At 42.3% G+C, this 57,671-nt stretch carries 49 protein-coding genes and 3 pseudogenes (1 of these 52 running past the window's edge); 41 read left to right on the top strand and 11 right to left on the bottom strand.

The window, feature by feature from the left end:
• The 6 genes from AWH02_RS08255 to AWH02_RS08230 form a co-directional block, all read left to right on the top strand.
• Positions 1 to 18: the final stretch of an ATP-binding cassette domain-containing protein gene (locus tag AWH02_RS08255; RefSeq protein ID WP_060553745.1), read on the top strand. It extends 711 nt beyond the left edge of the window; 18 of the gene's 729 nt are visible here — the last part of the coding sequence; the start codon falls outside the window, past its left edge; it ends in the stop codon at positions 16 to 18.
• Positions 11 to 1,531: an ABC transporter permease/substrate-binding protein gene (locus AWH02_RS08250; RefSeq protein WP_046165740.1), complete on the top strand. Its 1,521-nt coding sequence runs from the start codon at positions 11 to 13 to the stop codon at positions 1,529 to 1,531. The genes AWH02_RS08255 and AWH02_RS08250 overlap by 8 nt, the downstream gene beginning before the upstream one ends.
• 338 nt (positions 1,532 to 1,869) lie before the next feature.
• Positions 1,870 to 2,472: a hypothetical protein gene (locus AWH02_RS08245; protein WP_060553744.1), complete on the top strand. Its 603-nt coding sequence runs from the start codon at positions 1,870 to 1,872 to the stop codon at positions 2,470 to 2,472.
• Entirely contained in the window at positions 2,472 to 3,263 is a 792-nt protein-coding gene (locus AWH02_RS08240) for an energy-coupling factor transporter transmembrane component T (protein ID WP_172455862.1), read from the top strand. Before AWH02_RS08245 ends, AWH02_RS08240 begins: the two co-directional genes overlap by 1 nt.
• Positions 3,239 to 4,075 (top strand): ABC transporter ATP-binding protein, encoded by an 837-nt coding sequence (locus tag AWH02_RS08235; RefSeq protein WP_060553742.1) that lies wholly within the window; start codon positions 3,239 to 3,241, stop codon positions 4,073 to 4,075. Before AWH02_RS08240 ends, AWH02_RS08235 begins: the two co-directional genes overlap by 25 nt.
• Positions 4,062 to 4,862: an energy-coupling factor ABC transporter ATP-binding protein gene (locus tag AWH02_RS08230; protein ID WP_000103848.1), complete on the top strand. Its 801-nt coding sequence runs from the start codon at positions 4,062 to 4,064 to the stop codon at positions 4,860 to 4,862. The genes AWH02_RS08235 and AWH02_RS08230 overlap by 14 nt, the downstream gene beginning before the upstream one ends.
• Positions 4,863 to 5,086: 224 nt before the next feature.
• Here AWH02_RS08230 and AWH02_RS11045 read toward each other — a convergent pair whose 3' ends face one another.
• The 5 genes and pseudogenes from AWH02_RS11045 to AWH02_RS11325 all read right to left on the bottom strand — a co-directional run.
• Positions 5,087 to 5,248: a hypothetical protein gene (locus tag AWH02_RS11045; RefSeq protein WP_001062367.1), complete on the bottom strand. Its 162-nt coding sequence runs from the start codon at positions 5,246 to 5,248 to the stop codon at positions 5,087 to 5,089.
• Positions 5,236 to 5,463 carry a hypothetical protein gene (locus AWH02_RS08225; RefSeq protein ID WP_060553741.1) on the bottom strand — a complete coding sequence of 76 codons (228 nt, stop codon included), beginning with the start codon at positions 5,461 to 5,463 and terminating at the stop codon, positions 5,236 to 5,238. Before AWH02_RS08225 ends, AWH02_RS11045 begins: the two co-directional genes overlap by 13 nt.
• A gap of 12 nt (positions 5,464 to 5,475) precedes the next feature.
• Positions 5,476 to 5,712 carry a hypothetical protein gene (locus tag AWH02_RS08220; RefSeq protein ID WP_060553740.1) on the bottom strand — a complete coding sequence of 79 codons (237 nt, stop codon included), beginning with the start codon at positions 5,710 to 5,712 and terminating at the stop codon, positions 5,476 to 5,478.
• Positions 5,705 to 6,025 (bottom strand): annotated as a pseudogene (locus AWH02_RS11330) (DNA replication protein); the annotation flags it as partial. The pseudogene AWH02_RS11330 and the gene AWH02_RS08220, both read right to left, overlap by 8 nt.
• A 27-nt stretch (positions 6,026 to 6,052) precedes the next feature.
• Positions 6,053 to 6,400, bottom strand: a pseudogene (locus tag AWH02_RS11325) (IS6 family transposase); the annotation flags it as partial.
• Between the two features lie 39 nt (positions 6,401 to 6,439).
• Between AWH02_RS11325 and pnuC the strand changes: the two are divergent.
• A pseudogene (pnuC, locus tag AWH02_RS08210) lies at positions 6,440 to 6,946 on the top strand (nicotinamide riboside transporter PnuC); the annotation flags it as partial.
• 35 nt (positions 6,947 to 6,981) lie between these two features.
• Here pnuC and AWH02_RS11200 read toward each other — a convergent pair.
• Both AWH02_RS11200 and AWH02_RS08200 read right to left on the bottom strand, forming a co-directional pair.
• Positions 6,982 to 7,314: a hypothetical protein gene (locus AWH02_RS11200; protein WP_045634974.1), complete on the bottom strand. Its 333-nt coding sequence runs from the start codon at positions 7,312 to 7,314 to the stop codon at positions 6,982 to 6,984.
• Positions 7,315 to 7,340: 26 nt separating this feature from the next.
• Positions 7,341 to 7,895, bottom strand: coding sequence for a TetR/AcrR family transcriptional regulator (locus AWH02_RS08200; RefSeq protein ID WP_060553738.1), 555 nt, complete (start codon positions 7,893 to 7,895; stop codon positions 7,341 to 7,343).
• 132 nt (positions 7,896 to 8,027) lie between these two features.
• Between AWH02_RS08200 and AWH02_RS08195 the strand changes: the two genes are divergently transcribed.
• Positions 8,028 to 8,918, top strand: coding sequence for a cation diffusion facilitator family transporter (locus tag AWH02_RS08195; RefSeq protein WP_060553737.1), 891 nt, complete (start codon positions 8,028 to 8,030; stop codon positions 8,916 to 8,918).
• Positions 8,919 to 8,951: 33 nt separating this feature from the next.
• Here AWH02_RS08195 and galR read toward each other — a convergent pair whose 3' ends face one another.
• Positions 8,952 to 9,956, bottom strand: coding sequence for a DNA-binding transcriptional regulator GalR (gene galR, locus AWH02_RS08190; protein ID WP_060553736.1), 1,005 nt, complete (start codon positions 9,954 to 9,956; stop codon positions 8,952 to 8,954).
• A gap of 163 nt (positions 9,957 to 10,119) precedes the next feature.
• On the opposite strand from galR, the gene AWH02_RS08185 reads away from it, so the two are divergent.
• The 18 genes from AWH02_RS08185 (at position 10,120) to AWH02_RS08100 (ending at position 38,274) form a co-directional block, all read left to right on the top strand.
• Positions 10,120 to 11,298, top strand: a complete 1,179-nt coding sequence (locus AWH02_RS08185; RefSeq protein WP_060553735.1) for a galactokinase — start codon at positions 10,120 to 10,122, stop codon at positions 11,296 to 11,298.
• A gap of 11 nt (positions 11,299 to 11,309) precedes the next feature.
• Positions 11,310 to 11,969, top strand: coding sequence for an HAD family hydrolase (locus AWH02_RS08180; RefSeq protein WP_060553734.1), 660 nt, complete (start codon positions 11,310 to 11,312; stop codon positions 11,967 to 11,969).
• Positions 11,966 to 13,447 carry a UDP-glucose--hexose-1-phosphate uridylyltransferase gene (gene galT / locus AWH02_RS08175; RefSeq protein ID WP_060553733.1) on the top strand — a complete coding sequence of 494 codons (1,482 nt, stop codon included), beginning with the start codon at positions 11,966 to 11,968 and terminating at the stop codon, positions 13,445 to 13,447. The genes AWH02_RS08180 and galT overlap by 4 nt, the downstream gene beginning before the upstream one ends.
• Positions 13,448 to 13,492: 45 nt before the next feature.
• The gene (galE, locus tag AWH02_RS08170) at positions 13,493 to 14,494 is read left to right on the top strand and encodes a UDP-glucose 4-epimerase GalE (RefSeq protein ID WP_060553732.1); all 1,002 of its coding nucleotides are present in this window, start codon (positions 13,493 to 13,495) and stop codon (positions 14,492 to 14,494) included.
• 186 nt (positions 14,495 to 14,680) lie between these two features.
• Complete coding sequence (locus AWH02_RS08165) at positions 14,681 to 15,271, top strand: CDP-archaeol synthase (protein WP_060553731.1); 591 nt, start codon at positions 14,681 to 14,683, stop codon at positions 15,269 to 15,271.
• A 14-nt stretch (positions 15,272 to 15,285) separates the two neighbouring features.
• A complete protein-coding gene (locus AWH02_RS08160; RefSeq protein WP_060553730.1) occupies positions 15,286 to 17,781 on the top strand; it encodes a PEP/pyruvate-binding domain-containing protein in 2,496 nt (831 codons plus the stop codon).
• Entirely contained in the window at positions 17,768 to 18,400 is a 633-nt protein-coding gene (locus tag AWH02_RS08155; protein ID WP_060553729.1) for a CDP-alcohol phosphatidyltransferase family protein, read from the top strand. The genes AWH02_RS08160 and AWH02_RS08155 overlap by 14 nt, the downstream gene beginning before the upstream one ends.
• Positions 18,393 to 19,265: a phosphatidylserine decarboxylase gene (locus AWH02_RS08150; protein ID WP_060553728.1), complete on the top strand. Its 873-nt coding sequence runs from the start codon at positions 18,393 to 18,395 to the stop codon at positions 19,263 to 19,265. Before AWH02_RS08155 ends, AWH02_RS08150 begins: the two co-directional genes overlap by 8 nt.
• Positions 19,250 to 20,149: a UbiA family prenyltransferase gene (locus AWH02_RS08145; protein ID WP_045502491.1), complete on the top strand. Its 900-nt coding sequence runs from the start codon at positions 19,250 to 19,252 to the stop codon at positions 20,147 to 20,149. Before AWH02_RS08150 ends, AWH02_RS08145 begins: the two co-directional genes overlap by 16 nt.
• Positions 20,149 to 22,626, top strand: coding sequence for a phosphoenolpyruvate synthase (locus tag AWH02_RS08140; protein WP_060553727.1), 2,478 nt, complete (start codon positions 20,149 to 20,151; stop codon positions 22,624 to 22,626). The genes AWH02_RS08145 and AWH02_RS08140 overlap by 1 nt, the downstream gene beginning before the upstream one ends.
• Positions 22,619 to 23,692: a hypothetical protein gene (locus AWH02_RS08135; protein WP_060553726.1), complete on the top strand. Its 1,074-nt coding sequence runs from the start codon at positions 22,619 to 22,621 to the stop codon at positions 23,690 to 23,692. The genes AWH02_RS08140 and AWH02_RS08135 overlap by 8 nt, the downstream gene beginning before the upstream one ends.
• A 202-nt stretch (positions 23,693 to 23,894) precedes the next feature.
• The gene (locus AWH02_RS08130; protein WP_060954921.1) at positions 23,895 to 32,102 is read left to right on the top strand and encodes a ZmpA/ZmpB/ZmpC family metallo-endopeptidase; all 8,208 of its coding nucleotides are present in this window, start codon (positions 23,895 to 23,897) and stop codon (positions 32,100 to 32,102) included.
• Between the two features lie 130 nt (positions 32,103 to 32,232).
• Positions 32,233 to 32,814: a TetR/AcrR family transcriptional regulator gene (locus AWH02_RS08125; protein ID WP_060553725.1), complete on the top strand. Its 582-nt coding sequence runs from the start codon at positions 32,233 to 32,235 to the stop codon at positions 32,812 to 32,814.
• Entirely contained in the window at positions 32,807 to 33,487 is a 681-nt protein-coding gene (locus AWH02_RS08120) for an ABC transporter ATP-binding protein (protein WP_060553724.1), read from the top strand. The genes AWH02_RS08125 and AWH02_RS08120 overlap by 8 nt, the downstream gene beginning before the upstream one ends.
• A gap of 3 nt (positions 33,488 to 33,490) precedes the next feature.
• Positions 33,491 to 34,636, top strand: a complete 1,146-nt coding sequence (locus tag AWH02_RS08115; protein ID WP_060553723.1) for an FtsX-like permease family protein — start codon at positions 33,491 to 33,493, stop codon at positions 34,634 to 34,636.
• Between the two features lie 87 nt (positions 34,637 to 34,723).
• Positions 34,724 to 35,761 carry a M42 family metallopeptidase gene (locus AWH02_RS08110; RefSeq protein WP_060553722.1) on the top strand — a complete coding sequence of 346 codons (1,038 nt, stop codon included), beginning with the start codon at positions 34,724 to 34,726 and terminating at the stop codon, positions 35,759 to 35,761.
• Positions 35,762 to 35,777: 16 nt separating this feature from the next.
• Positions 35,778 to 36,710, top strand: coding sequence for an alpha/beta fold hydrolase (locus AWH02_RS08105; protein WP_060553721.1), 933 nt, complete (start codon positions 35,778 to 35,780; stop codon positions 36,708 to 36,710).
• Positions 36,711 to 36,876: 166 nt separating this feature from the next.
• Positions 36,877 to 38,274: a polysaccharide deacetylase family protein gene (locus tag AWH02_RS08100; protein WP_060553720.1), complete on the top strand. Its 1,398-nt coding sequence runs from the start codon at positions 36,877 to 36,879 to the stop codon at positions 38,272 to 38,274.
• 130 nt (positions 38,275 to 38,404) lie between these two features.
• On the opposite strand, the gene AWH02_RS08095 is transcribed toward AWH02_RS08100, so the two are convergent.
• Entirely contained in the window at positions 38,405 to 39,496 is a 1,092-nt protein-coding gene (locus AWH02_RS08095) for a DEAD/DEAH box helicase (protein ID WP_197711258.1), read from the bottom strand.
• Positions 39,486 to 40,466 (bottom strand): Gfo/Idh/MocA family protein, encoded by a 981-nt coding sequence (locus tag AWH02_RS08090; RefSeq protein WP_060553718.1) that lies wholly within the window; start codon positions 40,464 to 40,466, stop codon positions 39,486 to 39,488. The genes AWH02_RS08095 and AWH02_RS08090 overlap by 11 nt, the downstream gene beginning before the upstream one ends.
• Positions 40,467 to 40,568: 102 nt before the next feature.
• On the opposite strand from AWH02_RS08090, the gene udk reads away from it, so the two are divergent.
• The 12 genes from udk to AWH02_RS08030 all read left to right on the top strand — a co-directional run bounded on the left by udk (position 40,569) and on the right by AWH02_RS08030 (position 51,992).
• A complete protein-coding gene (udk, locus tag AWH02_RS08085) occupies positions 40,569 to 41,201 on the top strand; it encodes a uridine kinase (RefSeq protein WP_060553717.1) in 633 nt (210 codons plus the stop codon).
• A 41-nt stretch (positions 41,202 to 41,242) separates the two neighbouring features.
• On the top strand, positions 41,243 to 41,914 hold the full coding sequence (locus AWH02_RS08080) for a YoaK family protein (protein ID WP_060553716.1): 672 nt from the start codon (positions 41,243 to 41,245) through the stop codon (positions 41,912 to 41,914).
• 222 nt (positions 41,915 to 42,136) lie between these two features.
• A complete protein-coding gene (locus AWH02_RS08075; protein ID WP_008808853.1) occupies positions 42,137 to 42,517 on the top strand; it encodes a RidA family protein in 381 nt (126 codons plus the stop codon).
• Positions 42,518 to 42,541: 24 nt separating this feature from the next.
• Entirely contained in the window at positions 42,542 to 43,432 is an 891-nt protein-coding gene (gene rapZ, locus AWH02_RS08070) for an RNase adapter RapZ (RefSeq protein WP_012000376.1), read from the top strand.
• On the top strand, positions 43,429 to 44,403 hold the full coding sequence (locus AWH02_RS08065; protein ID WP_060553715.1) for a YvcK family protein: 975 nt from the start codon (positions 43,429 to 43,431) through the stop codon (positions 44,401 to 44,403). The genes rapZ and AWH02_RS08065 overlap by 4 nt, the downstream gene beginning before the upstream one ends.
• Positions 44,400 to 45,311: a DNA-binding protein WhiA gene (whiA, locus tag AWH02_RS08060; RefSeq protein ID WP_060553714.1), complete on the top strand. Its 912-nt coding sequence runs from the start codon at positions 44,400 to 44,402 to the stop codon at positions 45,309 to 45,311. The genes AWH02_RS08065 and whiA overlap by 4 nt, the downstream gene beginning before the upstream one ends.
• Before the next feature lie 186 nt (positions 45,312 to 45,497).
• The gene (locus tag AWH02_RS08055; protein ID WP_060553713.1) at positions 45,498 to 46,112 is read left to right on the top strand and encodes a hypothetical protein; all 615 of its coding nucleotides are present in this window, start codon (positions 45,498 to 45,500) and stop codon (positions 46,110 to 46,112) included.
• An 11-nt stretch (positions 46,113 to 46,123) separates the two neighbouring features.
• On the top strand, positions 46,124 to 46,990 hold the full coding sequence (locus AWH02_RS08050; protein ID WP_060553712.1) for a hypothetical protein: 867 nt from the start codon (positions 46,124 to 46,126) through the stop codon (positions 46,988 to 46,990).
• A gap of 79 nt (positions 46,991 to 47,069) precedes the next feature.
• Positions 47,070 to 47,702, top strand: coding sequence for a copper homeostasis protein CutC (locus tag AWH02_RS08045; protein WP_060553711.1), 633 nt, complete (start codon positions 47,070 to 47,072; stop codon positions 47,700 to 47,702).
• A gap of 44 nt (positions 47,703 to 47,746) precedes the next feature.
• On the top strand, positions 47,747 to 48,418 hold the full coding sequence (locus tag AWH02_RS08040) for an MmcQ/YjbR family DNA-binding protein (RefSeq protein WP_060553710.1): 672 nt from the start codon (positions 47,747 to 47,749) through the stop codon (positions 48,416 to 48,418).
• A 90-nt stretch (positions 48,419 to 48,508) separates the two neighbouring features.
• On the top strand, positions 48,509 to 50,248 hold the full coding sequence (locus AWH02_RS08035) for an ABC transporter ATP-binding protein (RefSeq protein ID WP_060553709.1): 1,740 nt from the start codon (positions 48,509 to 48,511) through the stop codon (positions 50,246 to 50,248).
• 1 nt (position 50,249) lies between these two features.
• Positions 50,250 to 51,992: an ABC transporter ATP-binding protein gene (locus AWH02_RS08030; RefSeq protein ID WP_060553708.1), complete on the top strand. Its 1,743-nt coding sequence runs from the start codon at positions 50,250 to 50,252 to the stop codon at positions 51,990 to 51,992.
• Positions 51,993 to 52,004: 12 nt separating this feature from the next.
• Here the strand turns inward: AWH02_RS08030 and AWH02_RS08025 are convergent, their stop codons facing one another.
• Positions 52,005 to 53,330, bottom strand: a complete 1,326-nt coding sequence (locus AWH02_RS08025; protein WP_197711257.1) for an aminotransferase-like domain-containing protein — start codon at positions 53,328 to 53,330, stop codon at positions 52,005 to 52,007.
• A 49-nt stretch (positions 53,331 to 53,379) separates the two neighbouring features.
• Between AWH02_RS08025 and AWH02_RS08020 the strand changes: the two genes are divergently transcribed.
• The 3 genes from AWH02_RS08020 to AWH02_RS10745 form a co-directional block, all read left to right on the top strand.
• Positions 53,380 to 54,249 carry a pyridoxamine kinase gene (locus tag AWH02_RS08020; protein ID WP_060553706.1) on the top strand — a complete coding sequence of 290 codons (870 nt, stop codon included), beginning with the start codon at positions 53,380 to 53,382 and terminating at the stop codon, positions 54,247 to 54,249.
• On the top strand, positions 54,239 to 54,769 hold the full coding sequence (locus AWH02_RS08015; protein ID WP_060553705.1) for an ECF transporter S component: 531 nt from the start codon (positions 54,239 to 54,241) through the stop codon (positions 54,767 to 54,769). Before AWH02_RS08020 ends, AWH02_RS08015 begins: the two co-directional genes overlap by 11 nt.
• 241 nt (positions 54,770 to 55,010) lie before the next feature.
• The coding region (locus AWH02_RS10745; RefSeq protein ID WP_145762189.1) for an accessory Sec-dependent serine-rich glycoprotein adhesin at positions 55,011 to 57,671 on the top strand (2,661 nt) is incomplete at its 3' end.

Here is a 57,671-nt window from a genome sequence, read left to right as displayed (position 1 = left end):
GGTAGTGTTCATGACTAATTTGATATCAACTTTTCAGGATCGTTTTGGTGATTGGGTAACTGCTCTATCTCAACATTTGAAGTTGTCACTTTTGACCTTATTACTAGCTATTTTTATTGCTATTCCCTTGGCTGTTTATCTTCGCTATCATGAGAAGTTGGCGGACTGGGTCTTGCAGATTGCAGGGATTTTCCAGACCATTCCGTCTCTAGCCTTGTTGGGACTCTTTATCCCCTTGATGGGAATTGGAACCTTGCCTGCTTTGACGGCTCTAGTGATTTATGCGATTTTCCCGATTTTGCAAAATACCATCACTGGGCTAAAGGGAATTGATCCAAGTCTACAAGAGGCTGGGATTGCCTTTGGGATGACCAGGTGGGAGCGTCTCAAGAAGTTTGAAATTCCACTTGCCATGCCTGTCATAATGTCTGGGATTCGGACGGCAGCGGTTTTGATTATCGGCACGGCAACCTTGGCTGCCTTGATTGGGGCAGGGGGACTGGGTTCCTTTATCCTTTTGGGAATTGACCGCAATAATACCAGTCTGATTTTGATTGGGGCACTTTCTTCTGCAGTGCTTGCTATTGCCTTTAACTTCCTACTAAAAGTGATGGAAAAAGCAAAATTGCGGACGATTTTCTCTGGTTTTGCCTTGGTGACCATATTGCTCGGTCTGTCTTATAGTCCAGCACTCTTAGCTCAAAAAGAGAAAGAAAACTTGGTGATTGCTGGAAAATTGGGACCAGAACCCGAAATTTTGGCCAATATGTATAAGTTGCTGATTGAAGAAAATACCAGTATGACTGCGACTGTTAAACCGAATTTTGGGAAAACAAGCTTCCTCTATGAAGCTCTGAAAAAAGGGGACATTGATATCTATCCTGAATTTACCGGTACGGTGACTGAAAGTCTGCTTCAACCATCTCCTAAAGTAGGTCATGAGCCAGATCAGGTTTATCAAGTGGCGCGTGATGGCATTGGCAAACAAGATCATCTTGCCTATCTCAAACCTATGTCTTATCAAAATACCTACGCTGTAGCTGTTCCGAAAAAAATTGCTCAAGAATATGGCTTGAAGACCATTTCGGACTTGAAAAAAGTGGAAGGGAAGCTGAAGGCAGGCTTTACTCTCGAGTTTAATGACCGTGAAGATGGCAATAAGGGCTTGCAATCAATGTATGGTCTCAATCTCAACGTAGCGACCATGGAGCCAGCTCTTCGCTATCAGGCAATTCAGTCAGGCGATATTCAAATCACAGATGCCTATTCGACAGATGCAGAGTTGGCGCGTTATGATTTGCAGGTCTTGGAAGATGACAAGCAACTCTTCCCACCTTATCAAGGAGCGCCACTCATGAAAGAAGCTCTTCTCAAGAAACATCCTGAGTTGGAGACAGTTCTCAATAAACTAGCAGGTAAAATTACTGAAAGCCAGATGAGCCAGCTCAACTACCAAGTCGGTGTTGAAGGTAAGTCAGCAGAACAAGTAGCCAAGGAGTTTTTACAAGAACAAGGTTTGTTGAAGAAATAGATTGAGAATGTCAAACTCAACTTATTTAGACGACCATATAGAAAAATGCTCAGACAATCTTGTCTGGGCTTTTTTGGTGTCAGAATTAATGATTTTCATTTTTAAATGGAAAATAAGCGGAAATTTTCAGGATTTTCTAAATTTTTACTGTAAATACACTTGACTATTCAGAAATTAGGTGTATAATGTGTTGTGAACTACTTAACAAATAAGGATTTCCAGCTCATGTCGACTAAGGATGGAAATCTTGTGTATAGACAGTTCAGTAGATATATAATAGAGCGTTGCGTCCGAAAGTCTATCCAGACACGGCTCTTTAAAAACAAAAGGAGAAGATTATGAAAATAGAACCGATTCATCGTACCAGTATGTGGAAATTTAGGTTAAGTGCTGCCACCATGACTTTGATTCCCGCTGCCGTGGGGATTAACTATGTTGCCAAAGCCTTGGCGGAGGGGTTAAAGTTGCCCGTTTGGCTGGGGTCTTTGGGAACCTTTCTTACCAGCATGTTGGCTGGGCCGGTTGCCGGTGCCATTAGTGGTTTCATCAACAACGTGATCTATGGGCTGACCTTATCGCCAATTTCAACCGTGTATGCGATTACCAGCATCGGAATTGGGATTGCTGTCGGAGTTTTGCACGCCAATGGGTGGTTCTCGTCAGCGCGACGAGTATTTGTTTCTGCTATTATTATTGCCATCGTTTCAGCTGTCATTTCAACGCCACTCAACGTCATCTTTTGGGGTGGTCAGACCGGTATCGCTTGGGGTGACTCATTGTTTGCGGTAATGGTCGCCAATCATGCACCAGTGTGGCTGGCCTCATTTACCGATGAGTTTGTCTTGGATATTTTGGATAAAGTCTGCGTGGCCTACCTGGCATTCTTCATCTATCGTCAGCTGCCGAAGCGGATGGTGCACTTCTTTAGCGATGATAAATGATGACTGATAAAACAATGATTTCTGGAGCGCCACGGGTCAAGCTCAAGTGGTACCAGGTGATCGATCCGATTACTAAGCTCTTGTTCATCTTGGACATGACGTTGTTGAGCTTTGCCAGTATGAATTTATTGCTTCAGGCCGGATTAATTCTTGTCGCAACACTGCTATTGTTATTTTCCAAATTGAGTTCTACCACCTTTAAGGCGCTGGGATTCAGCCTGTTTCTGATTTGCACCATGCTGATCATCCAAGGGTTATTTTACAGTCGGAATCAAACTGTGCTGTTTTCTGTGCTTGGGGTGTCGTTCTACAAAGAAGGCCTGATTTACGCCACCACTCTGGGTTGTCGAGTATTGGTGATTATTTTGACCAGTGGCTTTTTTATGGTGACCACGAGTATTTCAGAAAACGCGGCCTATTTGGAACTGTCCGGATTGTCTTATAAAACCGTCTACGTTCTGATGTCGGTGTGTTATATTTTGCCGGAAATGATGCGCAATATGCGGAAAATCCAGCAGGCACAAAAAGTTCGCGGAACCAATCCGCAAAAAACGTTGATTCAGAAATTAAAGTCAGTCCTGCCGGTTCTAATTCCATTGGTGATTAAGACCTTGGATCAATCGATGACGCGGTCGATTTCTCTCCAACTGAGAGGTTTTGATAATCTCAACCGGACTGTCAGAACCTCCCAGCGCGTGTATCGCCTGTCGCGGACGCTGCACATTGGTCTGACTGGATTGGCAATTTTATTGATTGGGTGGAAGATATGGACGAAGATAAACGGATTGTAATTGAAAATTTGACCACCCGTTATCCGGGTACTGAGCAACCACAACTGCGTCAGATTAACGCGGAGGTTCATACCGGCCAGGTGGTTGGGATTATCGGGAATAGCCACTCCGGCAAATCGACTTTGTGCCGTGTGCTGGCAGGGGTCATTCCCAAAATTGTGTCTGCTGAGATTGAGGGCGATTGGCACATGTTTGGCCAGCGAGTGTCTGACAATTGGCCCGTTTATAATGCCATGAATGGAGTTGTACTGCAAAATCCAGCTGGCCAACTAAGCGGGTTGGCAGACACGGTTGCCGATGAAATCGCCTTTGACTTGATTAATCAGGGAATGGCTGAAGGACTGATTCAAAAACGGGTTGAAGAAGTTGCCACGCAAATGGGGCTGATTGAACAGCTGAATTTGCGTCCCGAGAGCCTTTCCGGTGGTCAGATCCAGCGGTTGGCAATTGCCACGGCGATTGTGGCTAATCCGGCTATTTTGATTATGGATGATCCGACCAGTGAGATGGATCCCCTTGGCCGCCGGCAATTTTTCCAATGGCTGGCCCAAGTCAAAGAGACGACTGTCTTCATTGTCACCAGTGAAATTGACGATTTGTGCGAAGTCGCCGACGTTGTGTGGGTGCTGCACGAGGGTCAAGTGGTAGCCCAGGGCAGGCCGGGTGAGGTGTTTAATCATTTGGTAGCTGACTGGCAGATTCCAGCCCCGACAATCCAGCAACTTGCTCAAAAAATGGATTGGCACTTGGCTGATGGCCGGTATCCGGTGAATTACGCTGATCTGAAGGAGGTTCGTTATGTCCACAATTGAACTGAGCCACCTGACGTTCACTTATCCGGAACGGTCCTTTAGCTTGGATGTTGAAGACAAACACTTCGCCGATCCGATGGTGGCGATTGTCGGCCAAAATGGTGCCGGCAAATCAACGCTCTTCAAATTGTTGACGGGTTTGCTGACACCACAAACCGGTGTGATTAAGATCGATGGAGAAAATTTTAATGATCTTAAACCAGTCGAAAAGTTACTGAAGGTTGGGATTACTTTTCAGAATCCTGACGATCAGCTTTTCAACCCGACCGTTCAACGAGAGGTGGAGTGGAATGTCGCGCAGGTCATGGATGACCACGACACGATTACGAGGCGGGCTTTAGCGGCTCTAAAAAGAGTTGGCTTGGATGATAAAACAGCTGAAAGTCCATATGACCTGTCATTGTCGGAACGCAAGCTGTTGAGCGTTGCCACAGTTTTGGCAGTGGATCCGGCGATTTATTTATTTGATGAGCCGATGATGTCGCTTGATTGGGAAAGCCGGCGCAAGTTGACCGCAATTTTCCATCAGTTGGCTGATTCGGGCCACCAAGTTGTGACCATCACCCATGACATGGATTGGGTCGCCGCCGAGTTTGAGTCGGTGTATGTTATGGAACACGGGAAGTTTGGCTTCGCCGGCAGTCCACGGGAATTGTTCAGCAATCACGAACTTGTCCAGCGAGTGGGATTACTACCACCGCGGATTATGGACATAGCGGAGTCGCTGGGTGATTCACAGACATATTTATCGGTTAATGATTATTGCCAGAAAAATCGAGATGTATAGAAAAAGTCACCTCTGCGGGTTTTCCAGGTTGAAGGATTAACTTCAGCTTCTGGCAAGAACTCACATGGGTGACTTTTGTGTTTAATAACGTTTCATGATCATCGGGTGCTTCCTCAGATCACTCGGTTTGATTTTACTTTGTTTCATGGTCATAATCATATACCATTTCTTTTGGATTTTTTGTTTGACTAATACAAAATAGGTCTTCATAGGTCTTCGCATTTTTAGCGCCCATTAGGATCATCAGTATAATTTTCTGAATTAGGAGACTGTCCCATCACTATTCGAACTTCGTCTCCCAACTTACGCTGTTCCCATTCATCCGTGAATCCTTTAAATCGCAATTCTGGAACTTTCTTTTTAACTGAATCATCTATTTTCGCCATAGTCCCCACCATTTTATTGGTTTTTCTTGTTCTTCTATCCTTTTTTGATCTTTGATTTTTTCTTGTAAATTTTCCAACTTCTCTTTAAGAGCGTTCACTTCATCTTTATATTGATTGTCTAAGTGTTTGAATTCTGTTTCCTGTGAGGGCATTTTGAGGGCTTTTAAGTTATCATTTTCCGCCTTGTATTCTTCTAGCAACTTTTTATCTTGCAAGGCTAATTGTTGTTACTGGTCTAACAAATTAGTTAGTTTTTCTATTTGTTGGTCTTTGGTATTTGATTTGCTACTACTTTCTAATTTACCTAAAATTATTTTTTCTGCTTTAGAATTTATTAGATTAGACCCATTGGAACTTTTAAGCTGTAATTCTTTTGGTAACCTTTGGTAGTGATATTGAATATTTTGTTTTGTAACACTCAACTCATCCGCCAGCTCTTTGATCGTTTTTAAGTCTTCACTCATGGTTTAAGTCTTGCCTTTTAACCGTTGGTAGATATTGTTCAATGGCTTTTTTGAGGTAGCGTGCGATATTATGCTTAGAATATTCTTCACGTCTGCTGGCAACATAAGACAAGTGGTCTTTAACACTATTTAGCCCTCTTAATTCTTTCAGTTCGTCATAGAGGGGGTAAACATGGACTTGCAATCCTGCCATGATTTTTGTATCATGCATTTCAAACGGACTTAGCAACATATTTTCTAGCAATAGCATGGTGTACTTGCTTTTCATTGCTTCAATAGCTAGCTTATCTTCGGTTTCTGCTTTGCGTGCTTTATCTTCTTGATAGGCGGTATCTTCTAACTTATAGATGTTATCGTCTGCTCGACGTTTCTTTCGTAACCAGATATCCAATGTTAAACCGTCCGCATCAATCGCTCGATAGAGATAATGCCAACGCCCCTTAATTTTGATATAGGTTTCATCCATTTTCCACGAATAGAAGGACTGTTTATTTTTCTTTTTCCAGAGATGATAGAGGATTTTACTGTATTCTTGAACCCACCGATAAATCGTAGTGTGACAAACATTTATTCCACGGTCATAAAGCAATTCCTGAACTTCACGATAGCTCAGATTGTAACGTAGGTAATAACCAACAGCGACAATGATGACGTCTTGTTGGAATTGTTTGCCTTTAAAATGATTCATCTCTCAAGCCTTACTAACCTTTTTTCTGCTCTTTGAGAAGCTGAAGGTCGTGCTAGTAACTACCTATTTGGTTTGATTAATTCCATCATTTATCTGGTGCTTGCCCTTCAAAAAGGCTTCTATGGTGAGGTGCTGACGACACTCTACTTTACGGCCATGCAGCCAATTGGCCTTCTAGTGTGGATCTACCAAGCACAGTTCAAGAAAGAAAAGCAGGAGTTTGTCGCGCGTAAACTGGACGGCAAGGGTTGGACCGAGTATCTTTCCATTAGTGTTCTTTGGTGGTTGGTATTTGGGTTCATTTATCAGTCTATCGGAGCCAATCGTCCTTATCGCGATTCCATCACCGATGCGACCAATAGGGTTGGGCAAATCCTCATGACAGCTGTTTACCGTGAACAATGGATATTCTGGGCAGCTACCAATGTCTTTTCTATCTATCTCTGGTGGGGAGAAAGCCTGCAAATTCAAGGAAAATACCTGATTTACTTGATCAATAGTCTAGTTGGGTGGTATCAGTGGAGCAAGGCAGCAAAGAGTGCTTAAAAAAGTAAAAAAGGATCAGATGATCCTTTTTTGTGTTAGAGCAAAATGAATAATACCGTAATGATAATAGCGCTCGTTATACGAACGATGTGGTGCGAGATATGTTGACTTTCTTTCTGTTGGCCGTTCCAGTAGGCTCCATAGCAGACGATACTCGAGCCCACAATCCATATAAGAATGGTTGCAAGCGGAACGAAGTAAAAGATAGCTAGAGCCAGAGAGGTGATGCAGCTGCCGACCAAAATGCATTTATTTCCTAGACAGTAGTTTTTTTGTTTTATGGCTGAAAAAGCAGCAGCAAGGTGAAGCAATGAGAAGGCGAGAGCTAGTACAATTGTTAGTATTCCTAGAATCATCGAAGTTAACATAGTTGGTTCCTTTCTGAGTTACAGGATTAGTTATCAAGTGGAGTTGTAGAGGTCATCTCCATTACATCAAGGTAAAATCTCACCACTTGGTCTTCGGTATAAGATTTTCCTTTTTTTAGCCACCAAGTTAGGGTCTCGATAAAGTTCGTCACAACAAAATGTTGAAGGTAGGAGGCCGGAATGTTTGGATAGGCCTCTTGCAAGTCACCCGCTACCATGGGATAAACGTGGTGTTCGAGTTCCTTGTGTAGTTGGCGGAGGAAGTAGTCGTTTTTGGAAAAAAGAAGACTGGTGACATGGTCCTGGTTTTTTTGAAAATGTAAAAAGATATGTGCGAGGTAGTCCTCGGTAGTAAAGTGTCCTTCCCTTTCAAAGAGATGATGAAAGAGGTAGCGACAGAGCTCATCTAAAAGGAGTTCCTTACTTTCATAGTGACAGTAAAAAGTAGAACGTCCAACATCTGCTAGGTCAATGATATCCTGGACAGTAGTGGCATCATAGCCCTTATCGTTCAAAAGTTGTAAAAAAGTTTGATAGATGGCTTTTTTAGTCTTACTGACTCGACGATCTCTTTTTGACATATAGACACTTGAGACAAACTGTTCAGAACTGAACAGGGCTGACAGTTTGCTTCTATCCTTTCTTTGAATTTTATTAGATAATACAAATGAAAGAAGTATGTATATACCCATTATACCAAAGGAGGGAGAGAAATGAGTTCTAAAACATCTATCTGGTTAGCTTTTTTCTTAAATTTAAGCTATGCGATTGTTGAGTTGATCGCAGGAGGAATCTTTGGTTCGAGTGCAGTTCTTGCTGATTCTGTTCATGACTTGGGAGATGCTATGGCCATTGGTATCTCAGCCCTTTTAGAAACGATCTCCAATCGTGAAGAAGATAGGCAGTACACCTTGGGTTATAAACGTTTTAGTCTTTTAGAGGCCATGCTAACGGCTGTGATTCTTATGATAGGGTCTGTCCTAGTGATCTTGGAAAATGTCACAAAGATCGTTCACCCTCAACCCGTTAATGAAAATGGTATCCTATGGCTGGGAATCATTGCAGTGGCTATTAATGTGCTAGCTAGTCTAGTAGTCCGTAAAGGAAAGACAAAGAACGAGTCAATTCTTAGCTTGCATTTTTTGGAAGACACTCTTGGTTGGTTGGCCGTCATCCTAATGGCGATTATCCTCCGATTTACAGATTGGTATATCCTCGATCCGCTTTTATCGCTGGTTATTTCTATCTTTATTCTGTCGAAAGCCATTCCTCGCTTTTGGAGCGCACTGAAGATTTTCCTAGATGCTGTGCCAGAAGGAGTCGAGACAAGTGATTTGGAGAAGGATTTAGAGGCTCTACCCAATGTCAACAGTGTCAATCAACTTAGCATTTGGTCCATGGACGGTCTGGAGAATAATGCTATTGTTCACATTTGTATCAAGGACTGGGAACAGATGATGGAGACCAAAGAAGTGGTGCGTCAATGTTTAGAAGAAAGAGGCGTGCAGAATATCACTATTGAAGTGGACAGCAGTCAAAGCAATCATGCGCAACATAGGCGGAGGGTGAGAACCATAGAGCAGAAGCATGGGCATCATCATTAGAAAAACGATCTCGCTAGAGGTCGTTTTGTTATCCTATTCATTCCTCGTACTTTCTCTCAAAGTCAGTCTGGTTCCCAGCATGGTTAGGCTAGGTATTTTGCGACCGTGGAGAACTTCCTTGTTAAGAATATCCATACCTGCTCGGCCCATTTCTTCGGTATAGACGGTAATGCTAGAAAGAGGAGGATAGACCTGCTTGGTCAGGCTAGTGTCGTTAAAAGAAATGAGGCTGACGCGGTCTGGTAGGCTGATTCCAGCTTCTTGGAGAGCACGAAGGGCACCGATGGCTAAACTATCGCTGGCAGCGAAAAAGGCTGGTGGGAGTTGTTCTCCTAGCTTGTGAATGGCCTCCTTCATCAAGTCATAGCCAGATTGGGCAGTAAAGCTCCCCTGAAAGACCAGTTCTCCATGGTAGATTCCATTTGCTTGGGTAATGTCTTTGAAATTTTCTAGTCGCTTATCCTGGATGATTTCTTCCTGGTCGGTTGTTTCTTCAAGACCTGTGAGAATTCCGATACGGTTCATACCTTGGCTGAGGAAATGGTCTACAACTTGTTTCACAGCAGTGTAAAAGTCCGTAATAATACAGGTGTGTCCCAACGAGAGGGTATCACTGTCTATAAAGACTAAAGGTTTTTGGTATTCTTCAAAGGCAGAGATCTGTGATCGACTGAACTTTCCAATACAGAGTATCCCGATTACTTCCTCGCTCAGTGTAAAAGGATGGTCGTTAAAATAGCGCAAGATATCATAGTCCAACTCTTGGGCTCTTTTTTCAATACCGAGACGAATCTGGTAGTAGTAGAGGTCGTCCAACTCCCCTTGTTCGCTGACCCATTGGATAATGGCAATTTTTTGCTTGGGCTTATGGGATTCGCCTGTCTTGAGGTGCTTGGTATAGCCCAGTTCTTCAGCGACAGTTAAAATACGGTGTCTGGTTTCTTCTGTAACAGATAGACTCTGGTCGCGATTGAGGACACGAGATACGGTCGCGATAGAGACAGAGGCTAGCTGTGCGATGTCTTTTAAGGTAGCCATAAATCCTCCTCCTTTTAGGTTAGTATATCATATTTTTCTGCTTTTTACTGATAGTTTAGTAAAAGTTCAGTAAAAAGGATTGACCTTGGTAAATCCCTTAGATACAATAGAAGAAAACGATTACACGTTAAGATGACTTAACGACAGTCAAAGGAGAATTCATATGACACAAGATCTTACTACTGAAGCCCTTCGCAAAGACTTTCTTGCCGTTTTTGGTCAAGAAGCAGACCAAACTTTCTTTTCACCAGGTCGTATCAATCTGATTGGTGAACACACAGACTACAACGGTGGGCACGTTTTTCCGGCGGCTATTTCTTTGGGGACTTATGGGGCGGCTCGCAAGCGTGACGACCAAGTCTTGCGTTTTTACTCAGCCAACTTTGAGGACAAGGGCATTATAGAAGTTCCTCTAGCTGACCTCAAATTTGAAAAAGAGCACAGCTGGACCAACTATCCAAAAGGGGTTCTTCATTTCTTGCAAGAAGCTGGACACGTGATTGACAAAGGGTTTGATTTTTATGTTTATGGGAATATCCCAAATGGAGCTGGCTTGTCATCATCAGCATCTTTGGAACTCTTGACTGGTGTTGTGGCAGAGCATCTCTTTGATTTAAAACTAGACCGTTTGGATTTGGTTAAAATCGGAAAACAAACAGAAAACAACTTTATTGGAGTCAACTCTGGTATCATGGACCAGTTTGCCATCGGTATGGGTGCAGACCAACGTGCTATTTACCTAGATACCAACACTCTAGAATACGACTTGGTGCCGCTTGATTTGAAAGACAATGTCGTTGTCATCATGAACACCAACAAACGCCGTGAACTGGCGGACTCTAAATACAATGAACGCCGTGCTGAGTGTGAAAAAGCAGTAGAAGAATTGCAAGCTGCCTTGGATATTCAGACCTTGGGTGAATTGGACGAGTGGGCTTTTGACCAATACAGCTATCTGATTAAAGACGAAAATCGTTTGAAACGTGCTCGCCATGCTGTGCTTGAAAACCAACGTACTCTTAAAGCTCAAGCAGCACTTCAAGCAGGTGATTTGGAAACATTTGGTCGCTTGATGAATGCTTCTCACGTCTCTCTAGAACATGACTATGAAGTAACTGGTTTGGAATTGGACACACTTGTTCATACAGCTTGGGATCAAGAAGGTGTTCTCGGTGCTCGTATGACAGGAGCAGGTTTTGGAGGTTGTGCCATTGCCTTGGTTCAAAAAGACGCTGTTGAGGCTTTTAAAGGAGCTGTTGGCAAGCACTACGAGGAAGTCGTTGGATATGCTCCAAGCTTCTATATCGCTGAAGTTGCAGGTGGCAGTCGCGTTTTAGACTAGGAGAGAAGTAAATGGACGCTGTAATATTTGATTTAGATGGCTTATTAGCTGATACTGAGATCATTTCTCTAAAAGTTTATCAAGAATTGCTTAAAGATTTTGGAATTCCTTTCACAGAAGAAACATATTCTAGAGAATACAGTGGACATAGGGAAGAGGAGAATGTTCAACGATTTTTAGATACCTATGATTTACCTTGGAACTTTGACCAAACCTTGGAAAAAGTTTATGAACTGGAAGCTCGAATATTAGCCAAAGGTGTAAATTTAAAAAAAGGTGCTAAAAATTTGCTTGCTTTTTTGCAAAGAGAAGGTATTCCAATCGCTCTAGCAACTTCAAGTGTTGAATCTAGAGCTAGAATAATTTTGGATAGTAATGGTATACTGTCCCTATTTGACCATCTAGTTTTTGCAAAAGATGTAAAGCGAAGCAAACCTTACCCTGATATATTTTTAAAGGCCTGTAGTGATTTGAATGTTTTACCAGAGAATTGCTTAGTATTAGAGGATAGTGAAGCAGGGATTGAAGCAGCGTATAGAGCTGGGATACCAGTTGTTTGTATTCCAGACTTAAAAATGCCAGCACAGTCTTTCTTAAATAAAACAGAACAAGTTTTTCAAGATTTAGATGCTGTCAGAGACTATTTAGAAAGTAAGAAGGAGAATCAATGAGTCAGGGAGTTCTAGATGCATTTATCACGGAAGTCATTGCTGGAAGTTCATTTGAGGAAATGGATCGAATCTACCTAACCAATCGTGTCTTAGCACGAGTGGGCGAAGGTGTTTTGGAAGTTGAGACTGATCTGGATGAATTGATTGACCTCAAGGACCAGCTGGTCGAGGAGGCGGTTCGATTAGAGACGATTGAGGATAGTCAGACTGCGCGCGAAATCCTCGGTGCTGAGCTTATGAACTTCATCACACCAGCCCCTAGCCAGCTCAATCGGGACTTCTGGACGACTTATGCCTCCAATCCCGAGCAAGCTGTGGCTGATTTTTACCAGCTTAGTCAAAAGAATGACTATATCAAGGTCAAGGCTATTGCTAAAAACATTGCATTCAAAGCACCGACCGCTTATGGAGATTTGGAAATCACCATCAATCTCTCTAAGCCAGAAAAGGATCCCAAGGAAATTGCAGCAGCTAAAAAGGCAAAGAATACCAATTATCCAGCCTGCCAGCTCTGCATGGAAAATGAAGGTTACCAGGGTCGCTTGGATCACCCAGCCAGAGCCAATCATCGCATTATTCGATTTGACTTGGCTGGACAGGAGTGGGGCTTCCAGTATTCGCCCTATGCCTATTTTAATGAGCATTGCATCTTTCTGCACAGCCAGCACCTTCCTATGGCCATCAGCCGGCTGACCTTTGAGCGCCTACTGGACATTGTTGAGACCTTTCCGGGCTATTTTGCAGGTTCTAACGCCGACCTGCCGATTGTCGGCGGCTCTATCCTGACCCACGACCACTATCAGGGCGGACGTCATACCTTCCCTATGGAAATGGCAGAGCTGGATTGCAGCTTTACTTTTAGCGGTTTTGAAGAGGTAGAGGCAGGCATTGTCAAGTGGCCCATGTCCGTCATTCGGCTGAAATCTGAGAAGAAGGAACAGTTGATTGAGTTGGCTGACAAGATCTTGCAAGCTTGGCGGACTTATTCTGACCCAAGTGTGCAGGTGTTGGCAGAGTCTGAGGGTGAAGCGCATCATACTATCACACCGATTGCGCGCAGAAAAGATGGATCTTTTGAGCTAGACTTGGTCTTGCGGGACAATCAAACTTCCCCAGAACATCCAGACGGCATTTATCATCCTCATGCAGATGTGCAGCATATTAAGAAAGAAAATATCGGCCTGATTGAGGTGATGGGGCTGGCTATTCTGCCACCTCGTCTCAAGGAAGAACTCAAACAGGTAGAACTTTTCCTAATAGGAGAAAACTGTCAGGTTGCTGCCTATCATCAGGAGTGGGCCAATCAACTCAAAGACCAGAATCCGAATGTTTCCGCTGAGACGGTGAAAGATGTGATTCAGGCTTCAGTAGGGCAAATTTTCAGCCGTGTATTGGAAGATGCTGGAGTTTATAAGCGAACAGAGGAAGGGCAGGAGGCTTTCATGCGCTTCGTCCAATCCGTCGGCATCCAGCCTTAGGAAATGTGTTAGAATGGAACTAACGATACAGGGAAAGGAAGTTTTATGGCAATTTTAGTATTAGGTGGTGCTGGCTATATCGGCTCGCACATGGTTTACCGTTTGATAACAGCAGATAAGGAAGAAGTAGTCGTTGTTGATAATTTGGTGACTGGCCACCGGGCAGCCGTCCATCCGCAAGCAGTCTTTTATGAGGGGGATTTGGCGGATAAGGACTTTATGCGTGATGTCTTTGCCAAACATCCATCTATCGATGCAGTCATTCACTTTGCTGCCTTTTCACTGGTTGCTGAGTCTATGGTAGATCCACTCAAGTATTTTGACAATAACACAGCAGGCATGGTTTCCCTTTTAGAGGTCATGCAGGAATGCGGCGTTAAAAACATTGTCTTTTCTTCGACTGCTGCGACTTATGGCATTCCTGAGGAAATTCCGATAATGGAAACAACTCCGCAAAAGCCGATCAATCCTTATGGTGAGAGCAAACTTATGATGGAGACCATTATGCGCTGGGCAGACCAGGCCTACGGCATCAAGTTTGTAGCCCTGCGTTATTTCAATGTGGCCGGTGCTAAGCCAGACGGGTCTATCGGAGAGGATCACGGTCCTGAAACCCATCTCCTGCCCATTGTGCTTCAAGTGGCTCAGGGCAAACGTGAGAAGATTGCCGTCTTTGGCGATGATTACGATACTCCTGACGGCACCAATGTACGCGACTATGTCCATCCTTTCGACTTGGCTGACGCCCATATTCTGGCTGTTGAGCATCTGCGTGCCGGACATCCTTCAGATGCCTTTAACCTTGGCTCTTCGACTGGTTTTTCCAACCTGCAGATTGTAGAAGCAGCACGAAAGGTGACCGGACATCCTATTCCTTTGGAAATAGCAGAGCGGCGCCCAGGGGATCCAGATACGTTGATTGCTTCCTCTGAAAAAGCAAGAAAAGTTCTAGGCTGGCAGCCGAAATTTGATAATATCGAAACCATCATCGAAACCGCTTGGAAATGGCATTCCAGTCATCCAAATGGCTATGATGATAGAGTTTAATAGTCTCTATAGTAAACCAGTAGGATCTACTGGTTTTTTTGTTTAAATCAAATCTTAAACTAGAAGAAATTAGAAGGCCACTTCACAGTTTGCCCTACTGAAGGCCTGTAATTTTTATGGTATAATGGGTTCATTATAATTTGAAGAGTTCTGGTTGACTCTTATAAAAAAGAATAGGAAATGAGTATGCATTCGATTCTTGCCTTATATATCACCCTGATGCCGGTCATTCTGGCTGGGATTCTAAATATGATCTTTTGCAAGTCTTCACTGCTAGAGGCGGCATACCGACCCATGGATGCTGGGCTGATTTTAAAGGATGGGAAGAGGCTTTTTGGGGCTAACAAGACTTGGAAAGGTTTCTTTGGCATGATTGTCTGGGGAGCCTTGGCTCAGATCCTTTGGGGTTTGCTCTTAAAAAGTATTCCTAGCCTAGAGAAGCTGCACTTGGTCTATGCTTTCTACGAAAATACGGTGCTGTTTAATCTGGTGCTTGGGGCTCTTTTGGGGCTGGCTTATGTTTTGTTTGAGTTGCCCAATAGCTTTATAAAGCGCCGTTTGGAAATCAGAGAGGGCAAGACGGCGGAAAATGGCTGGAAATGGACCTTTATCTGGATAGATCAGATTGATTCCTTGATTGGCTGTATTATTTTCTTACTTTTCTATATCCCTCTGTCTTGGCAGCAGATGCTGGGCATTCTCATCCTAGGGGCAGGCACGCATCTGGGGGTTAATCGTCTGCTCTACTGGGCTAAGTTTAGAAAAAATCGTATGTGAGATGGGAGTATTTGATGAAAGAACTATGGCTGGAAAAAGAGCCTTCGGCCGTCTATGGCGGTAAAATCAATCAATTAATCAACCTCTGTCAGCTGGGGCTTTCGGTTCCTAAGGGTTTGATTTTGCCTGCGGACCAAGTAATGGCTTGGCTAAGAGCAGCTCTGCCAGAATACTCAAAACAGGGACTTCAAGAGCTCATCAAACTGGGCAAAGAGGGAATTGCGGAGCGTTTGCAGCAGTATCCCTTGGATCCAGCTTGGAAGCGAGAGTTAGTAGCCTTTTGTCAGGAAAATCAAGCTTATATCGTTCGCAGCAGTGCCCTTTTAGAAGACGGACAGAACATGTCATTTGCTGGCCAGTATGACTCGATTGGCAATTGCCAGACACTGTCAGAAATTGAGCAGGGCATTCGTTCTTGTCTGCTTTCTCTCTTTAATCCAGAAGCCTTGGCCTACTGGCAGCGCCAGGGTTTGCCTGAGCAGGATTTTGCCATGGCAGTGCTGATTCAGGAGCAGATAGAGCCTGACTTTAGCGGTGTCTGCTTTTCCCTAGACGTGGCAACAAATCAGGACCAGACCATGCTGTTGGAGTATGTAAATGGCTCGGCTGAGAGCTTGGTTAGCGGTCAAGTCAATCCTGAGCAGCTGACTCTTTCTTGGTACAAGCCAGACTGGAGCCAGTTTGAAAAAGTTGAAATGCCTCTAGCAGTCTTGCAGAAACTGCACGAGCAAGTTTTGCAGATTGTAGCGTATTTTGGTCGGCCGATGGATATTGAGTGGTGTGCCGTACAAGAGCAAGTCTATCTACTACAGGCTCGGCCCATTACAACCGTACCAACTAAAATCGACAGTGGCCGCTGGACGACAGCAAATTTTCGGGACGGTGGCGTGGCGGCCCAGTCCTGTCCAAATATGATGTGGAGCCTTTATCGTCATTCTTGGCAAAAGGCACTCTCCAGCTTTTTGCTGGCTATTGGACTAGAGCCAGATGGTTTGATGCCGCCGCTGATGCGCCTGCATTATGCCCGACCTTTCTGGAACTTAGGCGTGGTCAAGCAAGGTATGGAGCAGATTCCGGGTTATATTGAACGAGACTTTGATGATGAGCTGGGAGTTAATAAAGACTACCAAGGTCAAGGTTTTACCAGCAAATTAAGTCCAGCCTTGCTCTTGAATTTCCTGCGGGTAGCTTTAAAAACACAAAAAGTAACTAAAACCTTTCTGCATCAGGCGCCAGAGAAGCTGCAAGAGCTGCGTCAGCAATTTACCCGCTTGAATCAAGAAATACGAGAACTAAACGACCAAAGCCCACTGAGGCGGGTCGAGAGTCTTTGGAAGTTAGTGCTAAATCAGGCTTATTTAGACAGTGAGGGAACTTATTTCTGGCAGGCCTACATCAATACGGTCCAGCTGTCTATGAAAAAGACCAGCCTCCTCAAATGGCTAACGGTCGATGAATTTTTCCAACTGATTGCCAAGTTAGGAAATATTTCTCATACCAAGCCTTTAGCTCGAATGCTGGAAGCTGCGGATCTTATTTTGGCAGAGGAGAAACTGACAGACGATTGGCTGAAGTTATCGGTGGAAGAGTTGCATCAGCTGGCTGCACAATATCCTGAGCGAGCAGATTTCATCAAGATTCAGGATTTTCAAAGGGATTTTGGCTATCACTCGGCTCGGGAGCTGGACTTGCGAGTAGCGAGTTATGAAGAAGATGCTCATCAGGTTATGACAGTTGTCCAGCAGTTGGTTGCTGATTCAGCGTATTACCAAGCGGCCAAAGCTTCGCTCAGTCCTGTCTCAGAGTCTGAGCTGGATTTGGCTCATCAATCTCGAGCCAAGCCGAAAAAAATTGAAAAAATCAGTGAAGACCTTCGGAACTTGCTCTGGTGGCGGGAGGAATTCAAAGATATTTCCACGCGTTATTACCACCTCATTCGTCAGATTAGTCTTAAACTTGGCCGAGCCTACGAAAAGCGAGGCTTTCTGAAAAATGAACAAGATATTTTTTACATTAAGAAAGAAAGCCTGACTGCCTTTATGGAAGGGCAAAAGACTGCTGACCAGTTGCAAGAAGAAGCAGCAAATAATCGGCATTATTGCCAGGCCTATCGGAATTTTGAGCCAGTGGGGGATTTGACCGACAAACAGATGAGCTTGGAAGAGGTGGTCCATGATAGTCAGGCCCTGCTGACGGGAATGCCAGCCAGCAGCGGTCAGGTAACCGGTCGGGTTCGAGTTCTCTTGGATTTGGCGGATATTGAGACGATTGAACCGGGAGAAATTCTTGTCACTCGCTATACAGATACGGGTTGGAGTTATGTTTTCGGTATTCTGGGTGGACTTGTGACAGAGTACGGTGGAGTTCTCTGCCATGCCTCCATTGTCGCTCGGGAATGCGGGATTCCAGCTCTGGTCTGCGCCAAGAATGCAACTCAGCTGCTAGAAACTGGCATGCTGGTAACTTTAGATGGAAGAAGAGGAGAAATAAGAATTCATGAAGAAGAATGAACCTTTGTTTATCGGTGAATACGACAAATCTGTTATCCTGACCTATATGGGCGCTGCTTTTGCACTGTTGGCAGTCTATGCCGTCATTCAGTCCCAGCTGCGGCTAGCAATGATGGCCTTTATCGTTAGCGGTATCTGCGACCTTTTTGATGGTGTGGTGGCGCGGCGGATGAAGCGGACTGAAAGCCAGAAGCGTTTTGGCATTGAGATTGATTCTCTCTGTGACATGATTAGCTTTGCGGCTCTCCCGGCTGTGCTCCTCATGACCCAGCTGCCCTTGGGAGTGGCCAATATCATCTTGGCTGTCCTCTATGTCTTGGCTGCGGTCACACGCTTGGCGCATTTTAACCGCTTGGCCAAGCATGATGAAGGATCTGGCTCTTATTTTATCGGCTTGCCCGTGACTTACAGCGCCCTATTTTTCCCTCTGACCTATCTGGTCTGTCAATGGCTGGCGCCTGGTTTCTTTGCCTGGGTGTGGCTTGGCTTGTCTCTTTTGTTGACCTTCCTATTTGACTACAACTGTCGGATTCCCAAGCCAAATAAGCTGGCCTATCTGGCCTTTGCGATTTTAGCTGTTGCAAGTCTGATTGGTCTGGGGGTTCTTCCGCATGGTTAAGGTCTATCAGAGAAGGACTGGCCAAGTAGTGGAACCGACAGAATACAAGTCTGGTCTATTAGACAAGCTTTATGGTACTGCCTGGGGTCGCTTCCTATTGCCAATCTTGACCCGACCTAGCCTGTCTTATCTTCTGACTTTGAAAGACTACACTCCTTTTTCTCGCAAGAAAATAGCAGCTTTTGTTGAAAATTATCAGCTGAATCTAGCTGACTATGAAGATGGCCCCTATCCTAGCTTTGCGGCTTTTTTCCAGCGGAAAATCAAGCCCGCTCTACGTCCGGTCTGTCCTGACAGTCAAGTACTTGCTGTGGCAAATGCCAAGCTGGAGGCTTTTACCATTAGTCAGGACTTGCAGCTGACGATAAAGGGTCAGACATACAGGCTAGCTGACTTACTGTTGGACGCTGACTTGGCTCAGCTGTTCACTGGCGGAACAGCGCTGGTCTATCGTTTGGGAGTGGAAGACCTGCACCGCTATTTGGCAGCTGAATCCGGCAGAATTACCCAAAGACGAAAAATCAAGGGACGCCTCCATACGGTCAGACAGGTAGCCCAGAAGCGGCGCCTGATTTACAAGGAAAATAAAAGAGAATATTGTCTTTTAGATACCGACCTAGGACCTGTCCTGCAGATGGAAGTAGGGGCTCTCTTGGTCGGAAGAATATACAATCACAGTCAGGATCGTTTGGTCAGGGGACAGGAGAAGGGTTGCTTTGGTCTGGGTGGCTCAACCATTCTTGTCCTCTATCCAGCAGGCACGATTCGCTTGGATCAGGATATCCTGACTTACTCAGACCTCGGAATAGAAACCCAGATTCAAATGGGTGAAAAGATTGGAGAAAAGCTATGTTTAAACGATTAGCTGTTTATTATAAGGAAATGTTTCCTTTGCTGCCGCGCTTTTTTGTGGCTGCCATCATGTTTTTTGAGATTTATTTTGTTCTTCTTCTCAATGACGGAGTCACCACCTTTCACTTTGACCATCAGGAGTTGATCGGAATCTTTACCATTTTCGTCTTTCTGATGATTCTGCGGATTGCAGATGATTTCAAGGACTATGAGACCGACAGACGGCTCTTTCCTCATCGAGCTCTGCCATCTGGACGAGTAAAAAAGAAGGACTTGGCTATTGCCCTCAGCTTTATCGTAGCAGTTTCTGTACTTCTCAATGTTCTCTTTATGAACAATGTTGGCTGGTTCCTCTTTCTCTATATCTACGGAACCCTCATGTCCTTCTGGTTCTTCAAGCGTGACAAGATTCAAAATTCCCTGCCACTGGCTCTAGTGACCCATAATCCAGTCATGATGATTTTGAATCTCTATACTATCTCTTTTGTCTGCTACAAGTACAATCTGCCTCTCTTGTCCTTGCCGACCGTCTTGCTGGCCTTTACCATGTATTTCCCAAGTCTGATCTGGGAAGTCTGCCGCAAGATTCGGGCGCCAAAAGACGAGACAGAGTATGTGACCTATTCTAAGCTTTTTGGTTACAAAAAAGCCACTCGCTTTATCGAAGTGGTGACTCTGCTGGATATCTTGACCAATTTCGCCCTTCTCTGGAATATTTCCCATGTCGGAGTGGTGGTCTTAGTGCTGAATGTCATCTGGATGACCGTCCAGTTTGAGCAGTTTATTAAGGATCCGACTCGCTTTAATATCCGGGAGCGGGTGGAGCGCTATACTTATATCACGGAGACGACCATGGTTCTGTCCGTTGCTGTTTATCTCTTGATGGGGGTACTTTGATGAAAAGAATCAAGCAGACAGGGCTTGACCAGGTTGGAGGCAAGGCCTATCATTTGCTGAAAATGCAGGCTGCTGGTTTGCCGGTTCCTGACTTTGCAGTGTTTGCTTTTGACTTTTTTCAAAAATCTGCCAGCTCTGCTGACTTAGAGCGGATGGAAGCAGCCTATCGGTCTGGAGAGTTGGACTTGTCCCAACTCAGTCAGCAACTGCAGGAATGGGCTAAAGAGCAGTTTGCGCAAGAAGATCTGACAGTAGCAGAAAACTGGATTCGGCAGGAGTTTTCTCGGAAAGACTGTCGCTTTGCAGTCCGCTCATCTGCAACTATTGAGGATGGCGAGGCTTCATCCTTTGCAGGTCAGTTTGAAAGCCAGCTCAATGTGAAGATAGAGGGGCTTAAAGAAGCCATCCAAGCGACCTTACTCTCTCTTTATCAGGAGTCGGCTCTTAGTTATCTATTTGAGCAGGGATTATCCTTGAAGCAAGCGCAGATGATTTGCCTTGTTCAGGTCATGCAGGAGGGAGATTTGTCTGGGATTTACTTCACAGCAAATCCCAAGGGCATTCTGAACGAGCACATCATTGTCATCGGTCGGGGCTTGGGCAATAAGGTTGTCGAGGATAAGATTCCTACAACAATGGTGACGCTTCATCCCAAGGACCAGCTCTTTTATACAGAGCAGACGGAGAACTCTCCAGACTTATCACAGGAACAACTCGCGGAGTTACAGTCCTTGGCAAGTCAGGTAAGTCAGCTTTTCGGACCTTATATGGATATGGAGTTTACCTTCGCAAATGGCCAGCTCTATCTCTTGCAGGCACGACCTATTACCACCTTGCCAGAGGGACAGAAGATTATTCTGGATAACAGCAATATTGTCGAGAGCTATCCAGGCGTTTCCAGTCCTCTGACTATTAGTTTTATCCAAGAGGCTTATGCCAGCATTTTCCGAAGTCTGGCTCAACGCTTGGTTGGCAAGAATGCCCCTGAATTGGCAGCTTATGAAGCCACATTTCAAAATATGCTGCAGCCAATTAATAGCAGAGTCTATTACCAGATTCAGAGTTGGTATCAGCTCTTGCAGCTTCTGCCTTTTTCTAAGAAAATCATTCCTATCTGGCAGGATATGCTGGGAGTGCGAGAGACAGAGGTACCTCAGATGCCGGTACACCTGTCTGCTTTCAAACGCCTGCAAATCATGCTCCGAATCATCCGAGAGTTTTGGACGGCTCCCAAGCAAATGAGACAATTGGAAGAGCAGTTTGCCCAGATTCAGCGTGAATACGAAACGAGCTTTTCTCCCGAAGCAGATGCGGAGACCTTGATTGCCTTGGTCAGTAAGCTAAAAGAGGATATTCTGGCTCACTGGGACATTACGCTGGTCAATGACCTCTATGCTTTTGTTTATACTGGTCTCCTGAAGAAGTCGAGTCGCAGCGGGGCTGTTCAGGCTGAGATTGCAGGAATTGAGCAGATTGAAAGTATGCGGCCAGCCTTGGCTCTACAGGCTTTAACAGCTCAGCTGAAAGCAGAAGAAAATTCAGAGATTAGACAAGCTATGGAAACTGAAAGTTCAGCAGTTTTTCTAAGTCGCCAGCATCCTTTGGTCAAAGAAATTACTCATTTTATCCATGAATTTGGTGATCGAGCTCCAGAAGAGTTGAAGTTAGAAACTCCAACCTTCCGAACGCACCCAGAGCGTCTGCTCAAGCTCCTGCTGCAAATGTTCCAGCAAGAGGAGAAGAAGTTGGCACCTCAGAAACTTGAAGAAGAGGTGCAAAAATCAGGCTGGTGGACGAATTTTCTTCGCAAGCGGGCCATGACTGGCGTTAAATATAGGGAAAGCTCCCGCTTAAACCGCACTCGTATCTACGGCATGATGCGACAGATTTTCCGAACGCTTGGGCAGCAATTAGCCGAGCAAGGGCTGCTAGCTACGCCTGACGATGTTTTTTACCTGACAAAGGAAGAGTTATTTGAGCTGACCAGAAAGTCCAGAGATGTTAGTAGCTTGATAGCTGAGCGTCGGGAGAAGTTAGAGGCTGATAAGGAGCTGCCAAGCTTTAGTCGCTATGTTTTTGCTGGACAGGTCTTTGAGAAATACCTAAAACCGCAAAACCGCACCAGCAGTCATAATACGGGCAATCAAGCCTTACAAGGGATTGGCTGCTCACCTGGCTGCGTCAAGGCTCAGGTTTTGGTCGTGGAAGATGTTCAGGAAATTGAGTCTGCTCAGGACCGAATTATCGTGACCAAGATGACCGATCCGGGCTGGGTTTATCTTCTGACCCAAGCAAAGGGGGTTATTGCTGAGCAGGGGTCTTTGCTCTCGCACACGGCCATTATTTCCCGCGAGTTGGGTATTCCTTCTATTGTCAATCTTAGAGGAGCTTGCAGTCTCTTGCAAAATGGCGACTGGATTGAGATGGATGGCCTTACTGGCAAGATTCGACTGATCAAGGAGGAAGGTTATGCTTGAAATTAAACCAGTCAAACCCAATACGGCTGAGCTGGCCGATTTTCTAGCCCTGCCCAAGCAGATTTACAAGCTGGACCACCTCATGCAGTCGGAAGAGGAAGAGCTTGCTTTGATTGAAGGCAATCACCCGCTGAGTTCCGATCTAGAAACCTATGCTTTTATTGGGTATGTGGACAGTCGGCCTTGTATTCGCGGACTTTTGACTTTCTATCCAGATGATGAGGCTGCTTACTTGGGATTTTTCGAGTCGATCAATGAGCAACAGATTGCATTTGCTTTTATCGAGCATTTAGCAGGTTTTGCTCGCAGTCTCGGAGCGATTAAGATAATCGGCCCCGTACAGGCAAGTTTTTGGCTGGGCTATCGAATGCAGCTGACTGGAACAGAGGATCTCCCTTTTACAGGGGAGCCTCATAATCCAGACTATTATCCCAAGCTGTGGCAGGTAGCTGGTTTTGAGATCAAGGAGCGCTATCTATCCAATTTTTATCCCAAGGTTAGCAATAAAACTCATCAGGACAAACTAGCTCATCGCTTTGAGTCTTTTGAAAAAGCAGGTTTCACTATTTGCTCTCCAAAGAAGCAGGAGTGGGAAGAAACTTCGCTGCAGGTTTTTGATCTCCTCAATAGTCTCTATCAAGATTTTCCGATTTATCGGTCAATTTCCAGTCAGCAGTTCAGTCAGATTTTTCAAAAATACCAGTATATTATTGATTTTTCAATGGTTAAACTGGCCTATAAGGAGGGCAAGCTAGCTGGTTTTCTGATTGCCATGCCGGACTATGGTTCCCTGGTTTATCAAAAACTGACTCCTCTTAATCTAGCCAAGCTTTTTTGGACCAAGCGTTTTCCCAAACGTTATATGATTATGTATCTTGGAGTAGATGAACAATTCTTGGGGTTAGGCTCTGCCTTGGCCTATCCGATTTTTAAAGAAGCGCAGAAGCGACAAGCCTCAGCTATTGGAGCCTTGATTCATCAAAGAACCGTCACGCGCCACTATGCGGCAGAACTGCAAGGAGACAAGCATGATTATGGTCTCTTTGAGTTGGATTTGTATTCTTAGTTACTAAAGCATATTTACAAAAGCAAATTTTCTGAGTGGAAATTTGCTTTTTATTTCAAAAGGTAAAAATGAATAATATGTTTGGTTGAAAAAGAAGTAAATTTCAGTATTTGAAGATATATTTTTGAGCAAAGAAATTGTTTTTTTGAAAAAAATTCAGTAAAATTTTAAGAGATTATTATATTATGAAAAGGGAATTATTATGGAAAAAAGGATCACTGGTGAGAGGTTCCAGCGCTATTCTTTAAGAAAGTTATCAGTAGGATTGGTTTCCGCTACTATCGGAAGCTTCTTTTTTAGTACAGCGATAGCAGGAAATGTAAGTACAATTGAGGCTGCAGAAGTATCAGCTAGGCAAACTATTCCTGTTCAATATCACTACGTAGTAGAGTCTGAACTGACTGAGGCTGAAAAAAATGCGGTCGTTAAGGAGCTTCCAAAATTTGTAGAAGAAAACTCTGACGCTTATTATTTAGTATATCGTCCAAAAACTCAGGGGCTTTTGGAAAATAATCTGCCGAGGACGGGATACTCAAGTCTGTGGGAAGCAACTTTTGCAGTCGCTGGGCTGACTTTAGCAGTCTTAGTAATTGCACGAGGTAGAAATGGTAAGCGATACCTGTCTTCTATTTTGCTGGTGACGGGTCTAGGCTCTATTCTCTTAGCTCCTTCTGTGTTTGCAGTGACCAATATTGAATTGGCAGCTTACAATCAAAGGCTGAATTTGACAGTGGGAGATAAGCTGCCTGAGCCTTTAGAGATAACAGGTTTTGAATATGTCGGATATCTAAAAAGTGAAAGACAGGATAAGGTGAATGGAGAAAGAAATTACCAGATTCCTACGACTCAAAAGGGCTTGTCATCTGTTGAAGTCAATAAGCAGGCGGGCAAATCTGTGAGTTTTTCTGAGAATACAAGTACTCCTAATAAGCCAGTATCTACTGAAACAGAGAAACTGACAGAGCAAGAAAAAGCCGTTGCTGTCAAGGAGCGCGAGTCTGATCGACGTTTTCCAGTCACTGAATTACCTGAATTGCAACTCAAGAGCCAAGACAGCACCCAAACCCAAGTTCTGCCTTATCAAACTGAGTACCAATATTCAAGTGAGCTTGCAGAGGGACAATCTCAAATTATTCGTAAAGGCATATCTGGTACACGTACTGTCATCACACGAAATTATATTGCAGGTAAAGAAATTGTAAAAAGTGAAGTGGTTTCAGACCAGGTTACTGCTACGCCTATTTCGGAAATTATTTTAGTTGGAACAGCTACAGTCAAATCTGTTCCGAAAGAAACTCCTGTCCAAGAAGTTCCTGAGTTGACCAACTATGGTACAACTCCCGAAACAGCGCCAGTGCATGAAGTTCCTGAGCTGACCCACTATGGTACAACTCCCGAGACAGCACCAGTGCATGAAGTTCCTGAGTTGACCAACTACGGTACAACTCCTGAAACAGCGCCAGTGCATGAAGTTCCTGGGCTGACCAATTATGGTACAAGTCCTGATACAGCTCCAGTGCATGAAGTTCCCGAGTTGACCAATTACGGTACAACCCCCGAAACAGCACCAGTGCATGAAGTTCCGGAATTGACCAATTATGGTACAACCCCTGAAACAGCGCCTGTTCAAGAGGCTCCAGAACTGGCAGAATATGGCACCAGTACCGAGACAGCCCCAATTCACGAGACTCCAGAACTGACGGAATATGGCACAGCACCAGATACAGCACCAGTGCATGAAGTTCCCGAGTTGACCAATTATGGTACAACCCCCGAAACAGCACCAGTGCATGAAGTTCCAGAATTGACGACTTATGGCACAAGTCCTGATACAGCTCCTATTTATGAGAACTCTGAGTTGGAATTGACTACAAATGACGAGGTTAGAATAGAAAAGATTGATTTTTCTATTGAGGAGCAGTATACAAATGAGATTCCAGAGGGGAGTCGTAAAATAACAACTCCGGGAGTTCAAGGCGAACGGACTATCAAGACTCGTGTCTACAGTTCTAACGGTCAGGAAATTGACCGTCAAGAACTGTCCAACGAGGAAACCTTGGCTCCGGTAACACAAATCGTTAAAGTCGGCACGGCTAAGCCAAACATGATACCGAGTGAAGCGCCGAAAGCAGATGCTTTACCAGAGTATCCGTTGACTTACATAGATGAAACTCGCGTTGAGAAAATCAACTTCACCACTCGTGAAGAAGAAACGGATGAACTTGTTCGAGATGTCCGCCAAATTGCGACTCCGGGAGACCAAGGCGAACGGACTATCAAGACCCGCGTCTACAGTTCTAATGGCCAAGTGGTCGACCGTCAAGAATTGTCTAACGAGGAAACTCTGGCTCCCGTAACGCAAATCGTCAAAGTTGGTACAGCTAAGCCAACCATGGTACCGAGCGAAGCACCGAAAGCAGAAGCTTTACCAGAGTATCCGTTGACGTATACTGACGAAATTCGCGTTGAGAAGGTTGCTTTCAACACTGAGGAGCAATATACTGATGAATTGGTTCGAGATGCTCGTCAAATCGCAACTCCGGGAGTCCAAGGTGAGCGTACGATTGAGACTCGAGTCTACAGTTCTAATGGCCAAGTGGTCGACCGTCAAGAATTGTCTAACGAGGAAACTCTGGCTCCCGTAACGCAAATCGTCAAAGTTGGAACGGCTAAGCCAAGTATGGTACCGAGCGAAGCACCGAAAGCAGACGCTCTTCCAGAGTATCCACTAACTTACACCGACGAAACACGAGTTGAGAAGATTAACTTCACCATTCGTGAAGAAGAAACGGATGAATTGGTTCGAGATGCTCGTCAAATCGCAACTCCGGGTGTTCAAGGTGAGCGGACGATTAAGACTCGTGTCTACAGTACCAATGGTCAGGAAATCGACCGCCAAGAGCTATCTAATGAAGAAACTTTAGCTCCAGTAACACAAATTGTTAAGGTTGGTACCGCTAAGCCAACCATGGTACCAGGTGACGCACCAAAAGCAGACGCTTTGCCAGAGTATCCATTAACATACACCGACGAAACACGAGTTGAGAAGATTAACTTCACCATTCGTGAAGAAGAAACGGATGAATTGGTTCGTGATACCCGTCAAATCGTAACTCCGGGAGTTCAAGGTGAGCGAACCATCAAGATCCGTGTCTACAGTTCCAACGGTCAAGAGGTTGACCGTCAAGAACTTTCGAATGAAGAAACCTTGGCTCCCGTAACACAGATCGTCAAGGTCGGTACAGCTAAGCCAAGCATTGTACCAAACGATGCGCCGAAAGCAGAGGTTCTGCCAGAATATCCACTGACTTACACAGACGAAACTAGAGTTGAGAAAATTAACTTCACCATTCGTGAAGAAGAAACGGACGAATTGGTTCGTGATGCTCGTCAAATCGCAACTCCGGGTGTCCAAGGCGAACGGACGATCAAGACTCGTGTCTACAGTTCCAACGGTCAGGAAATCGACCGCCAAGAGTTGTCTAATGAGGAAACACTGGCTCCCGTAACGCAAGTTGTCAAAGTCGGCACGGCTAAGCCAAGCATGGTACCGAACGATGCACCGAAATCAGAAGCTTTACCAGAGTATCCGTTGACTTATACTGACGAAATTCGCGTTGAGAAGGTTGCGTTCAACACCGAGGATCAATATACTGATGAATTGGTTCGAGATGCTCGTCAAATCGCAACTCCGGGAGTCCAAGGTGAACGAACCATCAAGACTCGTATCTACAGTTCTAACGGTCAAGTGGTTGACCGCCAAGAACTATCTAACGAAGAAACCTTAGCTCCGGTAACGCAAATCGTCAAAGTTGGTACAGCTAAGCCAACCATGGTGCCAAATGAAGCACCAAAAGCAGAAGCTTTAGAAGAGTTCGATTTAATTCCACTGCATAATCTATTAGCAGAAGCGAATCAGATCAAAGCTCAGGCACGTTATTTTAACGATAGTCAGAGTCATCAATCTAACTACGATACTGCCTTGATGGCAGGTCAAGCTATTTTGAGCCAATCCCAAGCCAGTCAAGCAGAAGTTAACCAACTGGTGGAACAAATCAATCAAGCAAAGGCTCAATTAAGCGGTCTTGAGGTTGTCAAAACGGATCTTCAAAATGAGTACGATTTAAATCCAAGAATTAAAACTTCGGTTAAATATAAGAATGCGGATTCAGAAAAGCAGACAGCTTATACTGACGAATTGGCCAAGGCAGAAGGGGTTCTAAACAATCAAACTGCTACACAAGTGCAAGTAAACCAAGCTTTTGCTAGCCTGACAGCAGCCAAAGAAGGTCTAAATGGAGTGCCTAAACTCAAGCCGACAGTTTCCATTTTAAGTCTGACAGAAAATCCTGATGATAAGTCGGTTACAGTCCAATATAGACTGGAAGACCAGACCCAGTCCTTCCGTTCAGCGACTGCAGAATTGTACCAGGGAGATCAGCTTGTCCGCACTCTACCGATTACCAATTTCGCAGGAAGTCTGAAGATTGGAGATTTAGACTACTACACAGGCTATACCCTGAAAACCAAGCTGACTTATGAACTGGATAATGGCAGCTTCACTGAGCTTGAAACAGACAGTCGTAACTTTGAGCTAGAATACAAGAAGATTGCCTTCCGAGATATTGATTCTGCCGAGTTTTACAGAAAAGAAAACGACCAGTTTAAACGCGTCGTATCTATGAGCTCTATGCCTACGGATCTGTCTACCTACTTTGTCAAAGTCAAATCAAGTGAATCTAAGGAAATGCTCCTGCCGGTTCACAGCATAGCGGAAGACCAGAAGGATGGCAGGGATGTCTATAAGGTGACCGTTTCTCTGCCTGAACTGGTCCAAGAAGGTGAGACAGGCTATAAGTCTGGCTATGACTTCTATATCAGTAAGGCAGCTGTTCCTAGTCAGCAAAATGTCTACACTAGCTTTGCTGGTTTGGTAGACGCTATGAAGCAAAATATGGCTGGCAACTATGTTCTGGGAGCAGATTTGGATGCGAGCGAGGTTGGTCTGGCACCTGCTGATTATGTCTACCTCAAAGGGAACTTCACAGGCAGTCTGACTGGTAGTCATGATGGCAAGCAGTACGCTATTTATAATCTAGCCAAGCCTTTATTTGAAAACCTCAAGAGTGGTTCCTCTATTTCTAATCTGGACCTGAAAGAAGTCAATATTGTTGGTACTTATGACTCAGCTGCACTAGCTCGTAGTGCTGAAAATGCTCAAATCACAGACCTTTCTGTCCAAGGTAGAGTATCAGTTGTAGGAAACGCTTCTAACGCAGCGGGACTAATTGTGAGTGCGACAAACACCCAAATTACCAATAGCTCCTTTACTGGAACTATCGTGTCAAATGATAAACAGGGCAAAGAATACAATGTCGGTGGTTTGGTTGCCAATCTTAAGGGAGGAAACTCCTTGATTAGCCAAAGCAGGGCAGATGTGACTATTCTAGCTGGCGCTAGAGACAACAACCAACGCTTCGGCGGTCTGGTTGGCCGTTTAGAAAACAATGCCCGCATTAGCCGTTCTTATGTAACTGGAAAGATCCAAAATTCTTCTAAGAACGGTCAGATTGGTGGGGTAGTAGGTTCCAATTACTTTAATGGCTTGATTGATAATGTCATCAGCAATGTCAGTGGTACAAATGTTTACAGTATTTCTGGCGATCAAGGATATGAGAACAACCGTATCACAGAAGCTTATGCCGTTGAAGGAAATAAAACGCTGGAAAATGACAAGTTTGTCACTTCAACACTGACTCTGAACGAGGCAGAAGAGAAGCTGGCTAGCCTAGACATTACGACCACGCTAGAAGACACGAATCTCAACCTTTATTCTGTCGACTACACCCAGGAAAAGAATGCTCGAGAAGACCGTCTGATAGCTTATGCTAACATGGAAAAGCTCCTTCCATTCTACAATAAGGAGAGCATCGTTGCTTATGGAAATAAACTTCCAGATAATCACAAGCTCAATACAGAGTACTTGCTGGATGTTGTTCCGATGAAGGGTGACCAGATTATCACTGATATCAATAGCAATAAGACCGGAATTAATCGTTTGATGTTGCACTTTGAGGATAATACGGTTGAATACCTGGATCTGACCTATAAGGGAGATTTCAAACATAAGGCCATTTCAGAGTACAATGTAAATGACTTAGATCTACTTTATACTCCAGAAGCCTTCCTATCAGACTACAGCAGAGTTCTTAATCAAGTGCTGCCAGAGTTGAATAAGGTTGTCCTTGACTCACCAACTATGCGAACTGTTTTAGGCGTGAATGCTGACACTTCTCTGGATGATCTCTATCTGGATACAGCCTTTGACCAAGTCAAAACCAAGCTGTCAGAAGAGTTACGCAAGGTTCTGGCTATGGACAAGTCCATCAATACTGAAGGCAATGTCGTGGCTGACTATGTAGCCCAGAAGATTACAGCCAATAAGGAAGCCTTCCTGCTGGGTCTGACTTATCTCAACCGTTGGTATAATATCAACTATGACAATATCAATGTCAAGGATTTGTCGGCTTACAAGATGGATTTCTATGGTAAGAATGACGTTTCGGTTCTTGATACAATCATTGCTTTAGGAAAATCAGGGCTAGAGAATCTCAAGGCCAAGAACAACTATACAGCGTATGATAATTCTCTCTCTGAAGCGACTGGTAAGCGTGGGCTCTTCAATTATCTTGAAGGCTATCGTCAACTCTTCCTGCCATACAAGACCAATAATGAATGGCTCAAGACCAATACAAAAGCCTACATCGTTGAGGCTAAGTCGGATGTGGCAGAGGCTAGACAGCTTCAGGACGCAGCCGAGGGCAAGAGCAAGTACTCTGTCGGCGTTTACGACAAGATTACTGCTGATAACTGGGAACACAAGGGCATGCTCCTGCCACTCTTGACCATGACTGAGAAGGGTGTCTATGCTATCTCTAATATGTCTACCCTCTCTATGGGAGCTTATGATCGCTACCGACTTGATGCCAATGGCAGGGTGCGCTCAGACGCAGAGTTAGCTGAATATGTCGAAGACCGAGTGAGAAAAACTGCTGAATACCAGCGTGATCACTATGACTTCTGGTATAAGATTTTAAGCGATGAAAGCAAGGACAAGCTCTTCCGTTCTGTTCTGGTTTACGATGGATTCTCATTGGTTGACAAGGATGGTAAAAGATATTGGGCTCCAGCTAATGACAAAAAATCACTGGCTATGCAGGAGTTCTTCGGACCAGCTGGTAAGTGGTACCCAAGCAAGGGCTACAATGCCTATGCTACAGGAAGTGTAACTCACTTTGATGCTGCTCGCTTGTTAGAAGACTATGGAAACTCTGTCTATACGCATGAGATGACCCATAATTCTGACGGTGGTATCTACTTTGAGGGCAATGGCCGCCGCGAAGGTCTGGGTGCGGAACTCTATGCTCGTGGACTCTTGCAGTCCACTCCAAGTGCAGATGAAGCTACCATTACGCTCAATACCCTCTTCAAGGTGGACAAAGACTCTAAGACGCGTCTACACACATATAACTTCAAGGAACGCGTTCAAAATGAAGCAGACCTGCAACACTATGTCCATGGTATGTTTGACATGATTTACACCCTAGATTATCTAGAAGGTAGCTCTATGCTGAAGCAGAGCGATGATGCTAAGCTTCAGTGGTTCAGGAAGATGGAGAATTACTATATTACAGATAAGTATGGTAAGGAGACTCACGCTGGTAACCAGACGCGAAGCTTTACTGCTGAAGAAATCAAGCAGCTGAAGACCTTTAACTCTCTGATTGAAAATGATGTGATCACTCGTCGGGAGAACAAGGATAGTGGGAAATACGGTCGAAATGGCTACCTCAGTCTCAGCCTCTTCTCACCAATCTACTCAGCCTTGAGCAATCCAAATGGAGCGCCGGGTGACGTCATGTTCCGTCGCACGGCCTATGAGTTGCTAGCGGCTAAGGGCTACCATGAAGGATTTATCCCTTATGTTTCTGGTAAGTACTCTAAGGAAGCCTTTGATGAAGGTAAGAAAACGTGGGACGGATGGTCCGGAAGAGATGTTGGTCTCGTAACTGACCAGAAAGTCTTGGAAAATGTATTCAAGGGTGAATACGATTCTTGGGCATCCTTCAAGAAGGCTATGTACCAAGAGCGGATTGATCAGCTGACCAAGCTCAAACCAATCACCATTGAGTACGAGCTAAAAAATCCAAGCAGTACCAAGAAAGTAACCATTCGTTCTTATGAAGAGATGCAAAAGCTAATGGACGCAGCCGTAGCAGAGGATGTGCGCAACATTACCAATGCTACCAGCCGTGTCGAAGCTAGCTGGGTCAACCTGCTCAAGAAGAAGATATATAATGCTTATCTTCGTGAGACAGACGACTTCAGACAATCAATCTTTAATAAGTAATCATTTTAATACTAGCTAAGGAAACTTAGCTAGTATTTTTTTTACATTTTCCTTGATTTTTGAATTAGGATATGGTTAAATATTTTAAAGAAACAATTGTTGCGCAACAAATGTATCAGAAAGGAATGTTATGCCTCCAAAAAACAAATTCACCAAAGAAGAAATCATTGAAGCTTGCTTAGATCTTGTTCGAGAAGAGGGAAAGTCAGCTGTCACAGCACGCGCTGTTGCTGCTAGATTGAAGTCTTCACCTAAGGTCATTTTTGGCCTCTTTGATAGCATGGAAGAGCTTAACAAGGCCATTGTTATTGCTGCTGAGGAAACCTTTGTCAGACAAGTTGAAGTTGCTTTGCAGGAAGAAAAAGCCTTTCGGGCTGTAGGGATTGCTTATATCCGTTTTGCTGCTGAGGAGCCCCAGCTTTTTCAACTGATCTTTATGAATGAGTCTGAACGTGCTATTCATCAATTTTCTGAGTTCTTACCAATCAAAGATTACAGTTATGAAAAAATGATTTTGTCCATTCAAGAGGAATATGGACTTTCAAGACAGCTATCTGAGCAACTTTATCAGCATCTATTTATTTATTCGCATGGAATTGCCAGTATGACTGCTGCAGGAATCTATCGCTTTTCACCAGCAGAACTAACAGCCATGCTGACACAAGTATTCACAGCACTTATAAAGGAACTAATAGGAGGAAATCATGATTGAACTAAAGGGAGTAAGAAAGTCCTACGGAGCCAATGAGGTTTTAAAAGGTGTCGACTTAGGGATTGAAGAGCAAGATTATTTAGTGATTTTGGGTGCTTCTGGATCGGGTAAGTCGACTTTGCTAAACATTCTTTCAGGCCTTGAAAAACCAGATCAGGGTGAAGTTTTATATGATGGGGAAAATATTGCGTCTTTGAACGAAAGCAAGCTGACAAAGTTTCGCAAGGATCACATCGCTTTTATATTCCAGCAATATTATTTATTACAAGAGTTGACGGTAGAGCAGAACGTTAAAATGGGAGCTCATCTTGCAAAGAATAAAGATTACCTCCCAATTATTGACGCAATGGGTTTAAAAGAAAAACTCCATCAATACCCTAGTGAGCTATCGGGTGGTGAGCAACAGCGGATAGCGATTGCTAGAGCCTTGGCCAAGAAGCCCAAGGTACTTTTCCTTGATGAGCCTACAGGAGCTCTCGATGAGGCGACAGGCCGCCAGATTCTATCCTACATTGCTCAAATGAAAAAAGAGCTTGGATTTACCTTAGTGATGGTCACTCATAATGAGCATATTGCCAAGCTGGCAAATACTGTGGTGAGGGTGAATAGCGGGCAAATTCAGGACATTACGATCAATGAAGAGCCAAAGAGCGTAGAAGAGATTGGGTGGTAGATTATGGTAATCAGTCTCAAAGATTTACGGAAATTATCTGTTGTCTCCATTATCAGCTTTTGTGCAGTTTTGGTCTCGACTTTATTTGTCAATTTTTACCTTGATCTTCAATCTATTGAGGTTGAGACATTATCTCTACCGGCCAAGGCTTATTACGATGCTCAAGTTCTCATTGCTAAATTTGTCTCCTTGGTTAGTGGAGGAGTGCTTTCTCTCTTAGCTGTTCTTCTCTTATTCTTTTATATCAAGCAGTTTATTGATGATCATAAGGAAGAGTTAGGGATTCTAAAAGCCTTGGGCTATCAAAATTTTGAATTAGCCAAGCATTTCTGGATTTTTAGTTGTTCAGTTTTTATAGGAGCCTTGCTTGGGTTTGCTTCATCATTCTTCTTTATGAAGGACTTTTATGATTTGCGCAATCAAAAAGGTCTCTTGCATAACATTGAAATTCATTTTCATTGGCAATTGTTCCTCGCTTTGGTCATCTTGCCGTTTTTTCTATTTGCCTTCTTAGGAATTGGCTATGCTTTGATAAAATTGAAGCAGCCAAGCCTTTATTTGCTGAAGAGATTAGAGTTGGCACAAGTAAAGCAAAAACATCGCACGACTAAAGCAAATAAACCTTTTTTGAAAGAGTTGGGGGCTGTTCATTTTTATAAAAGGAAATTATTGATTTTCTTTGTCGTCTTTGCAGCATTTTCTTTTGCAGCCATGATGCAGCTTTCCCTAGGAATGAAAGACTTTATAGATGGTACCATTCAAGTTATGATGATGGGAATAGGCATTCTTTTGTCACTTTCGATTTTGCTCCTTTGTCTAGGAACTGTCGTCCAAGAAAACAAAGCCAGTCTGGCTCTCATGAAAGCCTTTGGCTATAGCAAAAAAGAATGTAGTCTCGTTATTTTTGCTCGTTATCGTCTGGTGGCTTATCTGGGTTTTATCTTAGGGACGGTATATCAGTATGGTCTTATGAAGTTACTCCTTAAAGTTATTGTAAAAGATGCTAAGGGGGTCCCCGACTACTCATTTGATGTTCAGCTTTGCTTAATCTCCTTCTTCGCATTTGTGATCTTATATGAACTTCTCTTTGCCTACTATGTCAAAACTATTGAAGGCTTGACCTTAAAAGAAGTCATGCTAGCTGAATAATATAAATAATCTAGCTTTTACACTGATAACCCCATCTGTAAAAGCTATTTTTGTGCTATAATGATAAAAAAATATGAGGAGATTAAAATGAATCAAACTGTTCAATATTTACAAGAATTAACGGCGATTCCTTCCCCAACAGGCTTTACGGCTGAGGTGGCTGACTATCTGGTACAAACGTTGGAAGGATTAGGTTATGAGCCTGTCCGGACAAATAAAGGTGGCGTCCATGTTGTAGTTAAGGGTGAAAATGATGCCCAGCATCGGGTAGTGACTGCTCATGTGGATACACTGGGGGCTATTGTTCGGGCTATTAAGTCTGATGGTCGTCTTAAGCTGGATCGGATTGGCGGTTTCCCTTGGAACATGATTGAAGGAGAAAACTGTCTAGTTCATGTGGCAAGTAGCGGTAAGACTATCAGTGGGACTATTTTGGTTCACCAGACTTCTTGTCATGTCTACAAGGATGCTGGAACGGTTGAGCGTACTCAGGACAATATGGAAGTCCGTTTGGATGAAAAGGTGACAAGTGAGAAAGAAACGCGAGATTTAGGAATCGAAGTTGGTGATTTTATTTCTTTTGATCCTCGTACCACAGTTACTGAGTCAGGCTTTATCAAGTCTCGCTTTCTGGATGACAAGGTCAGCGCAGCTATTTTGCTCAATCTTTTGCGCGTTTATAAGGAGGAAAATATTCAGCTGCCGGTGACAACTCATTTTGCTTTCAGTGTCTTTGAAGAGGTTGGTCATGGGGCTAACTCCAGCCTGCCGGAGCAAGCGGTAGAGTATTTGGCGGTTGATATGGGGGCTATGGGTGACGACCAGCAGACAGATGAGTATACGGTTTCTATCTGTGTCAAGGATGCATCAGGACCTTATCATTATGGCTTCCGCCAGCATTTGGTAAATTTGGCCAAGGAGCAGGACATTCCTTATAAACTGGACATCTATCCATTTTACGGGTCAGACGCCTCTGCAGCCATGAGTGCAGGAGCAGAAGTCAAGCATGCCCTGCTAGGTGCAGGTATCGAATCCAGCCACTCTTATGAGCGGACTCATATTGACTCGGTTGAAGCGACAGAGCGCATGGTCGATGCTTATTTGAAAAGCGAGTTAGTAAGATAGGCAAAAGCAGAGTTCTATGCTAAAGTTTCTAAAATATCTTTCAAGCTTACTTCTATTCATTCTAGTTCTTGCGTTTTTATACCATCAATATAGTCTGAACAAAGAGAAAAAGTTCCTCACCTCTAGTATCGGTCAGCGAGTAGAGGTAGACGGAAAGCGAATGAGTGTCTATGTGGCTGGAAATGGACCGAAAACACTGGTCTTTCTCTCGGGTAGTGGGACAAGTTCACCTATTCTTGATTTCAAATCCCTGTATTCCAAACTTGTAAAGGACTATCGAGTAGTTGTGGTAGAGAAGTTTGGATATGGCTTTAGCGATGATTGGTCTAATCATCGTGATTTGGATACTATTCTAAGTCAAACAAGGAAAGCTTTACAGAAGGCTGATGTCAAAGGGCCATATGTTCTCCTTCCGCATTCTATGTCGGGATTAGAAGCTATGCATTGGTCTGCTTCTTACCCTAAGGAAGTTGAAGCGATTATTGGTTTAGATATGTCCCTTCCTCAAGCATTCGATAAGTATAGAGCCAATCGGCTTCTATATAAGACTTTGCAATTTGCTGCTAACTTGGGCCTGAGTCGCTGGTTTTATTCTCCCGATAAAGAGATCCGTTCCCTGTCTAATGGTTCTTTGAATCCAAAGGAAAAGTCAATTTATAAAGCTTTATTCTATCGATATCCCTTGTCTAATGCCGTAATAAAGGAAGCAGAAGAAGTAAAAAGTAATGCAAAACTTGTAAAGCAAGACAAAGTCCCTGCCATTCCTTATTTACTATTTGTATCCAATGGTCAAGGGACAGGTTTTGCTAGAAAAGACTGGCAAGATATGTCGAAAGACTTTGCTAAAGATCATAAAAATGTTCAGCTAAAGAGTTTTGATGTTCCGCACTATATTCATAGTTATATTCCTGATGAGCTTACTAAGGAAATAAGAAAATTTTTGAAGTAAGTTTTGGAAAGGATATCTAGGAAGATCTAATAAAAAACAGCAGGTTAAACAACCTGCTGTTTTTCTAATATTTATTTTTTAAAAAAATTTTAATATAAATTTGTAGCTTGATGGGTTATAATAGATAATACACTCTAGGAATGAGATACAGAGATAGGATAGGTTTATGAGAAAACATAATAAAAAAAGAATTAATATAAAGAAACTGCTTTTCTTTAGCTTGCTTAGTTTTACAGTGGTTCTTGCCCTCTTTTTTGGAGTTAAGAGAATTTACTCATATTTTCAAGACAAGGAATACCAAGAGAAGATTGAAGCCTTAATTTCCAAGGAAGAGAAAAATTATTCTTCAAACACTGAAAAGAAGAGTAGACAAGAGGGGAGCCACTATATTGAAACTTTCTATCCATTGAGAGATGGTCAAGTCAATACGACCGTCAAAGAAATGATGGATGCTGACAGTCAAACCATCAAGAATGACCATAAAAAAGATAGTAAGATTGATCAATTGACTTTCTATTATTCAGAAGAAAAAGATACCAGTCTAACTGATGTAAAAGAAGTTTTGGTTCATCGAAAGGACTATCAAGCTAAAAACAGGAAAATTAGTCCTGCTGAAACTCGTCAAATAGCTTGGAGCTATCTAGGTTCAGATGGCAATCGTTTCACCTTAGATAAGGTCTTTCAGGATGCAGAAGTTGCAAAAGAAGTCCTCCTAAGTGAAATCTCTAGCCAACTCACCTTTAGACAGATAGATGAGACGGCTCAGACAGAAGTTCTTAACAATATGTCCTCGAGTGACTTAAGCCAGTGGAATTTCCGGTATGAGAATAGTCATTTTTCTATTAGCTTACCTAGGGAAATTCAAGGCTTGACTAGTATAGAAGTCCCTTTATCCAGCCTTTATAATCAAATCAACCCTTCTTATCTTAAAGGAGCGGACTTGGAAGCATATCAGAACTATGAATCTAAAAGACATGAGAAAATGGTTGCTCTGACTTTTGATGATGGACCGGATGCTAAAACAACACCACAAGCGTTGGATATCCTAAAGAAATACGGTGTTAAGGCTACTTTCTTTATGCTAGGTCAAAATGTAGTAAGCAATCCTGACATTGTCAAGAGAGTAAAAAATGAAGGTCATCAAATTGGAATACATACATGGGATCATCCTGTTTTAACTAAACTGCCTATAGAAACAGTCAAAAAAGAAATTTTTGATACCCAGACGGCTATATATAATGTTGTAGGAATTAAGCCAACGATTACGAGACCACCTTATGGAGCTATTAATTCTACGATTCAAAATGCGATTGACCAATCCTTTATCATGTGGAATGTGGATAGTCTAGATTGGAAGACACGCAATACTAAAGCCATTATGCAGGAGGTTGCCAAGACCCAACCAGGCTCTATCATCCTCATGCATGATATACATCAGACCAGTATTGATGCCCTTCCGAGTGTCATCCAGTATCTGCAAAATAATGGTTACACTTTGGTGACAGTCGATGAGTTGCTAGAGGGTCAATTAGAGCCACATCGACTTTATTACAGTAGAAATTAATGCTCCACCTTATGGATCTGTATCTCTCCTTGTTTAAAGAAGAAGGAGTGGCTTCTGCTTGCAAACTTGATAATTAATTAAAAAAGCTTTGGGAATCTAATTTTCCAAAGCTTTTTTTATAAAGTTGATTTTAATCAGCTAGGTATAGTTCTTGATTTTTTAAGATAAGTTCACGAACAGAAGCATATTTTTTCAACGTTTTTAGTTCTTCTGGATGGCTGATGAGGGTGATAACAGAACCTTCCTTTCCCATGCGTCCTGTTCGGCCAGAGCGATGGGTATAGGTTTCGATGTCGCGAGGAAGCTCATAGTTTACTACGCACTCTAGAGAGTCAATATCAATGCCTCGGGCAACTAGGTCAGTAGCCAGTAAGAGAGTAATCTGATGGTCTTTAAACTTATTAAGAATCACTTTTCTGAACTTAACGTTGACATCACTTGCAAGTGAAACAGCATTGGCTTCACGATACTGGAGTTTTTCTTCAGCACTGCCCAGGTCTGACAGAGCGTTGAAGAAAACCAACCCACGGAAATCTTCAACATTGGATAATTTGCGAAGCAACTCCACTTTATCACGTTTTTCGACTTGCATGTAAAAATGCTGAATGTTGTCTAAAACGAGGTCGTCAATGCTGATTTCTAGAGTATTTTCAGCAATCTTATCGTGGTCGAACTTAGCGGTGGCGCTCATATATACCAGCTGGTGGTCACGAGGTGCATAGCGAACGATTTTATCAACAAAATGATACTGAGAATCGCTGAGAAGCTGGTCAAATTCATCTAAGACGATTGTATCAATATTCATTATCTTAATTTTTTTTAGCTTGACCAATTCAAAAATTCGACCGGGAGTGCCAATGATAATCTCTGGTCCTTTTTTTAGACGTTCAATCTGGCGTTTTTGACTGGATCCGGAAATAAATAGCTGAGCGTTCAAACCAAGCAAGTCTGCCCAGCTTTTGCAAACTTCAAAGATTTGCCCAGCCAGCTCAGTATTAGGAGCTAAAATCAAGAGTTGTTGAGCTTTTTTGGGTGTTAGCTTAAGTAGACAGGGAAAGAGATAGGCTAGTGTTTTACCAGTTCCCGTTGGACTGATCCCTAAAACAGATTTTCCTGATGAAATCGGCTCAAATATCTCTTCCTGTATACTTGTAAGTTCTGAAAATCCTAGTTTCTCTAACTTGTCTTGCCAAGAGCTAGGAAAATGTGTTTTAATCATAATCAACCTCAAATCTAATGCCAGCATCCTTGCGCATGGTCCACAATGTTTGGTGAACGGCAGATGCTGATTTTAACCATTCCTCATAAGCGGTTCTTTCTTTCCCCAGTAATACTGTCGCAAAAGCTTGAGCTTCCTCCTGCATGGTATGAGAAGCTTGCTGGATGGGAAGAATGGTTTCTTGTCCATCTAGTCCATGGAAAATAGCAGAGCTGATAAATTCAATCCCGTCTAAAGTGAGGGTTCCTTGATCAGTATATATTTCAGCAGGTAGATTGCTATTGATATTTTTTCCCGCATGAATCCCGACTTGAAAATCGGGATAAATCAAAGATCCCACTCCATTTAAGTCAACGGTATTAGGTAATTGTTGAGCACTGTATCGAGCAGATTGAGGGGAACCAAAGAGTCTAATCGCAGCGTATACGGGATAGATACCTAGGTCCATCAAAGCTCCACCAGAAAACTTGGCAGAAAAAACATTAGGTTCTTTCCCTGAAAGTAGTGCCTGCATCTTAGAAGAATATTTGGCATAGGTGAAGTGGGCTCCCCAGACAGTCTTGTCCTTGAGAAAGTCTTGAATAATAGCGAAGGCTTCTTCATGATAGTTGCGGGCAGCTTCAAAAATATAAACTTCTTCTTGCTTAGAAAGAGCAACCAGTTCCTTCCATTCTTCAGGCAGCGACACAGCTGGTTTCTCAATAATAGCGTGTTTGCCTGCTAAAATAACTTGTTTAGCCTGCTCAAAGTGTAAGGAATTTGGACTGGCGATATAAACTACGTCAAGAGCACTACTTAAAAAATCAGTCAAATCACAAAAAAGTTCTACATTTTGGTAATCATGGGCAAAGGTTTGCGCAGTAGCTAGACTCCTCGAATATACAGCCAGTAACTCATAGTGGCCACTGAGCTTAGTGGCCTTGATAAACTCATGGGAAATCTGTCCTGTTCCAATAATACCTAATTTTAACATGCTTCCCTCCTTTAAAAATCTCTTTATTTTTTACTGTTTAGCCCTTTCATTATACCATGATTTGGTGTAAAATAGATAAGATTAAAAATATTGGAGCAAGAAATGCAAAACAGACCTATTATTATTGGAGTGACCGGTGGATCAGGTGGTGGTAAAACCAGTGTCTCCAGAGCAATTTTATCTAATTTCCCAAATGAAAAGATTGCTATGATTGAGCATGATTCTTACTATAAAGACCAGTCTCATCTGACTTTTGAGGAAAGGATTAAGACAAACTATGACCATCCTTTTGCCTTCGATACAGATCTAATGATTGAACAAATCAAGGAGCTTTTGGCTGGTCGTCCTGTGGATATCCCCACCTATGATTATACAGAGCATACCCGTAGTAGCAAAACCTATCGCCAGGAACCTAAAGATGTATTTATCGTAGAAGGGATCTTGGTACTTGAAGATCAGCGCTTGCGAGACTTGATGGATATCAAAATTTTTGTCGACACTGATGATGATGTTCGAATCATTCGCCGGATCAAACGGGATATGGAAGAACGTGGTCGCAGTCTGGATAGCGTTATTGAACAATATTTGGGCGTAGTGAAACCCATGTATCATCAGTTTATTGAGCCGACTAAGCGCTATGCTGATGTCATCATTCCTGAAGGAGCTTCAAATACAGTTGCCATTGATCTGATCACAACTAAGATTGAAAAAATCTTAAAAGAAGCTAGAAATTAATGAGGAGGAAGTCTAGTAAAGAGCTAGACTTTTTAAATAAAATGAGAAATATTGTGAAAAAAGAATTTCATTCCCGATCTAAATTTTTCGCCTGTTTGTTAACATTTTGCGCAGGGTTTGTGGATGCCTATACCTTCATTGAAAGGGGAGGAACCTTGGTAGCTGGGCAAACAGGAAATGTTGTTTTCCTTTCAGTTGAATTGATTAATCATGAGACAAGAGAAATTGAAGTAAAACTGGCTACGATGTTAGCATTTATGCTAGGGATCTTTCTAATGACGGTTTTTCAAAATCTTTTTGAGAAATCCTGGTGGCGGCTTTCTAGCATTGTCCCACTGATCTTAGTAGCATCTGTAATTGGTTTTTTGCCAGCCAACTTCGCCAACATCTATATCGTGCCTCCTCTTGGTTTTTGTATGGGCTTGGTAGCGACGGCTTTTGGGGAAGTAGATGGCATTGCCTATAATAATTCCTTTATGACAGGTAATCTTAAGAAGACCATGGTTGCTTTTGGGACTTACGTTCGAACAAAGAAAATACCTTACTTAGAAGAAGGTTTGTTTTTTGTGGCTCTTTTAGGTAGCTTTGTGACGGGAGCCATTGTGTCTACCTATCTCATCCAATTCTGGTATCTGAGAACGATCTGGTTAGTAAGCTTGATTTTATCAGCCTTTTTAATCTTTAGATTAACTCAGTATCTGCGTAGAAGATAACAAGTAAGTATATAGCATTAAATATAAACTGAGATCATCTTGTCTCAGTTTTTTGTTTCGAAATTTGGTTAAGTCGACTTGACGTCATAAATTACAGAATACATACCCAAGTGATTTTTAAAGGATTAGAAAATTTCCTTGATTTTTAATTGCGGGCATAGAAGGATTGAGCTAGGAGAGTCTCTTTATGATATAATAATAGGGAAATAAGGAGGAATGAAAATGTCTAAGATAATTAATACAAATAAAGCACCTAAAGCTATTGGTCCCTATGTTCAAGGACGAGTAGCTGGCAATCTTTTGTTTGCAAGTGGCCAGATCCCTTTGTCACCAGAAACTGGTGAGATTGTCGGTAGCACGATTGAGGAACAGACTGAGCAAGTTCTTTCAAATATCAAGGCTATTCTAACAGAAGCTGGAACTGATTTTGATCATGTCGTGAAAGCAACTTGTTTTTTGAGTGATATCAATGATTTCGCGGCTTTTAATGCTGTTTATCAAACAGCCTTTTCAAGCGCTTATCCTGCTCGATCTGCTGTAGAAGTAGCGCGCCTGCCTCGGGATGTTAAAATTGAAATTGAAGTCATTGCTGAGCTAGATTAAAGGTCTAGCTGGAGGGGAGAGAATATGCCAGAGAAAGAGATGAAACTAGTCATTGTTACAGGAATGAGTGGTGCAGGAAAGACAGTAGCTATTCAGTCATTCGAAGATTTGGGCTACTTTACCATTGATAATATCCCGCCAACACTTGTACCTAAGTTCCTGCAATTATTGGAAACAACTAATGATATTGACAAACTAGCTCTTGTCGTGGATATGCGTAGTCGTTCATTTTTTGCTGAAATTCAGAACGTTTTAGATCAGGTAGAAAACAATTTAGAAATTGATTTTAAAATTCTCTTTCTAGATGCGGCTGATAAAGAATTGGTAGCTCGTTACAAGGAGACACGACGTAGCCATCCATTGGCAGCAGACGGTCGGATTTTAGACGGAATTAAGTTGGAGCGAGAATTGTTGGCTCCTCTTAAGAATCTCAGTCAAAATGTTGTCGATACGACAGATTTAACTCCTCGTGAATTGCGAAAGACTATTTCAGAACAGTTTTCAGACCAGTCTCAACAACAATCTTTTCGTGTTGAGGTCATGAGTTTTGGATTTAAGTATGGGCTTCCTTTGGATGCGGATCTGGTTTTTGACGTCCGTTTTTTACCAAACCCATACTATCAGCCAGAACTGCGTAATCAAACAGGACTTGATAAACCAGTCTTCGACTATGTCATGAACCATGAGGAGTCAACTGAATTTTATCAACATCTACTGAATTTAATTGAACCGATTTTACCTGGTTACAAGAAAGAGGGAAAGTCAGTCTTGACAATTGCTGTTGGTTGTACTGGAGGTCAACATAGAAGTGTTGCCTTTGCTCAGCGTTTGGCAGACGATTTAGCTAAAAATTGGCCTGTCAACTGTAGCCATCGTGACAAAGACCGCAGAAAGGAAACGGTAAATCGCTCATGAGAAAGCCCAAAATAGCTGTTATTGGTGGTGGAACCGGGATTTCCGTTATCCTTGATAGTTTACGAAAAAGGGATGTAGATATTTCTGCTATCGTTACGGTTGCTGATGATGGTGGTAGTTCAGGTGAGTTAAGAAAGAATACTCAGCTAACTCCTCCAGGCGATTTACGAAATGTACTTGTTGCTTTGTCTGATATGCCAAAGTTTTATGAGCGAGTCTTTCAGTATCGCTTTGCTGACCAAGATGGACCTTTGGCAGGCCATCCTTTAGGAAATTTAATTATTGCTGGTATTTCTGAAATGCAGGGGTCAACCTATAATGCCATGCAAATTCTAACCAAGTTTTTCCATACAACAGGAAAAATTTATCCATCCAGCGATAGTCCATTAACCCTTCATGCTGTTTTTACTGATGGTGCCGAAGTAGCTGGGGAGAGTCGGATTGCCGATTATAAAGGCATGATTGACCATGTCTATGTGACTAATACTTATGACGATGAAAAGCCCCAAGCCAGTCGTAAGGTTGTCCAGACTATTCTAGACAGCGATATGGTCGTACTTGGTCCAGGATCACTTTTCACCTCTATTTTGCCAAATTTGGTGATTGAAGAGATTGGCCAAGCTCTACTTGAAACCAAGGCTCAGGTAGCTTATGTCTGTAATATTATGACCCAAAGAGGGGAAACTGAACACTTTACGGATGCCAATCATGTGGAAGTTTTGCATCGTCATTTGGGACAAAAATTTATCGATACAGTGCTGGTGAATATTGAAAATGTTCCAAAAGATTATATGAATTGTAATAAATTTGATGAGTATTTGGTGCAAGTTGAGCATGACTTTAAGGGGCTTCAAGAACAAGTTCCCCGTGTTATTTCTTCTAATTTTTTACGTTTGGAAAATGGTGGAGCCTTCCACGATGGAAATTTAGTTGTGGAAGAGTTGATGAAGAATATTCAGGTGCGAAAATGAGCTTTACGGTAAAGGTAAAAGAAGAATTATTGGGGCTAGGTACCGAGAGTAAGAGTGAATTAGCCGCTATCATGAAGATGTCTGGTAGTTTAGGTATTGCAAGTCAAGGACTAACTCTATCCATTACTACTGAGAATGCGAAAATTGCTCGTCATATTTATGAGTTGCTGTTGAGCTTTTATCAGGTGAAATCTGATATTCGTCATCACCAGAAAACTAATTTACGAAAAAATCGTGTCTATACGGTTTTTTTAGATGAAAAAGTTGAAGATATCTTGTCAGACTTGCATTTGGCGGATGCTTTCTTTGGAATCCAAGAGGGGATTGATCCTCTTATTCTATCTGATGATGAAGCAAGTAGAGCTTATCTTAGGGGGGCTTTCTTGTCAAACGGTAGTATGCGAGACCCAGAATCCGGTAAATACCAACTAGAAATCGTTTCTGTCTATTTGGACCATGCCCAAGGACTTGCTAGTTTGATGCAGCGTTTCTTACTAGATGCCAAAACCATCGAGCGAAAAAAAGGTGCTGTTACTTATTTGCAACGAGCAGAAGATATCATGGATTTTCTGATTGTTGTTGGAGCAATGGAGGCCATGGCCGAGTTTGAAACTGTGAAAATCCTTCGGGAGACTAGAAATGACCTCAATAGGGCTAATAACGCAGAGACTGCCAATATAGCCCGAACCGTGACAGCCAGTATGAAGACTATCAATAATATTGTCAAGATTATGGAGACGAGTGGCTTGGAGAGTCTGCCAATTGATTTACAAGAGGTGGCACATCTGAGAGTTAATCATCCTGACTACTCTATCCAGCAGTTGGCTGATAGCCTTAGTAAACCTCTGACCAAAAGTGGCGTGAATCACAGACTTCGGAAAATTAATAAGATTGCTGATGATCTATAACAAAGAAAACTAGAAACGGCTCTAGTTTTCTTTTTTTAGCAAGTGACAGCTAGACTTTGTCATGATACCGCATAGGAATGTCATCTTTTTGTCACAAAAGTAATAGGAAATTAGTGTAAAATAGATCTATTATGATTTTAGAGCAGGCAGAATCAATCTTCTAACTTGTTACAAAAAGGAATAAAAATGAAAAAAATAATCAAACGTACTGTAGTTGGTCTTCTTGTCTTATTATTTGGCCTGACCCTGATTTTGGTACCTTCCTCAATTCAATCCTCTGATCAGCTAAAGAATGTAGAAAGCACAATTAGTTTGTCTAGTATGGTTGAATCTGGACTTCAGAATGCAACCGTAGGAACAAATGGTCTAAGTACAGAGATTACGATTAACAGCAAACAATTGAATCAGTTACTGAAACCATTTTTGACTGATAATCAGAGTCAAGAATTATTGGAGAGTGCGTACAGCATTGAAGGGGATAAATTAAGATTGCAACTCCCTATAAAAATCCTTGGGATTGACAGCAAACTTGATTTGCGATTCTACGCGGCCTACGAAAATCATACCCTACGATTTGATCTTGCTAGCTCTCGTCTAGGAAATCTACCAGTACAAAAAGCTATTGTAGCTTCGATTTTACAAAATAGATTAAAAGACCAGTCCAGTAATCTAGCCATGGAACAAGAGACAATATTGGTTTCTCTGCCAGAGTCTCAGTTTAAAATTACAGGACTTAATATACAGGATGATATTGCCAAAGTTAAGCTGACAATGAATATGTCAGGTTTGCTAGGCCAGTAGGAGTAGAGATTATGCCTATAGTAAATTTAGCTCAACCTGATGTCATTTTAATTAATAGCAACTTGCGTTTGCGAGCTTATGATGGCCACTATCAAGTGGCCTTTTCTTGGTATCAGGATCCAGAGCTTGTCTATTTCGTTGACGGCAAAAAAGGAAGTTATTCTCTAGAAAAGATTAAGAAGATGTATGAGGTCCTTAGTCAGCGAGGAGAACTATATTTCATTGAAGTTAAGCAGGATAATTCTTGGTTGCCAATTGGCGATGTGACTTTTTCGGAGAATGACTTACCTATTGTAATCGGAGTGGAGACTTATCGATCTATTGGTATTGGACGAGACGTTATCGGAGCATTGATTGAGAGGGCTCGATCTCTGTCTTATCGTCAGTTACGGGTTCAGGACATTTATGATTTCAATCTCCCTTCTAAAAAGCTATTTACTTTATTCGGTTTTTATCCTTATGAAGAGACGGAGCTGGGACATCGTTATGTTTTAGATTTACTTTTACCTCTAACTGATATCCAGCCCAGCCAACTTTTCCTTTCAGAAAAAAAGCTAGAAGAAATTGAGACATGGTTTGACCAAGAAGAATTAAAGCCTTTGCCAGTAAAAAGATGGAAGGGGGAATGGTTCCTGACAGATGGTCATAGCAGAGCTTTCACAGCATACCTTAGAGGAAGGTCAGAAATACCAGTATATTTTGACAGAGACGACATCAATTTAAAATTTTATTCCAATTGTATTAGACTCTGTAAGGAAAAGAAGATCTTGTCAATAGCTGATTTGAAGGACCGTATCCTATCTGAGGAAGCCTACCAAACAGAATGGCTTGAATGGTGTAAAAGGTCCTTTGAAAGTATGAATGGGATGGATAGCTAATTCGTCTTTTTTCACTAGTTGTGATATAATAAACAAGAAAGAATTAGAATAATATCATAATAAATCAAAGGAGTAGCGGATGCTATACGAATTTTGTGCTGAAAATGTAACCTTGCTTGAAAAAGCAATGCAAGCAGGAGCCCGTCGAGTTGAACTCTGTGACAATTTAAGTGTCGGAGGAACCACGCCAAGTTATGGAGTTATTCGTGCTGCAGTAGACTTGGCCAAGCCTTATGAGACTAGCATTATGACCATGATTCGTCCTAGAGGTGGTGATTTTGTATATACTGACCTTGAAGTAGCAATCATGATCGAAGATATTAAAAAGGCTCGTGAAGCTGGAAGCCAGGGAGTCGTATATGGCCTGCTGACAAGGGAGAATGAACTAGATACAGAAAATCTTGAGTCTTTGCTGGCTTTGTCTAAAGATTTAGAAGTCGTTTTTCACATGGCTTTTGATTCTATTCCAAGAGACAAACAGTTTGAGGCCTTGGATTGGTTGGCTGAGCACGGTGTTAAGCGCATTTTGACTCATGGTGGTTCAGCTTCGGAAACGATTCAAGAACACTTTGCTTGGTTAAAAGAGCTGGTGGCCTATGCTGACAAGCGAATCCAAATCCTGCCTGGAGGTGGCATTACGACTCAAAATCGTGATGAAATCGTTGCTGAGTTAGGTGTGGATCAGCTACATGGAACCAAAGTTGTATTTTAGGAGGATAAGGAGAGGAGCTGTGGCTCCCTTTCCTTTTTATGAGTATGTTTGAACTATTCGAGAAATATAAGGCTAACTCTGATAAGCTAGTCCAGTACGGTTTTATAGAAAATGAAGGCATCTATCAGATATCAAGAAAAGTCTTGTCTGGTGATTTTCAGATGGTGATTAATGTTGAAGATAGTAGTGTCCGTTTTCAGTTATTTGATTGTGAGACAGGTGATGAGTATAGGCAGGTTCATATGGAATCTATGACAGGTGAGTTTGTTGGTCAGGTGCGTCAAGCTTGTTTGGATCTTCTCTTAGATATTCGACGCCATTGTTTCGATGAAATTGGCTTCCTTTATGAACAAAGTCAGCGCTTGGTAGCTCACGTTTCTGAGCGTTATCAGGGAAGTTTGGAATACCTTTGGGCTAAGTCTTCAAGAAAAAGTTCTACCCAGGCAGCTGTATTTCGCCATGAGGGCACAAAGAAATGGTATGGAGCTTTTCTGACGACTGACTGGTCTAAGTTTGATTCAGGACGAAGCGGAGCAATTGAGGTTCTTAATGTCAAGAACAATCAGGTCTCAGAACGAATCCAAGAAAAAGGAATTTACCCAGCCTTTCATATGAATAAAAAATATTGGCTGAGTCTCCCGCTAGATGATACTCTAACGGATCAAGAATTATTCTCTCTTTTAGAAGAGAGCTTTCTTTTAACAAAGAAAAAATAAGAGGCTGAGTTTTCCAGCCTTTTTCGCTGTCAATAATCAAAAAATGAGTGTATAATGAATAGTATTTGAAAATTAGAAATAAGGACAAGTATGAAGTTATTAAAGAAATTATCTTGGTTTTTTAAATTAGAAAAGTGGCCCTATATTACTGGTATTTTATCCTTGTCTTTGGTCAGTCTTTTAAACTTGCTTCCACCTCGTGTGATTGGAGAAGTGATTGACCAGATTGCCAGTAAAGATTTGACGAATCTGGAATTAGCCTATCAACTTTTTATTTTGGTTTTGTCAGCCTTGGCCATGTATGCTTTGCGTTTTGTCTGGCGTAAGTATATTTTGGGGACAGCCAATCGTCTGGGTAGAATCTTACGCTACCGTCTCTTTGAGCATTTTACTCATATGTCTCCTTCCTTTTATCAAACTTATCGGACAGGTGATTTGATGGCTCACGCCACTAATGATATTAATGCAGTTGTCGGCGTTGCTGGTGGAGGAGTCATGTCAGCTGTAGACGCTTCAATCACAGCTCTAGTAACTGTTCTTACTATGTTTTTTGTCTTGGACTGGAGGCTGACTCTGATTGCCATTTTACCCTTGCCTTTTATGGCTTGGGGGACCAGTCTGATCGGTCGAAAAAATCATGAAAGTTTTAAGGCAGCACAAGAAGCTTTTTCTGATTTGAACAATAAGGTCCAAGAAAGTGTCTCAGGTATCAAAGTGACCAAGTCTTTTGGTTATCAAGATGCAGAGACAGCTGCTTTTGCTAGGATCAACCAAGATGTTTTTAAGAAAAATATCCTTGCAGCAAAGTACAATGCTCTTTTTGATCCTATGGTTCTGATTTTTGTCGGCCTGTCCTATCTTTTAACCTTGATCTTTGGTGGCCTTTTCATCAGTCAAGGTCAGTTGACGGTGGGAGAGTTGGTCACTTTTATTACTTATCTGGATATGTTAGTCTGGCCCCTTCAAGCCATGGGCTATCTCTTCAATATCAGCCAGCGAGGAGCTGTGTCTTATGAGCGAATTGAAAGTCTACTAGCTCAAAAAAGTGATGTGACAGAAGTAGCTTCACCTATTAAGGATATTAAAAATGGTCGCCTGGATTATTCTATTCAAGAATTTGCATATGATGATCGACCAACTCTCAGGGATATTCGTTTTTCGATTGATCAGGGGCAGACCTTAGGTATCGTTGGTGTCACAGGCTCTGGGAAGACGACCTTGCTTCGCCTTTTTCTTCGAGAACAAGAGATACAAGATGGGAATATTTGCCTGGCTGGACATGACATAAGAGATTACAGCCTTTCTGCTTTGCGGAGCTTGATTGGTTATGTTCCTCAAGATCAAATCTTGTTTGCTACTTCTATTCGAGATAATATTCGCTTTGGGAATCCAAGTCTTTCTGATGAGGACGTTATCGCTGTTACTAAACTTTGCGGAATTTATGAAGACATCATGCAAATGCCCGATGGATTTGATACTTTGGTTGGGGAGCGTGGTGTATCCTTATCTGGTGGACAAAAGCAACGCTTGGCCATGTGTCGTGCTTTGATTCTTAATCCCGATATCTTAATCTTGGATGATTCTTTATCTGCTGTTGACGCAAAGACCGAGCACTTGATTTTAGATAATCTCAAGAGAGAGCGCTTTGGTAAGACTACATTGATTACTGCCCATCGCTTATCAGCAGTAGTGCATGCAGACTTGATCCTAGTTTTAGATCAGGGACGGATTATTGAGAGTGGTAGTCATCAGGAACTTTTAAAACAGGATGGCTGGTACGCCACTACTTATCAAAATCAGCAATTGGCTGAAAGCTTAGAGGAGGTCTAATATGAAAAAACAATCAACTTTTCAACGACTTCTAAGCTATATGCTTGCATATAAATGGCTCACACTTTCAGCATTTGCCTTTGTTTTTCTAACCACTTTGGTTACCACTGCCTTACCTCTTTTGGCTAGAACTTATATTGATCAGTTCATTAGTTCTGGACAGGCGGCAGCAGGCTTTTATCTCTTGGCTATTTACTATGGCTTATTTATACTGCGCGTGCTTTTGACTTTTTTAGGTCAGTATTCATTTGCAAAGGTAGCACACAGTATTGTTCGTGACTTACGTCAAGAAGCCTTTGCCAATATTCAAAAGCTACGAATGGCCTATTTTGACCAAACACCTGCTGGAGCCATCGTTTCTCGTCTGACCAATGATACTCAAGCAGTGGCTGATATGTTTAGTAGTATTTTCTCAAGCTTTTTAAGTTCAATCTTCATTTTAGTGGTAACTGCCGCAACTATGTTTGCTCTGGATTGGCGTCTGGCTCTTTTAATACTTTTATTTCTACCAATCATGCTGGCCTCGATCTTACTTTATCAAAAACTGTCAACTGGCTTGCTCAAGCAAGTCCGTAGTAAGTTGAGCGATTTAAACGTAAAGCTTTCCGAGACTATTGAAGGAATGAGGATTGTCCAAGCCTTTAGTCAGGAAAAGCGCTTGATTGATGAATTTGAAGAAATTAATCAGGAGCACCTAAACTACACCAATCGCTATCTGGATGTCAACAGTCTCCTTTTACGACCAGCCATGTCTCTTTTGAAAATTCTGGCCTATGGCGTTATTCTGACTTATTTTGGTCTGACTTGGCAAACTGCTGGGATTACAGCAGGGATTATGTATGCCTTTATCCAGTATGCCAACCAGCTCTTTAATCCTTTGATTGAAGTCATGCAAAACTATTCAGTTCTTCAGACTTCTATGATCTCTGCTGAGCGTGTCTTTGAAGTCATTGATAGGAGAGACTATGAACCAATCCAAAAAAATGAAGACTTGAAAATCCAAAAAGGTGATATAGAATTCAGAGATGTTAGTTTTTCTTATGACGGTAAAAGAGATATTTTGAAACATATTTCTTTTAAGGTCAAGCAAGGTGAAACAATTGCTTTTGTTGGATCTACTGGATCGGGTAAATCATCCATCATCAACCTCTTTTTACGCTTTTATGAGTTTGAAAGAGGACAAATTTTGATTGATGGATATGATATAAAAGACTATAGTCAAGCAGAACTTAGGCGACATATTGGACTGGTCCTTCAAGATCCCTTCCTTTACCATGGGACTGTTGCTAGCAATATCCAGATGTACCAAGAAGGACTTAGCCAACAGGACATTGAAGAGGCTGCTAAGTTTGTTGATGCTCATGACTTTATTTATCAACTGCCATTGACTTATGATGCACCAGTAACAGAGCGAGGGGCTGCATTTTCCAGTGGTCAGCGCCAGCTCTTAGCTTTTGCTAGGACAGTCGCTACCAAGCCTAAGATTTTGATTTTAGATGAGGCTACTGCCAATATTGACTCAGAGACAGAGGAGTTGATTCAAGCCTCACTGAAAAAAATGCGACAAGGCAGAACGACGATTGCCATCGCCCATCGTCTCTCTACCATTCAGGATGCTGACTGTATCTATGTGCTAGATAAGGGTCAGATCATCGAATCTGGCAGTCACGAAGAGCTCCTAGCTCAAAATGGCACCTACAAGAAAATGTATCAACTTCAGGCAGGAATGCTGGAAAAAGCTTAGGAATGAATTTTCCTAAGCCTTTTTTAAACATTTTTTCAGCCCGTCTATAGAGGCTTCAAGGTCTTGGTATCGAATCTTAGCATAGCGATAGGGGCAAGGGTCAATATAAGCTGACTCAAAAAAATCAAGAGGAAGACCACTGTGCTTGAGAGAGCTAATGGATGTTAGTGTTTTTAGATCCAATAAAATACCGCCTGGTGTCAGTAGGTAAGGTAGTCCTAAACCTGCTTTTTCAAGTAAATGTTGGGCCTTTTCTTTTTCTTCCTCCTGTAAACGCAGTAGTGCTAGTCTATTTTTTTGAAACATTTGATTATCAATATAAAGAGAGAGAGCCTTTTGCATGATGAGATTGCTGTCATAGTCCAAAATGCTTTTGAAAGCGATAAATTGCTTCTTGACGCTATCAGGCAATAGCAAAGCTGTAATTCGAAGTGCAGGGAAAAGACTAGTTGAAAAAGATTTGATATAAATAACTGAGTCGCTATCATCTAGATAATGAAAACTTAGTTCTGACTTATTGTCAAAATCAGCTAGGTAATCATCCTCAATGAGAAAGACCTGATAAAGTTTAGCTAGGCGGAGAATTTCTTCTTTTTCTTGACGGCTGTAAGTGTGTCCTAAGGGATAGTGAAAGCGAGGAATGGTATAGAAAAACTTTATGTTACCTGAACGAAAGATATTTTCTAGTTCTAGCAAGTCAATTCCTTTTGGACTTCGTTCTATGGTCTTATGTTTTAAATTTTGAGCCTTGAGCAAATCATTTATTCTGTGATAGGTTGGTTGTTCTACTAAAATAGTGTCACCATGATTAGGGAAGTCTATTTGAGATAGGATATAGAGTGCTTGCTGGGTACCAGATGTCAAAGCTATCTTGTCTAAAGTTGGGTATATAGCTGATTCTAGAAGTAGATTTTTGACAGATTGTCTCAAATCTTCTAGTCCCTCTTGTTGAGAGTAGTAGTTAAAAAGGTAATTTTCTCGTCCAATTAATGTTTCATTGAGACAGATGCGAAAATCTTCATAGACTTGATGGCGGTCGTTTCTTAAGGGAAGCTCTAGATCATTATTTTCTTCTTGAGCTTGCTCCAAAACATAATAACCACTTTTTGGGACGGCATAGATATACTTCTGATAACTCAGATCTAGAAGGGCCTTTTGAACGGTATCCTTGCTACAATGGTAACTTTGAGACAAAAGCCGAATAGAGGGAAGCTTATCTCCTTTTTTAAGCTGTCCACTCTTGATTTGTTCAATCAGATGATCTGAAATTTCTTGATATTTTGTCTTAAGCATACAACTGTCCCCATACAGATTGTTTTTTTTCATATTGTAACTTATTTTAAAGTGTTTTACAATAAAAAAGTAGATACGGAGAGGGACAAATGGAATGATTACAACAAAACCAGAGAGAATTATTTTAGCTAGTGATATTTCTGGCTTAGGGAAGGTTGCTGTGACGGCAGCCCTGCCATTGTTTGCCATATGCCAGTTGGAAGTCTCTGTTCTTCCCACAGTTCTTCTATCATCTCACACTGGTGGTTTTCCTAAAGTATATATTGATGACTACACTGTTGGAATGCAGGCTTTTTTAAAGCAATGGCAGAGCTTAGAGATCGGCTTTTCTGCATTAGTAACTGGCTATCTTAGATCAAGTCAGCAAATAACTTCTCTGATTGATTTTTTGGAGCGTGAGAACATCCCCTTGATTGTAGACCCCATTATGGCCGACAATGGTAAGCTATACAAAGGCTTTGATGATCATTATATTTCTAGCATGCGTACTCTCTGTCAAAAAGCAGATTTGATTCTGCCTAATTTAACAGAAGCTTGTTTTCTTGCTGATTTGCCTTATCAAGATAATGATTTGACAGAGCAATTTTTAAAAGATCTTGCTCAGCGTCTGAGCGAATTAGGTGCAAAGAAAATTATATTAACCGGACTTCCACTGAGTCACGATCAGATAGGTGTAGCTTATTTCGATAAAGCAGAAGACGTCTTTAGTTTGTATAAAGGTAAGAGATTTCAGCAACAATTCTTTGGAACAGGGGATATGTTGACTGGCTTGGTAGCGGCTGCATTTGTACAGGGGATTGACCTGCAAAAGTGTCTTCCGGTTTTCATTAACTTCATCGAGAAAAGTATAGTAACGACACTGAAATGTGACTCTGATCTTCGTTATGGAGTATACTACCAGCCCCATTTGGGAGATTTATTTAAAGAATTTAAAAGATTATTGGAGGTTTCTAATGAAAAATAATAAACTAACTACTCGTGAACTAGTGGAATTGAGTCTCTTTTCGGCTCTAATTACACTTAGCATTCAGTTTTTCAGAATTCCTGTTGGTCCTCAATTTATTCATTTTGGAAATGCTCTAGTTGTGGTAGCTACTCTTATTTACGGAGTAAGAAAAGGTGCTTTGGTTGCAACCGTTGGTCTGGGAGTCTTTGATATATTAAACGGGTATGCTTCAGTGGTTTGGATTACAATTTTGGAAGCATTAGTTGTTATTCTTGTTGTTTATTTTGTCTATGAAGCAATGCCAAAGTGTAGGGGAAAGATAGTGATTGTTGGTTTTGCAGCTGCTTTGACTAAAATAGTATTAAATCTATTCAAATACACTTTGATTGGAATGCTCGGCAACCTCACTTTAGGTGCTTCCTTAAATATAGCTCTTGTTAAGATAGTTGGAACTTTTGGTTCAAGCTTGGCTACAGTTATAGCTGTTCCTATCCTTTATCCAATATTTAAGAAAATTAGTGAAACAATTAGAAAATAATTTTAAATATCAAATATAATTTAAATACTTTGGATAGAAAGAATCAGTAATAAAAAAATGCATATTTAAAGACGGTTTATAAACTCGTCTTTTTTAGTATTTGAGGATTTAAAAATTAATCAATTTTTTTCGTAAAAAATGCTTGAAAAACCGTTGTTTCCACTGAAAATATGATACTATAGATACGATACTTTTTTAAATACTAAGTTTTTGGGATATTAAATTAAGTAGAGGGGATTACATGTTTTTTAAACGTCAAAAGGGACAATACCACGAAGTTGAACGTGTTACGCGTTTTAAACTGATTAAGTCTGGAAAACACTGGCTTCGTGCGGCTACATCTCAATTTGGTCTTTTAAGATTAATGAAGGGTTCTGATATTTCTTCCGCAGAAGTGAAAGTAGTGGAGGAGCAGTCTGTAGAAAAGGGTGGACTGAATTACCTGAAAGGAATTATAGCGACGGGAGCTGTGCTTGGTGGAGCGGTTGTTACAAGCTCTTCTGTTTATGCTGAAGAAGAACAGGCCCTTGAAAAAGTGATTGATACACGGAACGTTCTAGCAACTAGGGGAGAAGCAGTTTTAAGCGAAGAAGCTGTAACTACTTTGTCATCTGAAGAAGCTAATCCAGTGGAATCCTTATCAGATACTTTGTCAGCAAGTCAAAGCACTTCAGCGAGCTCTTCTGTTTCAACTAGTTTATCTATATCAGAGTCGTTTTCAGTATCAGCATCATTATCATCAAGTTCAAGTCTATCACAGTCTAGCTCAGAATCTGCAAGTGCCTCTGAGTCTCTTTCAGTGTCCGCAAGTACATCTGATTCTGTGAGTGCAAGTTCAAGTACGTCAGCTAGTGCTTCTCAGTCAGTCTCTGCTAGTCAGAAGTCTACTACCTCTATATCTGAGAGCACTAAATCTGAGAGTGGCAAGGAGTCTACAGAAGCTTCTAGTCAGACAGGCCGGAGAAGAACGCGTCGGGCAGTGATTGAAGCTGGTCCTAATGTTGAATATCATGATGTAAAAGGGGACATGATTCAAAGTGTCACAACAAGTTTTGATGATACTACTCGACTTTTGACTTGGACGATTAACCTAACACCAAGACAAGTGAAGTCTAATCTTGGCGCACTAGTATCTATAAGTGGTAATCAGGAAACTCGTACAGTAACGATAAACGGTAAAAATGCTGCAAATGGTGGAGTCTACAATTCAGGCGGCGCTTGGAATCTGTATACTGGTGAATCTGTTAACAATAATGTTCTCAGAATCACTACTCAAGTAAACGATACCGGTGGGGAAGTCAAACTTGGACTCCGCTTAGTAACAAGTGATAAAAAAATTACCAATACAAACCTACCGCTTGAGTTTGAACAAGTTGCTGCTACGACAAATGGAAGTTGGGATAAAGCAGGATATAACACAACGGTTGTTGAAAAGGACACCGAAAGACCAGTTGTTGATGTTCCAAGTGAAATTACTGTTTATCGTGGTGAGTCATTTGAATATTTTGCGACGGTAACAGATAATTCAAATGCTTTTGATTTGGCTAAAACGGTTGTTCGCTGGTTATATAATAACCAACCTGGTAGAGGCACTGAATGGTTGCAGTATTCTGTGACTCAAGTAGGGAATCAGTTAAAAGTTAGAATTTTTGGTAATGTTCCAATAGACACAACAATTGGTGATTACACTCGTTATGTTGTAGCTACGGATGCCGCGGGAAATGTAAATGTAACTCGGAAAGAAATGGATGATGCTGCGAAGGTAGCTGTAGTCAATGGTCAGTTTAAACTGATTATTCGATTTAGAATTAAGACACCCGAAAATACCGTATTTGTCAATAATCCAAATCAATTAACAGAAGTAGAAAAAAATTTAGTTCGTGAAGCTGTCAAGAAGAGCAATCCCGATTTAAGAGCTCAAGATGTTCTAAATTCCAATTACGTCACTGGTATTACTGTCTCAAACAATGGTACAACGACTATCACTTATAGAGATGGTAGAAAAGACATTATTGACGGAAGTAAATTTATTGATACAAGAGAAGGAAGTACTTCCAAATCTGCAAGCACCTCCGCATCCGTCAGTGCCTCTACCTCAACAATCGAATCTATTGCGGAAAGTAAGTCAGCCTCTGCTAGTGCCTCAACTTCAGCAAGCAGTTCCGCGTCTACGAGTGCCTCAGTATCTGCGAGTGAATCGGCATCCACGAGTGCGTCTGTATCTGCGAGTGAATCCGCCTCAACCAGTGCGTCTGTGAGTGCAAGCGAATCCGCGTCTACGAGTGCGTCTGTGTCTGCGAGTGAGTCCGCTTCAACCAGTGCCTCAGTAAGTGCAAGTACCTCAGCTTCAACGAGCGCGTCAACCAGCGCAAGTACGTCTGCGTCGACCAGTGCGTCAGTGTCAGCAAGCACCTCCGCGTCCACAAGCGCATCAGTATCCGCAAGCACGTCTGCCTCCACGAGCGCATCTGTGAGTGCAAGTACATCAGCTTCAACGAGCGCGTCCGTAAGCGCAAGCACGTCCGCCTCAACTAGCGCTTCAGTTTCTGCCAGTGAGTCTGCATCCACGAGTGCGTCCGTAAGTGCGAGTGAATCCGCCTCCACGAGTGCATCGGTAAGTGCCAGCGAATCCGCCTCAACCAGTGCCTCAGTAAGTGCGAGCGAATCGGCTTCAACGAGCGCGTCTACAAGCGCAAGTACGTCTGCGTCGACCAGCGCGTCAGTATCCGCAAGTACATCGGCGTCCACAAGTGCGTCCGTAAGTGCAAGCACCTCAGCTTCAACGAGCGCGTCTGTATCAGCAAGTACCTCGGCTTCACCGAGCTCATCCGTGAGTGCAATCACCTCAGCGTCAACGAGCGCGTCTGCCAGCGCAAGTACGACTGCGTCCACGACTGCATCC

This window comes from Streptococcus gordonii (assembly GCF_001553855.1).
Classification (GTDB): domain Bacteria; phylum Bacillota; class Bacilli; order Lactobacillales; family Streptococcaceae; genus Streptococcus; species Streptococcus gordonii.
The sequence above is the reverse complement of the archived record's forward strand: the minus strand, read 5'-3'. Positions and strand labels throughout refer to the sequence as shown.

Excerpts from the sequence above, each read along its gene's own strand:
- AWH02_RS08250 (WP_046165740.1), top strand. The coding sequence starts at position 11 with ATGACTAATTTGATATCAACTTTTCAGGATCGTTTTGGTGATTGGGTA.
- AWH02_RS08245 (WP_060553744.1), top strand. The coding sequence starts at position 1,870 with ATGAAAATAGAACCGATTCATCGTACCAGTATGTGGAAATTTAGGTTA.
- AWH02_RS08240 (WP_172455862.1), top strand. The coding sequence starts at position 2,472 with ATGACTGATAAAACAATGATTTCTGGAGCGCCACGGGTCAAGCTCAAG.
- AWH02_RS08235 (WP_060553742.1), top strand. The coding sequence starts at position 3,239 with ATGGACGAAGATAAACGGATTGTAATTGAAAATTTGACCACCCGTTAT.
- AWH02_RS08230 (WP_000103848.1), top strand. The coding sequence starts at position 4,062 with ATGTCCACAATTGAACTGAGCCACCTGACGTTCACTTATCCGGAACGG.
- AWH02_RS11045 (WP_001062367.1), bottom strand. The coding sequence starts at position 5,248 with ATGGCGAAAATAGATGATTCAGTTAAAAAGAAAGTTCCAGAATTGCGA.
- AWH02_RS08220 (WP_060553740.1), bottom strand. The coding sequence starts at position 5,712 with ATGAGTGAAGACTTAAAAACGATCAAAGAGCTGGCGGATGAGTTGAGT.
- AWH02_RS11200 (WP_045634974.1), bottom strand. The coding sequence starts at position 7,314 with ATGTTAACTTCGATGATTCTAGGAATACTAACAATTGTACTAGCTCTC.
- AWH02_RS08200 (WP_060553738.1), bottom strand. The coding sequence starts at position 7,895 with ATGTCAAAAAGAGATCGTCGAGTCAGTAAGACTAAAAAAGCCATCTAT.
- AWH02_RS08195 (WP_060553737.1), top strand. The coding sequence starts at position 8,028 with ATGAGTTCTAAAACATCTATCTGGTTAGCTTTTTTCTTAAATTTAAGC.
- galR (WP_060553736.1), bottom strand. The coding sequence starts at position 9,956 with ATGGCTACCTTAAAAGACATCGCACAGCTAGCCTCTGTCTCTATCGCG.
- AWH02_RS08185 (WP_060553735.1), top strand. The coding sequence starts at position 10,120 with ATGACACAAGATCTTACTACTGAAGCCCTTCGCAAAGACTTTCTTGCC.
- AWH02_RS08180 (WP_060553734.1), top strand. The coding sequence starts at position 11,310 with ATGGACGCTGTAATATTTGATTTAGATGGCTTATTAGCTGATACTGAG.
- galT (WP_060553733.1), top strand. The coding sequence starts at position 11,966 with ATGAGTCAGGGAGTTCTAGATGCATTTATCACGGAAGTCATTGCTGGA.
- galE (WP_060553732.1), top strand. The coding sequence starts at position 13,493 with ATGGCAATTTTAGTATTAGGTGGTGCTGGCTATATCGGCTCGCACATG.
- AWH02_RS08165 (WP_060553731.1), top strand. The coding sequence starts at position 14,681 with ATGCATTCGATTCTTGCCTTATATATCACCCTGATGCCGGTCATTCTG.
- AWH02_RS08160 (WP_060553730.1), top strand. The coding sequence starts at position 15,286 with ATGAAAGAACTATGGCTGGAAAAAGAGCCTTCGGCCGTCTATGGCGGT.
- AWH02_RS08155 (WP_060553729.1), top strand. The coding sequence starts at position 17,768 with ATGAAGAAGAATGAACCTTTGTTTATCGGTGAATACGACAAATCTGTT.
- AWH02_RS08150 (WP_060553728.1), top strand. The coding sequence starts at position 18,393 with ATGGTTAAGGTCTATCAGAGAAGGACTGGCCAAGTAGTGGAACCGACA.
- AWH02_RS08145 (WP_045502491.1), top strand. The coding sequence starts at position 19,250 with ATGTTTAAACGATTAGCTGTTTATTATAAGGAAATGTTTCCTTTGCTG.
- AWH02_RS08140 (WP_060553727.1), top strand. The coding sequence starts at position 20,149 with ATGAAAAGAATCAAGCAGACAGGGCTTGACCAGGTTGGAGGCAAGGCC.
- AWH02_RS08135 (WP_060553726.1), top strand. The coding sequence starts at position 22,619 with ATGCTTGAAATTAAACCAGTCAAACCCAATACGGCTGAGCTGGCCGAT.
- AWH02_RS08130 (WP_060954921.1), top strand. The coding sequence starts at position 23,895 with ATGGAAAAAAGGATCACTGGTGAGAGGTTCCAGCGCTATTCTTTAAGA.
- AWH02_RS08125 (WP_060553725.1), top strand. The coding sequence starts at position 32,233 with ATGCCTCCAAAAAACAAATTCACCAAAGAAGAAATCATTGAAGCTTGC.
- AWH02_RS08120 (WP_060553724.1), top strand. The coding sequence starts at position 32,807 with ATGATTGAACTAAAGGGAGTAAGAAAGTCCTACGGAGCCAATGAGGTT.
- AWH02_RS08115 (WP_060553723.1), top strand. The coding sequence starts at position 33,491 with ATGGTAATCAGTCTCAAAGATTTACGGAAATTATCTGTTGTCTCCATT.
- AWH02_RS08110 (WP_060553722.1), top strand. The coding sequence starts at position 34,724 with ATGAATCAAACTGTTCAATATTTACAAGAATTAACGGCGATTCCTTCC.
- AWH02_RS08105 (WP_060553721.1), top strand. The coding sequence starts at position 35,778 with ATGCTAAAGTTTCTAAAATATCTTTCAAGCTTACTTCTATTCATTCTA.
- AWH02_RS08100 (WP_060553720.1), top strand. The coding sequence starts at position 36,877 with ATGAGAAAACATAATAAAAAAAGAATTAATATAAAGAAACTGCTTTTC.
- AWH02_RS08090 (WP_060553718.1), bottom strand. The coding sequence starts at position 40,466 with ATGTTAAAATTAGGTATTATTGGAACAGGACAGATTTCCCATGAGTTT.
- udk (WP_060553717.1), top strand. The coding sequence starts at position 40,569 with ATGCAAAACAGACCTATTATTATTGGAGTGACCGGTGGATCAGGTGGT.
- AWH02_RS08080 (WP_060553716.1), top strand. The coding sequence starts at position 41,243 with ATGAGAAATATTGTGAAAAAAGAATTTCATTCCCGATCTAAATTTTTC.
- AWH02_RS08075 (WP_008808853.1), top strand. The coding sequence starts at position 42,137 with ATGTCTAAGATAATTAATACAAATAAAGCACCTAAAGCTATTGGTCCC.
- rapZ (WP_012000376.1), top strand. The coding sequence starts at position 42,542 with ATGCCAGAGAAAGAGATGAAACTAGTCATTGTTACAGGAATGAGTGGT.
- AWH02_RS08065 (WP_060553715.1), top strand. The coding sequence starts at position 43,429 with ATGAGAAAGCCCAAAATAGCTGTTATTGGTGGTGGAACCGGGATTTCC.
- whiA (WP_060553714.1), top strand. The coding sequence starts at position 44,400 with ATGAGCTTTACGGTAAAGGTAAAAGAAGAATTATTGGGGCTAGGTACC.
- AWH02_RS08055 (WP_060553713.1), top strand. The coding sequence starts at position 45,498 with ATGAAAAAAATAATCAAACGTACTGTAGTTGGTCTTCTTGTCTTATTA.
- AWH02_RS08050 (WP_060553712.1), top strand. The coding sequence starts at position 46,124 with ATGCCTATAGTAAATTTAGCTCAACCTGATGTCATTTTAATTAATAGC.
- AWH02_RS08045 (WP_060553711.1), top strand. The coding sequence starts at position 47,070 with ATGCTATACGAATTTTGTGCTGAAAATGTAACCTTGCTTGAAAAAGCA.
- AWH02_RS08040 (WP_060553710.1), top strand. The coding sequence starts at position 47,747 with ATGTTTGAACTATTCGAGAAATATAAGGCTAACTCTGATAAGCTAGTC.
- AWH02_RS08035 (WP_060553709.1), top strand. The coding sequence starts at position 48,509 with ATGAAGTTATTAAAGAAATTATCTTGGTTTTTTAAATTAGAAAAGTGG.
- AWH02_RS08030 (WP_060553708.1), top strand. The coding sequence starts at position 50,250 with ATGAAAAAACAATCAACTTTTCAACGACTTCTAAGCTATATGCTTGCA.
- AWH02_RS08020 (WP_060553706.1), top strand. The coding sequence starts at position 53,380 with ATGATTACAACAAAACCAGAGAGAATTATTTTAGCTAGTGATATTTCT.
- AWH02_RS08015 (WP_060553705.1), top strand. The coding sequence starts at position 54,239 with ATGAAAAATAATAAACTAACTACTCGTGAACTAGTGGAATTGAGTCTC.